The following is a 55815-nucleotide window of genomic DNA, read 5'->3' on the forward strand; positions in this document are numbered from 1 at the left end:
CGGCCAGGGCGGTCGCCAGCTCGTCCTCGTGCACCCCGCGCACGGCGGCCATCGCGCGGACCGTGACCGGAATGAGATACGGCGCGTTGGGCCGTCCGCGGTACGGGGCCGGGGTCAGGAACGGGGCGTCGGTCTCCACCAGGATCAGCTCCGGCGGGGCGACGGCGAGCGCGTCCCGCAGGTTCTGCGCGTTCTTGAAGGTGACGTTCCCGGCGAAGGACATGTAGTACCCGGCGCGGGCGCAGATCTCGGCCATCTCGGCGTCGCCGGAGTAGCAGTGGAAGACGGTCCGTTCGGGGGCGCCCTCCTCCTTCAGTACGCGCAGGACGTCGGCGTGGGCGTCGCGGTCGTGGATGACCAGGGCCTTGCCGTGCCGTTTGGCGATCTCGATGTGGGCGCGGAAGGAGCGCTCCTGGGCGTCCTTGCCCTCCGGTCCGGTGCGGAAGTGGTCGAGGCCGGTCTCGCCGACCGCCTTCACATGGTCCAGCGCGGCCAGCCGGTCGATCTCGGCGAGCGCGTCGTCCAGGGCCGGGTCACCGCCCGGGGTCCTCGCCCCCTGCCGGGACCACCCGTCGGGATCGCCGTGCACGATCCGGGGCGCCTCGTTGGGGTGCAGGGCGACGGCCGCGTGGACGCTGTCGTACGCCGCCGCCGTCTCGGCCGCCCAGCGGGAGCCCCGGACGTCGCAGCCGACCTGGACGACCGTGGTGACCCCGGCGGACGCGGCCTTGGCGAGGGCCTCCGCGACCGTGCCCGACTGCATGTCGAGATGGGTGTGCGAGTCGGCGACGGGGACCCGCAGCGGCTGCGGCAGCGGCGGCGCGGAGTCCTTGCCGGAGGCGTCGGAGGCGTTCGAAGGCATGTGCCGATCCTACGGAAGGCACGGCACCGGAAGCCGCGGCACAGGTGCCGGACAGCCGTCGGGCCCGGCGGGGGAGGCCGTCCGCCGGGCCCGGGACCGTGGGCCGGGGCTCAGCTCGCCCGGCGGTGGAAGGGGTGCAGCAGATCGGAGAGGTGCCAGTGGTGCTCGCGCGGCGCGTCGGCCGGGGCGTCGCCGGACGCGTCCGCCGCCGGGCTCGGGGCGGGCCGGGCGGTGCTGCGTCGCGCCGCCTCCCGGACCCCGGAGACCTGGCCCGCGGCCATGATCCGCAGCACATGACCGTCGCAGTTCGCGCAGGTCGGCCGGTTCAGCGGGGACGGCACGACCTGCCCGTCCGCCACGTACAGCACGAAGGCGCGGCCGTCGGTGTCCGTGTGGTGCTCTATCTCGTACGACTGCTCCCAGCCGTGCCCGCACCTCATGCAGGCGAAGGAGTAGGACTCGTGGACGATGGCGCCCGCCGCGCTGCGGAGGCCGGTCTGCCCTGCGATCTCGCTCATGCCAGCTCCTGTGGTGTCCGCTGGTCCGTCGGGGACGGGTGCGTCCCCTCAGAACAGGGAACGCCTCCGCGGCCCCGGACGCACCCGCCCTGTAGAGAGTTGGCCACGGCTTGGCCGTTCCTTGCCGAAACCCCCGGAGGACAGCCCTCCACTTTGCCGAAGCGTGGATCAGGGGTCCGTCAAGACAGGTGTGGAAGGCGCGCGGACGGGGTGCCGGCGGGGCGTCACGGCGCGGACGGGATGCCCGGCGGGGCGTCACCGCACAGACGCGATCCCCGCCGGGACGTCACCGCACGCACGCGATCCCCGCCGGGGGCATCACGCGCCCTGCTTGGCCGCCACCACCGCGTCGAAGACGACCCGCTTGGGCACCCCCGCCTCCACGGCGACCGCCGCGATGGCCTCCTTGCGCCGCTCCCCCGCCTCCTCGCGCACCCGCACCCGGCGCACGAGCTCCGCCGGGCCGATCTCCCCCTCCGGCCGCTCCGGCGCCCCCTCCACCACCACCGTGATCTCGCCGCGCACGCCGTCCGCCGCCCAGGCCGCCAGCTCGGCCAGCGGTCCCCGGCGCACCTCCTCGTACGTCTTGGTCAGCTCGCGGCAGACGGCGGCCCGGCGGTCCGCGCCGAACACCTCGGCCATCGCCGCGAGAGTGTCGTCGAGGCGGTGCGGGGCCTCGAAGTAGACGAGGGTGCGACGCTCGGCGGCGACCTCGCGCAGCCGGGACAGCCGCTCCCCGCCCTTGCGCGGCAGGAACCCCTCGAAGCAGAACCGGTCCACCGGCAGCCCGGACAGCGCCAGCGCGGTGAGCACGGCGGACGGCCCCGGTACGGCGGTGACCCGGATGTCCCGCTCGACGGCCGCCGCGACCAGCCGGTACCCGGGGTCGGACACCGACGGCATCCCGGCGTCCGTGACCAGCAGCACCCGCGCCCCGCCGGACAGCTCCTCGGCCAGCTCCGGGGTGCGGGCGGCCTCGTTGCCCTCGAAGTACGACACCACCCGGCCCCTCGGCGTGACCCCGAGGGCCTGGGTCAGCCGGCGCAGCCGCCGGGTGTCCTCGGCGGCGATCACGTCCGCGCCCGCCAGCTCCTCGGCGAGCCGGGGCGGCGCGTCCGCGATGTCGCCGATGGGGGTGCCCGCCAGTACAAGGGTTCCAGTCACCCCTCCATCCTCCCAGGCACGCGCCGCCGCCCCGGTCCCGCGCCGGATCACCACGAACCGGGCGCATCGCCCCCCATCCCGCCCATGCGCGGGACTCGCACAGCACCGTTCCCTACGATGGCGCGGTGACCAGTACCGCGTCCTCCACGGACACCCGGCATGACCAGGCCCCGCCCGACCAGCGGCCGGCGTGGCAGCAGCGGCTGCGCCGTTTCGGCTACGCGGGACGGGCCGGCGGCGACGATGTCCGGGAACGGCTGGTGCCGCCGTACGCGGAGCCGAGCCCCCGGCTGTGGGCGGCGCTCGGGTTCTCGCACGGGACGGCCACCCGGCTGGTGCGCTGGGCGGGCTGGGGCGGTCCGCTGCTGGTCACCCTGTTCGCGGGGGTGCTGCGGTTCTGGAACCTGGGCAGTCCGAAGGCGGTGATATTCGACGAGACGTACTACGCGAAGGACGCGTGGGCGCTCGTCCACCGGGGCTTCGAGGTCAACTGGGACAAGAACGTCAACGAGCTGATCCTGTCGAACGGCGGGAACGTCCCGATCCCCACCGACGCGGCCTATGTGGTGCATCCGCCGGTCGGGAAGTACGTCATCGGGCTCGGCGAGCTGATGTTCGGCTTCGATCCGTTCGGCTGGCGGTTCATGACCGCGGTGCTCGGCACCCTTTCGGTGCTGCTGATCTGCCGGATCGGCCGCCGTCTGCTGCGCTCCACGTTCCTCGGCTGTGTCGCGGGCGCGCTGCTCGCGATCGACGGTCTGCACTTCGTGATGAGCCGTACGGCGCTGCTGGACGGCGTGCTGATGTTCTTCGTGGTGGCCGCCTTCGGCTGTCTGGTGGTGGACCGGGACAAGGCGCGGGCCCGGCTGGCCGCCGCGCTGCCGGTGGACGCGGACGGCCGGGTCCGCCCGGACGCGCGGACCGCCGACACCGCCTTCCTGGGGCTGCGCCCCTGGCGCTGGGCGGCCGGGGTGATGCTGGGCCTGGCGGTGGCGACCAAGTGGAACGGCCTGTACGTGCTGGCCGCGTTCGCCGTGATGACGGTCCTGTGGGACGTCGGCGCCCGCAAGGTGGCGGGCGCCCGCCACCCCTACCTCGCGGTCCTCAAGTACGACCTCGGCCTCGCGTTCGTCGCGCTCGTCCCGGTCATGGTCGTCACGTACCTCACGACCTGGCTCGGCTGGCTCCTCTCCCCCACCGACGGCACCGGCGGCTACTACCGCAACTGGGCCGCCACCGACGGCCGCGAGAGCGCCTGGGGATGGCTGTTCCCGGACTGGCTGCGCAGTCTGTGGCACTACGAGTCGCAGGTCTACCAGTTCCATGTGGACCTGGACTCGCCGCACACCTACCAGTCCAACCCGTGGAGCTGGCTGGTCCTCGGCCGCCCCGTCTCCTACTACTACGAGTCCCCCGCCCCCGGCACCGGCGGCTGTCCGGTGGACGCCGGGGAGAAGTGCGCCAGCGAGGTCCTCGCCCTGGGCACACCGATGCTGTGGTGGGTGGGGATCTTCGCCCTCGCGTACGTCCTGTGGCGCTGGTTCTTCCGCCGCGACTGGCGGGCGGGCGCCATCGCCTGCGCCATCGCCGCCGGGTACGTCCCCTGGTTCCTTTACCAGGAGCGCACGATCTTCCTCTTCTACGCCGTCGTCTTCGTCCCGTTCCTGTGTCTGGCGGTGGCGATGCTGCTGGGCGCGCTGATCGGACCACCCCGCTCCTCGGAGGGCCGCCGGGTGGCGGGCGCGACGGGAGCGGGCGTGCTGGTGCTGCTCATCGCCTGGAACTTCATCTACTTCTGGCCGATCTACACGGGCCAGTCCATCCCCATCGACGACTGGCGGTCGCGGATGTGGCTGGACACCTGGGTGTAGACGGCGTTCAACTCGGGCGGGTACCAAGGGAGTCGGCCGGGCGCGGTGTCCGGTGTCGTCGGCTCGTGGGGGTTGTCGTGCGGGGTGTGGGAGGACGGGCGGCCATGGCCGGGGCGGGGCTCGCGGGGGTGTTGCTGCTCGCCGGGTGTTCCGACCGGAGCGAGGCGGTGACCTGGACCGATGAGCACGGCCGGGTGTGCACCGGGGTCGCGGTGATCGACACGGACGGGGACCGGGAGATCAGCAGCATCGACTGCGACTACCCTCCGGCGGGGCGGACGCCGGGCGCCTCGACTTGGGTGCCGCTGCCGGAGTCGGACTGACCGCGCGGGACAGCCCACGGACGTACCGCGAGGCATCCCACCGGACATCCCATAGGTGCCATATGCACCGACTCGGCGCGCACTCCATGTCTCTGTTCTGCCACTGTCCGGCAACAGCCGTCACAGTGTGCCCTCCTGGCACTTACAGTTCGACACGCCCGGTTTCCTGAGCGCGTTCAGCATGTCCGCGTGTCGCCGGGGCGGAGCAGCACGGGACCGAACGGGGAATCGGGGAGGACGTCTTCATGCGCAAGGGGGTCAAGAGGACCGTCGTGGGAACGGTGTTCGCCGGGATGGTGGGCGCCGCCGGATACGGGGCGTTCACCTTCGTGTCCGCGATGGGCGACGGCTCCGGGTCGGAGGTGCGGACCGGACCGCCGAGCGCCGACGAGGTCGAGGAGACCAGCGGCGACTTCTTCGCGGCCTGGGAGAAGGCCGACGGCACCGCCGCCGCCGCGCTGACCAACAACGCCGCAGCCGCGCAACCGGTCCTCAACGCCTTCGGGCAGGAGGCCCGGATCACGGAGGTGAAGATCACCCCGGGCACGGTCACCGGCACCACGGTCCCCTACGCGGTGAAGGCCACCGTGTCCTACGACGGCAAGAGCAAGCCGCTCGCCTACGACAGCACGCTCACCGTCGTCCGCGGCAAGACCACCGGCAAGGCGCTGGTCGACTGGGAGCCGTCGGTGGTGCATCCGGACCTCAAGGACGGCGACACCCTGATGACCGGGCCGTCGGCGCAGCCGCCGATCGAGGCCGTCGACCGTGACGGCAAGGTCCTCACCGCGAAGAAGTACCCCTCGCTGGGCCCGATCCTGGACGAGCTGCGCGCCAAGTACGGCAGCAAGGCGGGCGGCACCCCGGGCGTCGAGCTGGCGATCCGGCACACCAAGAGCGGCGCCGCCGACACCCCGCTGCTCACCCTCGCCGAGGGCGAGCCGGGCAAGCTGACCACCACGCTGAGCGCGACGGCGCAGACGGCGGCGGAGAAGGCGGTCGGCGCGTACGACGAGTCGTCGGTCGTGGCGGTGAAGCCCAGCACCGGTGAGGTGCTCGCCGTCGCCAACAACCGCAAGGACGGCTGGAACGCGGCCTTCCTCGGCGAGGGCGCGCCCGGCTCCACCATGAAGATCCTCACCGCGGCCACCCTCATCGACGCCGGGCTGACCTCCGAGCAGGGTCCCGCGCCCTGTCCGGACTCGACGCTGTGGGAGGGCCAGACCTTCAAGAACCTGGACACGATCGAGCCCAACGAGGGCGCGACGCTGGCGGAGACGTTCGCGCGGTCCTGCAACACCGGGTTCATCGAGTACACCGACGAGCTGAAGGCCGACTCCGTCACCAAGGAGGCGCAGGAACGGTTCGGGCTCGGCAAGAACAACTGGAAGACCGGCGTCCCGTCGTTCGACGGTTCGGTCCCGGCCGTCGAGGGGCCGGACAAGGCGGCCAATCTGATCGGCCAGGGCAAGGTGCAGATGAACCCGCTGAACATGGCGTCGGTGACGGCCACGGCGATCACCGGCACCTTCCGCCAGCCGGTGATCGTGCCGCAGTCCCTGGACGACCGTGAGCTGGCGACCGCCGACGGGCTGTCGGACGGGACGGTCTCCCAGCTCCGCTCGATGATGAACCGCACGGCGGTCAGCGGGACGGCCGCGGCGGCGATGTCGGGGCTGAGCGGCAGCATCGGCGCGAAGACGGGGTCGGCGGAGGTGGACGGCCAGTCGGTGGCCAACAGCTGGTTCACCGGCTACCGGGACGATGTCGCCGCGGCGGCCATGTCGGAGCAGGGCGGGCACGGCGGGGAGACCGCGGGCCCGATCGTGGCGGCGGTGCTGCGGGCGGGCGAGTAGCCCCCTTCCCGGGCCGTGCGGCGGGCGGGCGGGCAGCGCCCCTTCCCGGGCGGCGGAGCGCGGCGGAGTCGCCCACGTCACCCGCGCGGCACGGGACTCCCGGGTGACGCGCTCGTTGGCACGGTGACGGCGCGGCGACCCGGAGGCGGTGTCTGTCGGTGTCGGTCGGTGTCCCCCGGCGCCGCGAGGAATCCATGGACGAGCGAGATTGAGGTCGGAACCAGCGTGGGCAACAGAAGGCGCGTCGTGGAGCGACGCAGGACCCGGCCCGCCGTCATCGGCGGTGTGGTCGCCGTGGTCGTCGGCGGCGCCGGTCTGGGCGGCTACGCGCTCTACGGGGGCGGTGCCGCCGCCGAGGACCACACATCCGCCGGGAACCGCACCAAGTCCGTGAAGTCCGGCCCCCTGTCGGCCACCGAGGTCACCACCGCGGCCCGGACCTTCCTCACCGCCTGGCAGCGCGGCGATGTCACCGCAGCCGCCGCTGCCACCGACGACCCGGCCGCGGCGAAGCCGCTGCTCACCGGGTACACCAAGGACGCCAGGATCGGCGGCGTGACCCTGACCCCCGGCGCCCGCCAGGGCGACAAGGTGCCGTTCACCGTCAAGGGCACGGTCACCGGGGGCACCCCCGAGGTCAGCAAGCCGCTGTCGTACACCAGCGCCCTCACCGTCACCCGCCGCGCGGCGGACGGCGTCCCGCTGGTCGCGTGGCACTCCGCCGTGGTCCATCCCGGACTCCAGGACGGCGACACCCTGGTCACCGGCGCGGCCGGTACTCCGCCGGTCAAGGCGCTGGACCGGGACGGCGGTGAGCTGACGGCGAAGGAGTACCCGTCGCTGCGGCCGGTCCTGGACGGGCTGCGCGAGAAGTACGGCAAGACGGCCGGCGGTAGGGCGGGCGTCGAACTCCGGGTGGTGCGGGGCAAGCAGTCCAAGGCGAAGGACGCCTCCGACACCACGCTGCTGGAGCTGAGCGAGGGCACGCCGGGCACGGTCGAGACGACGCTCAGCCCGTCGCTCCAGGCGGCGGCCGAGGCGCAGGTGAAGAAGCGGGCACGGTCGTCCGTGGTGGTGACCCGGCCGTCGACCGGTGAGATCCTCGCGTTCGCCAACGCCGACCCGGGCTTCAACACCGCGTTCCTGGGGTCGCTGGCGCCCGGCTCCACGATGAAGGTGATCACCGCCTCGCTGCTGATCGAGAAGGATCTCGCGGCGGTGGACAAGCCCCACCCCTGCCCGAAGTTCTTCACCTACGGGCACTGGAAGTTCCAGAACGACGACAAGTTCGAGATCAAGGACGGCACGTTCAAGGCGAGTTTCGCCCGCTCGTGCAACACCGCCTTCATCAGCCGGGCACCGAAGCTCAAGGACGACGATCTGACCAAGCAGGCCCAGCAGGTCTTCGGGCTTGGCCGGGACGACTGGGCGATCGGGGTGCCGACCTTCGACGGTGCGGTGCCGGTGCAGTCACAGGCGCAGATGGCGGCGTCGCTGATCGGTCAGGGCGGCGTCCGGATGAACCCGCTGAACATGGCGTCGGTCTCCGCGACCGTCCAGGCGGGCGCCTTCCACCAGCCGTATCTGGTCGACCCGTCGGTGGACGGCCGGACGCTGGCGACCGCCCCGCGCACGATGTCCGCGGACACGGTGGGGCAGTTGCGGGAGCTGATGGCCTATACGGCGGCGTCCGGCACCGCGGCGCAGGCGATGGCCGGGGTGGGCGGGGACACCGGGGCGAAGACCGGGTCGGCGGAGGTCGACGGGCAGGAGAAGCCCAACGGCTGGTTCACCGCGTACCGGGGCGATCTGGCGGCGGCCGGGGTGGTGCAGCAGGGCGGCCACGGCGGGGAGACGGCGGGTCCGATGGTGGCGGCGCTGCTCAAGCTGGGCGACGGCTGACCCGGCCGGTCGGGACGCCTTTCCTGTTCCCTGCCGGGGCCGGATGTCACCCGGCGATCGGCTCGCCCGCCAGATACGTCCGCCGCAGGAACCGCATCAGCGTCTTCGCGTCGAACTGCACGACCGACACGCCCTGCGCCGAGTGGAACTCCACCACGGCCTGGACCCGGCCGCACGGCCAGATCTTGACCTCGCCCGAACCGGCCGGTTCGCGCAGGCCCTGTTCCAGCAGGGTGCGGTCGAAGGTCCACTCATGGGGTCCGGGCGGGCCGGGCAGTCCGATGCGCACCGAGCGGGGGTCCGCCTCCGGGTCGTAGCGCAGCACGACGGGCACGGTGTCGGGTTCGTCGGGAATGTCGGCGTCGGTGACGATATGGGCTCGTGCGTACTGTTCGACTGCGGACATCGGACGGCCCCTTTACCCAGTGTGACCTGTGTGAAAGTTGTGCGATCCCGCCCCGCATCCAATGTCGCACATTTTCCTGATACCGCCCCTGGAGAGGCACCGAGAGGCACCGGGAGGCCCGGCGAGGATCGCTCCGGCGCCGGTCCCCGTATACGCACACGAGATGTTCTCGACACCCGCACGCTCTTGCACAGGCTTCGCAACAGGTCAATCATCGCCCTGTGCATGTACCTGACGGATTCATCGACGCCCCCACCTCCGCGGTGGCGGGCGTCGTCGCGGCGGGCGCCGTCGCGGTGTCCCTGCGTGGGGCGCGCAAGGAGCTGGATGAACGCACCGCGCCGCTGGCCGGGCTGGTCGCCGCGTTCATCTTCGCGGTGCAGATGCTGAACTTCCCGGTCGCCGCCGGGACCAGCGGGCATCTGCTGGGCGGGGCGCTGGCCGCGATCCTGGTCGGCCCGTACACCGGGGTGCTCTGTATCTCCGTGGTGCTGCTGATGCAGGGCGTGCTGTTCGCGGACGGCGGGCTGACCGCGCTCGGCGTGAACATCACGAACATGTCGGTGATCGGGGTCGTCGTCGCGTACGCGGTCTTCCGCGCGCTGGTCAAGGTGGCGCCCCGGCGGCCCGGCTCGGTGACGGCCGCGTCCTTCGTGGCCGCGCTGGTGTCGGTCCCGGCCGCCGCCCTCGCCTTCGTCGGGTTCTACGCGATCGGCGGCACGACCGATGTCCCGCTGGGCACGGTCGCCGCGGCCATGGGCGGCGTCCATGTACTGATCGGGATCGGGGAGGCGGTCATCACCGCGCTCACCGTCGGCGCGGTGATCGCCGTACGACCGGACCTGGTGTACGGGGCGCGGGACCTGCGGCAGCCGCTGAAGCTGCGGGTGGGCGGCGAACTGGTGGACGCGCCCGCCGCCGCGCCCGAGCCGGTGGCCGCGCCCCGCGCCTCCCGCCGTACCCTGCTGCTCTCCGGGCTGGCCGTCTCCCTGGTGCTGGCCGGGTTCGTCAGCTTCTACGCGTCCGCGAGCCCGGACGGGCTGGAGCGGGTCGCCGAGGACAAGGGCTTCGCGGACTCCGCCGAGGAGCACGCCAACGCCGACTCACCGCTCGCCGACTACGGCGTCCGGGACGTGGACGACGCCCGGCTCTCCGGGGGCCTCGCGGGCGTGATCGGCGTCGGTGCGACCGTCGTCGCGGGCGGCGCGGTCTTCTGGGCGGTCCGCCGCCGCCGGGCCGACGACACCGCCCCCGCGTCCACCGGCGGGGACGCCTGAGCCCATGGGGGCGGGACACGCGCACCGGCTGTACCGGCACGGGGACTCGCCCGTGCACGGGCTGCCGCCGCACACCAAGATCGCCGCGGTGTTCGCCTTCGTGGTGGTCGTGGTGTCCACCCCGCGCACCGCGATGTGGGCGTTCGGGCTGTACGCCGTGCTGCTGGCGGCCGTCGCCGCGCTCGCCCGGGTCCCCGCCGGGTTCCTGCTGCGCCGACTGCTGATCGAGGTGCCGTTCGTGGCGTTCGCGGTCCTGCTGCCGTTCGTGGCGCAGGGCGAGCGCACGGAGGTGCTCGGTCTTTCGCTGAGCGTCAATGGACTCTGGGGCGCCTGGAACGTGCTGGCCAAGGGCACGCTCGGGGTCGCCGCGTCGGTACTCCTCGCCGCCACCACCGAACTGCGGGCGCTGCTGCTCGGCCTCCAGCGGCTGCGGCTGCCCCCGCTCCTGGTGCAGATCGCGTCCTTCATGATCCGCTACGGCGATGTGATCACCGACGAGATGCGGCGGATGCGGATCGCCCGGGAGTCGAGGGGCTTCACGGCCCGCGGGCTCCGGCACTGGGGCGTGCTCGCGAAGTCGGCGGGCGCGCTGTTCATCCGCTCCTACGAACGCGGGGAGCGGGTCCATCTGGCCATGATCAGCCGGGGGTACGCGGGTGCGATGCCGGTGATCGACGAGGTGCGGGCGGACCGGGCGCAGTGGTCGTACGCGCTGGCGCTGCCGGTGTCGGCGCTGGTGGTGTGTCTGCTGGGATGGATGCTGTGAGTGAAGCGGGAGACAGACCCTGTGGATGACATGACCGCCTCGCTGGAGGTCGCCGGGCTGGCGTTCGCCTACCCCGACGGGCATCAGGCGCTGTTCGGTGTGGACTTCCGGATCGGACGGGGCGAGCGGGTCGCGCTGCTCGGCCCCAACGGCGCGGGCAAGACCACCCTCGTACTCCATCTCAACGGCATCCTGACCGGCGGGACCGGCTCGGTCCGGGTGGCCGGGCTGCCGGTCGGACGGGACCACATGGCGGAGATCCGGCGCCGGGTCGGGATCGTCTTCCAGGACCCCGACGACCAGCTCTTCATGCCGTCCGTGCGGGAGGACGTGGCGTTCGGACCGGCGGCGGCCGGGCTGAAGGGCGCCGCGCTTCAGGCGCGGGTGGACCGGGCGCTCGGGCAGGTCGGCATGGCGGAGTTCAAGGACCGTCCGCCGCACCATCTGTCGTTCGGGCAGCGGCGCCGGGTGGCGGTGGCGACGGTGCTGGCGATGGAGCCGGAGATCCTCGTCCTGGACGAGCCGTCCTCCAACCTCGACCCGGCGTCCCGCCGCGAGCTGGCCGACATCCTGCGCTCCCTCGACGTGACCGTCCTGATGGTCACCCACGACCTGCCGTACGCCCTGGAGCTGTGCCCCCGTGCCCTGATCCTCAGCGAGGGCGTGATCGCGGCGGACGGCACCACCCGCGAACTCCTCGCGGACGAGGCGCTGATGCGGGCGCACCGGCTGGAGCTGCCGTACGGCTTCGATCCCCGGTCGGTACCGGCGGCGCGCCGGGACTGAGCGCCCCGCACAGGAATCGCGGCCGGTGGAGGGGCGTTGCACCCTCTGTCGGGGCCGGTGGACGGAACGGAGTACGGACGGTGGGTGCGGGCGTGGAGATTCAGGGCACGGTGGCCGAGGGCTTCGAGCCGGTGCGGGACGCGTTCGTGCGCAACTTCGCCACGCTCGGCGAGCGGGGCGCGGCCGTCGCCGTCTACCGGGACGGGCGGCGGCTGGTGGACCTGTGGGCCGGGACCCGGGACATCGACGGGACCGCCCCATGGGAGCGGGGCACCGCCCAGATCGTGCGCTCGGCGACCAAGGGCGTGGCCGCCGCCGTACTCCTGCTGCTGCACCAGCGCGGGGAACTGGATCTGGACGCGCCGGTCGGCGAGTGGTGGCCGGAGTACAAGACGGCGGGCAAGGAGCGTACGGCGGTCTGGCAGGTGCTGGCGCACCGGGCCGGGGTGCCGGTGCTGGATCGTCCGCTGACGCCCGAGCAGGCGGCGGACCCGGTGCTGGGGGCGCGGGCGGTGGCGGCCCAGGCCCCTGCGTGGGAGCCGGGCACGGCCCACGGGTATCACGCGCAGACCTACAGCTGGCTGACGGCGGAGCTGGTGCGGCGGGTGACCGGGCGGCCGGTCGGGGAGTGGATCGCCGAGGAGATCGCCGGGCCGGTCGGCGCGGACTTCTGGCTCGGTCTGCCGGACGCGGTGGCGGGACGGGTGGGCCGGGTCGGCCGGGGCGAGACCCCGGAGACCGGTCCCGGCGGGCTGCGCACCCGCCCCAAGCGGGCGGTGTCCGACGCGTACGCCGACCCGGACTCCCTGACCCGGCGGGCGTTCGCCGCGATCACGCCGCTGCCGGACGAGAACGACCCCGGCTACCGGGCCGCCGCGCTCCCCGCGTCCAACGGCATCGCGACGGCGGACGGACTGGCCCGGATCTACGCCTCGCTAATCGGCCCGGTGGACGGCGGGACACGGCTGTTCACCCCGGAGACGGTGGAACTGGCCCGGGGCGAGCGCTCGGCGGGCCCGGACCGGGTCCTGGTCGTCGGCACCCGCTTCGGCCTGGGCTACATGCTGCACGGCAGCGCGTCCCCGCTGCTGGGGGAGGGCTCCTTCGGCCATCCGGGGCGCGGGGGCGCGCTGGGCTTCGCCGATCCGGAGTCGGGGATCGCGTTCGGCTATGTCACCAACGGGTTCCGCAAGAGCGTGACGGCGGACCCGAGGGCGCAGGCGCTGGTACGGGCGGTGGGGGTCTGCTCGGCGGGACGCTGAGCGGGCGGGACCGGTCGCCTCACCCGGGGGGGGGCCGTCAGCCGTCGAAGCGCTGGCGGGCGTCCTCGATCCGGCCCAGGTGCTGCTGGGTCCACTCGCAGATGGTGTCGACGGTGGCGCGCAGGGCGTGGCCGGGGGCGGTGAGGGTGTAGTCGACGCGGGGCGGGACGGTGGCGTACACCTTGCGGTCGACCAGGCCGTTGCGCTCCAACATACGGAGGTTCTGGGTGAGCATCTTGTGGCTGATGCCGTCGACCTCCTGGCGCAGCTCGCTGAAGCGGAGGGTGCCGTCGCCGAGGGCCTCGATGATCAGCAGGGCCCATTTGTTGGCGACGTCCGAGAAGATCTCGCGGGCCAGGGAGTCGGCGCGGCGCAGATCGGCGTTCTCGGGCAGGTCGTGCAGCAGTCGCTTGGTCACCATGAGGTTCCCCTGTCACCAAAAAGTGCGTTCTTCCAGGTCAAGGGTCACTCTCTTACAGTTTCCGAGTAACCACAAGAGAGTCTCGTGCCGGTCGGCGCGGGCGACGAGAAGGGCGTACCCCATGACCGGGACCGACTCCATGACGACTACGACCGCCGCCTCCCCTGATGTCCACCGGCACGGCATACCGGCCGAGAGCGCCTTCGGCTACGCGCAGGCGATCCGCTCCGGGGACCTGGTCCATGTCTCCGGGCAGCTCGCGCTGGACGCGTCCGGCACGTTCGCGCACACCGACGACCTCCCGGCCCAGCTGGCGCTGACGTACACGAATCTGGACCGGGTCCTCGGCCACTACGGGGCGACCCGGGCGCAGGTGGTCTCGCAGGTGGTGTACGTGGTCGACCTGCACCGGTACGCCGACGCGGTCGCGGACGGCAACCGGGCGTACTTCGGTGGGCACTGGCCCGTCAGCACGGTCGTGGGGGTGGCCGGGCTGACGTTCCCCGGTCAGCTGGTGGAGATCAGCTGCGTACTGGACGTGCGGCTGCCGAGCGGCCGGTAGCAGACGTCTCGCCGGCGTCCGTCAGGCGTGGATCGGGCTGGAGACCCGGCCCGAGTCCGCGTCGATCTCGCCGTGCGCCTTGCTGAGGAGCTGCATGGCGATCTCGTTGAGGGCGCGGGCGCCCGCGATCTCCTCGCCGACCCGTGGCTGATTGGAGTCGGCGTGATGGCGGCTGGCCCGGCCGTGGGCGCGCAGCTCCGTGCCGTCGGGGAGCCGGACCAGGGCGGCGGCCCGGGTGTGCTGGTCGTCCTCCATGAACTCCAGCTCGACATGCCATCCCACGGCGGTGTGCAGGTTCGTCATGGCGGTCACCTCCGGAAGACCTGCTTCCAGGGTGCTCCAGGGCGGGCGGGCGCGCATGTGGTCCGGCCCGCCCGCGATCGGCTCAGACGGCTCCCGCCGCGTCCTCGATCAGATCGGTGACCGGGCCCGGCTGGGAGGCGAGGGAGGCGTGGCTGGAGTCCAGCTCGATGGTCTTGCGGGGGTTCATCCGGGCGGCCATCCGGCGTTCGTTGTCCGGGTGGATCATGCGGTCGCCGGTGGAGACCTGGTACCAGGTGGGTTTGGCGCGCCAGGCGGGGACGGTGATGGCGTCGCCGAAGGTGGAGGCGAGCGGCGCCTTCTGGGTGACGCCCATGACGAGCCCCTCCTCCTCGGTGAGGTCCTGGCAGAAGCTGTCGTGGAACTTGTCCTGCCGCACCCACAGATAGCCGTCGGAGTCGGGCGCGATGTTGTCGAACGCGGCCGGGGGTTTCTCCTGGCTGATCCCCCCGGGGCTCTCCCCGGCGTCCGGCGCGAACGCGGCGATGTAGACGAGCCCGGTGACGTTGGGCAGGTCGCCGGCCTCGGTGATGACGGCGCCGCCGTAGGAGTGGCCGACGAGGACGACGGGGCCGTCGATCTGCCGGACCATCTTGCGGGTGCGTTCGGCGTCCTCGGCGAGGGAGGTGAGCGGGTTCTCGACGGCGTGCAGGTCGGTGAAGCCCCGGCGGTGCAGTTCGGGGATGACCTTGGCCCAGTGGGCGGCGCCGCCCCAGAAGCCGTGGACGAGGACGATGGCGGGCTTGGCGGCCATGGGGATGTTCCTTCCGGTTCTTTCCGGGACCCCCCTGGTCGGCAGGTTCAGCAGACCGCGCCGGGCGCCGCCGTGCAACCGGAGACGGACGCTGCTCCCCCTTACATTCGCTGCGTGGCTCTGGGAATGCTCTGCGCGCTGGGCGCGGCGGTCTGCTTCGGTACGGCGACGGTGTGGCAGGCGATGGGCGCCCGCCGGGCGGCGGACACCGGCGGGCGGGGCGGGGAGGCGGCGCTGCTGCTGCGGGCGCTGCGGCAGTGGCGCTATCTGGCGGGGCTGGCGCTGGACGGGCTGGGTTTCGTCCTCCAGATCGTGGCGCTGCGCTCGATCCCGGTGTACGCGGTCGGCGCGGCGCTGGCGTCGAGTCTGGCGGTGACGGCGGTGGTCGCGGCCCGGCTGCTGGGGGCGCGGCTGAGCGGGCTGGAGTGGGGCGCGGTGGCGGCGGTGTGCGCCGGGCTGGCGATGCTGGGGCTGGCGTCCGGCGCTCAGGGCGGTCTGACCGGCCCGGCGGTGCTGCCGTACGCGATGGTGGGGACGGCGGTGGGGGTGCTGGTGCTCGGGGTGGTGGGCGGGCGGGTGCTGCGCGGCCGGACGCGGGCGCTGGTGCTGGGGCTGGGGGCGGGGTTCGGTTTCGGGGTGGTGGAGGTGTCGGTGCGGCTGATCGACGACCCGGCGCCGGGGGCGCTGGTGGCCGACCCGGCGGTGTACGCGCTGCTGCTGGGCGGGGGCGCGGCGTTCCTGCTGCTGACGTCGGCGCTCCAGCGCGGGTCGGTGACGACGGCGACGGCCGGGATGGTGATCGGCGAGACGATCGGGCCGGGGCTGGTGGGGGTGGTGTGGCTGGGGGACGGTACGCGGGAGGGTCTGGCGTGGCTGGCGGTGCTGGGGTTTGTGCTGGCGGTGACGGCGGCGCTGCTCCTGGCGCGGTTCGGGGAGGCACCGGGGGCGGCGGATCGGGCGTGAACCCGCCGGGTGACGTGACCTGGCGTGACGCGGCCAGGGTTTTCCGGCGTGACTTGGCCGGGGGTTCCCCGGCGTGACCCGGGACGGGGTTTTCCGGCGCGACTTGGCCAGAGGTTCCCCGGCGTGACCCGGACCGGGGCGATCCGGCGTGATGTGGCCGGGGGTCCCCGGCGTGATGTGGCCGCGGGCGGCCCGGCGTGACGCGGCCGAGTGACCCGGTGTCCGTCACCCGGACCGCAGCATCAGCCCGATCCCCAGCACCAGCAGCCCCGCCGCCGCGATCCTGGGCAGCCCGAACCGCTCCTTGAAGAGCACGGCGCCGATGGCGGCGCCGACGATGATGGAGGACTCCCGGAGCGCGGCGATGGGCGCCAGTTCGGCCTGGGTCTGGGCCCACAGCACCAGCCCGTACGCGGCGACCGACATCGCGGCGCCGACGAGCCCGAGCACGGCGAACGGCCGCAGCCGGGCGACCGTGTCCCCGCGCCACCGCCACCAGGCGTACACCGGCAGGACGGCGCCCTCCAGGATCATCAGCCAGCCGATGTACCCGAGCGGGGAGTCGGCGGCGCGTACGCCGAGCCCGTCGACCACCGTGTACGCGGCGATGGTGACGCCGGTGGCGAGGGCGGCGCCGATGGCGGCCCAGTTCGGGGCCCGGCCGCGCAGTCCCCACAGGGCGACGCCGGTGAGTCCGGCGCAGGACAGGGCGATCCCGGCGGCGGCCCAGCGGTCCGGGACCTCATGGGCGAAGAGCGCGGCGAGGACGGTGACGAGGAGCGGGGCGGTGCCGCGCGCGATGGGGTACGCCTGGCCGAAGTCGCCGAGCCGGAAGGAGCGCATGAGCAGGGCGTAGTAGGCGATGTGGATGAGCGCGGAGAGCACGAGGTACGGCCAGGCCTCGGCGGCGGGGAGGGGGACGAACGGCACGATGGCGGCGCCGATGAGCAGCCCGCCCCCGGATATCAGGGTGAACCCGACGAGTTTGTCGGTGATGCGGTGGGCGATGGCGTTCCACCCGGCGTGGGTGACCGCCGCCGCGAGCACGGCGGTGGCGACGAGCGGGGTCACGCCTGGGGCTCGCGCACGTCCACCAGGGTGGCCCCGGCGTGCGCGATCAGCTCTTTCGGCTCCATCGGGAACACGGTGTGCGGGTCTCCGGCGGCGGCCCACACGAGGTCGTGCGCGAGCAGCGACCGGTCGGCCAGCACGCGGGTGCGGCTGCGGTGCCCGAAGGGCGGGACGCCGCCGATGGCGTACCCGGTGGTCTCCCGGACGACATCGGCCTTGGCGCGGGTGACCCGCTGGGCGCCCAGTTCCTCCCGGACCCGCTCGACGTCGACGCGGGACGCCCCGTCCATCAGCACGAGCACGGGGACGCCGTCGGCGGCGAAGATCAGCGACTTGCAGATCTGGCTCAGCTCGCAGCCGATCGCCGCGGCGGCCTCGGCGGCGGTACGGGTGGCGTCGGGGAAGCGCCGGACGCGCCCACCGACGTCCGCGAGCCCGAGGGCGAGCAGCGCCTCGGCGAACCGGGGGTGGGCGGCGGACTCGGGACCGGCGGCATCGGGAGTGCTCATGGGCGGCACGCTAGCGCCGCGTGCACGGTACACGCGACCAGGTTTCAGATCCGGCGTACGGGGGCCGGGACGGGGGACACCGTCTCCCCCGCCCCGGCCCCGCCGCCAGGCTCAGTGCTCCCGGGTCGCCGACTCCGAGGCGCCATCGCCCACCGCGCCGGAATCCTTCTGGAACCCGGGCGCGGTATCGGTCCAGCGCTGCTCGACGGTCGTCGTGTACGAGACGGTCTCGCCCTCGTTCCAGCCGTCGTGGGCGCGGACCGCGACCGTCAGGGTGCCGAGCGGGGCGCCGGTCGAGCGGTCCAGGATGAGCCGCAGTTCGGTGTTCCCCTCTGGGGAGGGCAGGGCGACACCGTTCCCCTTGCGCCCGGAGTGGTCCTTGACGACCCCGAGGTCGCGGACCCCCGGCTCCTGCGAGAGCAGCCGGTAGGCGGCGGCGCGGAGTTCGGCGTCGGCGGGCTGATGGACGGCGATCTCGATGGCCTGCCAGACCACGATCTGGTCCCGCAGCTCGTCCTTGCCGCCGCCCTCGGCGGGCCTGAACGTGTCGTCGGACCGCTTCTCCAGTTCCTCGCGCAGGGCGCCCGGTTCGGTCGGCAGCCCGTCCAGCCGGCCGGTGGCCAGCCCGCCGATCGACACGACGTCGATGCCGTCGTTCGGCGCGTCCCGCTGCACGACCCCGCCGGGCTCCTGCCGGACGACGCCACCGCCGTCCGCCGCCGGAAGCGTCCACTTGCCAGGCGCCCCGGCGGCCCGCCAAGCCTTCTCGTCCTCCTCGGAAGCGGGTCCGGTCCCCCGGTCCTCCCGCTCCGACCACCGGTCCTGGGACTCCTCGGCGAGCCACTGGCGGTTGGTGGTGCGCTGGTCGATGACGTAGTCGTCGCCGGGCACCTGGTGGAGGGTGCCGAGTTGCTCCTCCTGGAACCAGTACGCGCCCCCGGCCCCCTCCCCCCCGGCCTCGACCTTGCTGGCGGCGGCGAGCAGATAGTCACTGGCGTTGCCCCCACCACCACCGGGCGCGACTCCGGACCCGCCCCCGCCGCCCTGCACCACCGCCACGGCCACGGCCGCGGCGACCGGCAGCGCGGCCAGCGCCCACCGGGGCCGCACGGGCCGCCACGACTTCCTGGGCACCGGAGCGTCGTGCCGTACGGCGACGGCGAGTTCCCGCGCCCGGGTCACGGGGTCGGGCCGCGCGCCCTCGTCCAGCAGGGCGGGCCGCGCGCCCGCCAGCCGCGCCATCACATCCATGTCTCGATCCTGCCTACGACCCATGTCTCACACTTCCTCTCGAACGAGCCGAACCCGGGGCGGGACGGGGGCGGGCGGCGGGGGCATGTTCCCGAGCGCCTTGGTCAGCCGCTTGCGCGCCCGGTGCAGCCGGACCCGCATGGCAGCCGCCGAACACCCCACGACCTTCGCGGCGTCGGCGGGACCGAGCCCCTGCCAGGCGGCGAGGATCAGGACGTCACGGTCGTCGTCGGGCAGCGTCGCCAACGCCCTGAGCAGGTCGTTGCGGTCGGCCACGTCGTCCGCGATGTCCGGGTCGGGTTCGGTCCACGCCGTCAGCTCCGCCGCGAACGACTCCCGTCTGATCTCCGCCCGTACGGTGTCGCGCAACACGTTCCGCGCGACGCCGAGCAGCCAGGGCAGCGGGGGGTCGGGCACATCGGCCCGCCGCCGCCAGGCGATGGCGAAGGTCTCGCTCACGACCTCGTCGGCGACCTGCCGTCCGGCCCGGCTGACGACATACGCCCACACCCGCGCCCGGCAGTCGTCGTAGATCGCGGTGAAGAGGGCTTCCTCGTCGCCCACCGCCGCACCTCCGTCTTCTCCGGTGTTCTGTGTCATGGGGAAGTGGTGCGACGGGGCGGATCGTTACAGGGAGGGCTCAGGAATTCTCGCGAGCGGTTCGTCAGCGGTCGCCGGTGTGCGCGACGAAGGCGTTCCAGGTGGTCGCCGTGACGGTGAAGTGAGGGGCCGTGGGGGTCTTGGAGTCGCGGACGTGGATGGCGGCGGCTATGGCCACCTCCACGCAGGACTGGATGTCGCCGTCATCACTGAAGCTGCTCTTGAACCAGTGCAGTTCTGTGGCGCTCATAGTTCTCCTAGTCTGCGCTCGACGAAGGCTTGCGACTCCCTCGGGGAGAGAGCCTGCGCCCGGATCATGCCATAGCGCAATTCCAGGATACGGAGTTCCTTTGGGTCATCGATCGGGCGGCCGTAGAACTCGCCATCGGACCTCCCCACGGCTGTCCCGTCGGCGAACTTCATCACCTGGATGCGGCCGTTCACCCCGGCGTGTTCCTCCCGATCGGTCGGCATGATCTGGAGTGAGACGTGTCGGAGTTGGGATACCTCCAGCAGGTGCTCAAGCTGTCGGCGCTGTGTCGCCCTACCGCCAACGGGGCGTTCCAAAGACACCTGCTCCTGTACGAAGCTGAGTGCTACGGCGGGCTCGCGCTCGAAGATGACCTTCCGGGCCATCCTCCACGCCACGCCCTTCTCCACGTCCTCCGCCGAGTACGGAGGTTGCACCATCTCGAACAACGCCCTTGCGTGCTCCGCCGTCTGAAGCAGCCCATGGATGTTGTGGTTGCTGTAGATCAGGGCCTCGACGGTCCGGTCCTCCACCGCCTTCAACTCCCTTACCCGCTTGGGATAGCGGGCCTGCTCGACGTCCTCCATGAACCAGCGCACGCGCCCGTCCGCCCGTACCACGTCGTCCGCCCGGTCCAGGAACTCCGGGCGGGGAATCCGGTCCCCGCGCTCCAGTTTGCGGATCATGTCCTCGCCGTAGCCCATCACATCGGCGAACTCCACCACGGATAAGCCGGACTCCTTCCGGCAGGTCTTCAGCATGCGTGCCACCGCCTGGATGAGCGGCATGAACTCTGCCTCCGGTGGTACGTCCCACCCGGGGTCGTCCGCATTCTCGTTGGTCATCTGCATCCCTCCTCCAGCACGCACACGTACCCTTCGCGCGCCCAAGAACAGCCGAGACAAGCAAGACAAGGGCGAGACAAGCTGGATACGCACGGGCATCAACGCCCGCCAAGGCAAGCAGGCCCCGCCACTCTGGGTGACGTGAACTCCCAACTCACCCAGGCAATCCACAGCTTCACCGGCCTCTACTCCCCCACCCCCCTCGGCGCGCGCCAAGCCCGGATCCACGCGCGGGGGCAACTGCTCGGGTGGGGGTTTCCGCTCGACCCTGCGGAGCACATCGTCGGGGAGCTGGCCGCCAACGCCGCCACCCATGGCCGCGTGCCCGACCGGCGGTTCCGGCTCACGCTCTACACCGTCGGGCACACGCTGCGGATCGAGGTCACCGACACGCTCGGGGAGCGGGTGCCCCGGCTCACCCATCCTCGGCTCGACCATGTCTCCGGGCGCGGGCTGCTCCTCGTGGACGCGCTCGCCGATGTCTGGGGTGTCGATCACGGGCCGCGGCCCAAGAAGACCGTCTGGGCCGAGGTCCGGGCAGCAGAAAGCCGGTGAGGGCGGCCCCGTCCCCACGGGTCCCTCACCGGCTGGTCCTGCGAGCCGAGCGCTACACGCGCGCCAACTCCTTCTCCTCGTCCGGGTCGCGGCGGTCCGCGTCGGACGACAGGGACTTCAGGCCCTCGCCCTCCACGTCGACGTTCGGCACCACCCGGTCCAGCCACCCCGGCAGCCACCACGCGCGCTTGCCGAGCAGGGCGAGGACCGCCGGGACGATCGCCATACGGACCACGAACGCGTCGAACAGGACCGCGATGGCGAGACCGAAGCCGATCATCTTGACCATGGCTTCCGAGGAGCCGATGAAGCCCGCGAAGACCGCCATCATGATCACGGCCGCCGCCGTCACCACCCGTGCTCCGTGCTTGAAGCCGGTCACCACGGCTTGTGTCGGCTGCTCGCCGTGGACGAACGCCTCCCGCATCCGGGTCACGAGGAACACCTCGTAGTCCATGGCGAGTCCGAAGACCACGCCCACCATGAAGATCGGCATCATCGACATGATCGGGCCGGTCTCCTCGACCCCGATGACATTCGCGAACCAGCCCCACTGGAAGACCGCGACGACCGCGCCGAGCGCCGCCAGCACGCTCAGCAGGAAGCCGAGCGCCGCCTTCAGCGGGACCAGGATCGAGCGGAAGACCAGGATGAGGAGGAGGAAGGCCAGGCCGACCACCAGTGCCAGGTACGGGATCAGCGCGTCGTTCATCTTCTGCGAGAAGTCGATGTTCATCGCGGTCGTGCCGGTCACCAGGACGTTCGCTCCGGTGTCCGATGTGATCTCGCCGCCCGCGTCGCGGATCGCGTGGACCAGGTCCTCGGTCTGTACGGACGACGGCTTGGAGTCCGGGATCACCGTGATCGTGTACGTGTCGCCCGCCTTGTTCGGCGCGGGCGGAGTCACCGTCACCACGCCGTCCAGGCCCTCGATCCGGTCCGCGACCTGGTCCGCCGCGGCCTGCGGGTCCGCGGCGGCGCGGGCGTCGGTGACCACCATCAGCGGACCGTTGAAGCCGGGGCCGAAGCCGTCGGACAGCAGGTCGTACGCCTGGCGCTGGGTGGTGTCGGTGGGCTGGGAGCCGTCGTCGGGCAGGCCCATCTCCATGGAGCCCACCGGGATCGCGGCGGCGCCCAGACCGACCACGCCGATCAGCAGCACGGCCAGCGGACGGCGGACGACGAAGCTCGCCCAGCGGGTGCCCATGTTCGGCTTGGCCGGCGCCGTACCGGCGCGCTTCTTCGCCTTGGCGTCCGCCGGGCGGATCTTGCGGCCCGCGTAGCCGAGCAGCGCGGGGATCATGGTGAGCGCGATGACCACGGCGATGACGACCGTGCCCGCCGCCGCCAGACCCATCTTGGTCAGCATCGGGATGTTGACGACCGCGAGTCCGGCCAGCGCGATGACCACGGTCAGGCCCGCGAACACCACCGCCGAGCCCGCCGTGCCGACCGCGCGGCCCACCGCTTCCTCCCGCTCACGGCCCTCGGCGAGTTCCGCGCGGTAGCGGGAGACGATGAACAGGGCGTAGTCGATGCCGACCGCGAGGCCGATCATCATGGCGAGGGTGGAGGTGGTGGAGCCCAGGTCGAGGGCGCTGGCCAGGGCCGTGATGGCGCCGATGCCGATGCCCACGCCGATCATCGCGGTCAGCAGCGGCAGCCCGGCCGCGATCAGCGAGCCCAGGGTGATGACCAGGACGACGGCGGCGATGGCGATACCGATGATCTCGGTCGCCCCGGTGTGCGGCACCGCCTGGAGCGCGTCACCGCCGATCTCGACGGTCAGCCCGGCGTCCCGCGCGTCCTGCGCGGCGGCCTCCAGGGCGTCCTTGGTGCTGTCCTCCAGCTCCATCCCGGAGACGTCGTAGGTCACCGAGGTGTAGGCGACCGCCCCGTTCTCGCTGACCGCGTTGGTCGTGAAGGGGTCGGTGGCGGAGGTGACCTCGGCGCCGTCGGACAGCGTCCGCACGGTGTCCTCGACGATCGACTTGTTGCCGGGGTCGGTCATCCGCTCGCCGTCGGGCGCCTGGAAGACGACCCGGGCGGTGGCGCCGTCGGCACTGGTGCCGGGGAAGCGCTCTTCCAGCAGGTCGAAGGCGCGCTGCGCCTCCGTGCCGGGTATGGAGAAGGAGCCGGAGCCCGCTGCGGGGGCGCTCGCCGCGCCCACTCCGACGAGGGTCAGCATCGCCACCCAGAGCAGGACGACGAAGTGGCGTCGCCGGAAGGCGAGACGGCCGAGTCTGTAGAGGAACGTGGCCACGAGGGCGTACTCCCGGTCATGGTCGTGGATACATCGGGGCAGGGGTGATCAGCCCGGCGTCGGCGCAGGGGTGACCGTCCCGACGACATGAGCGGTGACGTCAGGTGGAAGGTGGGGTGGGAACCGGTTCCGGCCGGGGCTGCGGCCGGGAGCGGCTCAGTCGGTACGCACGCCGAGGGCGGGGAGGACCACGGCGTCGATGTACGAAAGGAGGAAGTCCTGCGTGGGCGGTCTGTCGTCCAGCAGGGCAGTGGTGGCGAACCCGCCGACCATCATGTGGATCATGAAGTCCAGCGCCGGACAGTCCGCGCTGACCTCTCCCCGGGCGACGGCCCGTTCGACCATCCTGCGGAACTCGCCCATCTCGGGTTCCACGAACTGCTCGCGGAACGCGTCCCGCAGATCCGGGTTGGAGTGGATCGCCATGGCGACGCCCCGCATCAGCGCCGAACTCTGCTCCATGGAGCAGTCGTCCTCATGGGTCGCCATCGCGTGCAGGTCGCCGCGGAGCGACCCGGTGTCGATCTCGTCCAGCCGGTGCTGCTTGTTGTGCCGGAGCGCCCGGACGACCAGCTGTGCCTTCCCGCCCCACTGGCGGTAGAGGGTGGCCTTGCTGGACCGGGTGCGGGCGGCCACGGCGTCCATGGTGAGGGCGTCGTAGCCGACTTCCCGGAGCAGATCGAGCACGGCCTCGTACAGCTCTGCCTCGCGCTCGGGCGTGAGCCGACTGCGACGCGCCGTTGCGACTTCAGTCATGTCCCTCGCCTTCCCTCTCCGGTTGAAGACGACACCGTAGACGACACCGTTCCGTACCCGGCTCTCGTACACGACGAATATAGCGGCCGACTCAGCGAAACGAAACCGTTTCGTACGTGTGCTGGGTCACGTTCGTAAAGAGTGGCTAAAGAGGTGCCGGGCAGGGTGCCGCACATGCGCCGGGTGTTGTGGTTCACATGTACGAGTTGCCCGGCCCCGTCCCCCGGAAAAGCATGAGGACGTGAGCTATCTGCGCATGCCCCATCTCCATGGCGATCTGCTGTGCTTCGTGACCGAGGACGACCTCTGGCTGGCCCCCCTCGACGGCGCCGGGCGCGCCTGGCGGCTGACCGCGGACCGGGCCAAGACCGGGCGCCCCCGGTTCTCCCCCGACGGCCGCCACATCGCCTACACGAACTGGCGCAGCCTCGCCCCCGAGATCCATCTCGTCCCGGTCGACGGCGGGACGGCGGAACGGCAGCTGACGTACTGGGGCAGCGCCGACACCCGGGTCTGCGGCTGGACCCCGCCGGACGACGGCGACGGCGGCGCGGAGATCCTCGCCGTCGGCTCGCACGGCACGCCCTTCTCCTACTTCACCTGGGCCTACAAGCTGCGGCCCGACGGCGAACCCGGCCGCAGACTCCCCTGGGGCCCGGTCTCCCACATCCAGGTCGCCGACCTCGGCGGCGAGCGCCGCACCCTGCTGCTCACCGGCACCCCGCCGCACGAACCCGCCTCCTGGAAGCGCTACCGGGGCGGCGCCACCGGCCGTCTCTGGCTGCACGGCCGACGGCTCCTGGAACACCTCGGCGGGCATCTCGCCGACCCCCTGTTCGTCGGCGACCGGATCGCCTTCCTCTCCGACCACGAGGGCGTCGGCAACCTCTACTCCTGCGCCCACGACGGCACCGACCTGCGCCGCCACACCGACCACGACGCCTTCTACGCCCGCCACGCCGCGAGCGACGGCAGCCGCGTGGTCTACCAGTGCGCCGGTGACCTGTGGATCGTCGACGACCTGGCCGCCGACTCCGTACCGCGCCGGATCGACGTCCGGCTCAGCGGGCCGCGCACCGGGCGCCGCCCCTACCAGGTGCCCGCTGCGCAGCACGTGGACGGACTGTCGGTGGACGAGACCGGACGCGCCAGCGCCGTCGTGGTGCGCGGCAGCCTGTACTGGCTCACCCACCGCGACGGCCCCGCCCGCACCATCGACGACACCCCGGGCGTCCGGGTCCGGCTGCCCGAGATGCTCGGCGCGGGCGGCCAGGTCGCCTATGTGACGGACGCGGCGGGCGAGGACGCCGTCGAGATCGCCTCACTGCCCCGGGCCAGCGGCGACCGGCCCGCCCGGCGGCTCGCGGCGGGCGCCCTCGGCCGGGTCCTCGAACTGGTCGCCGACCCCCGGGGCGAACGCCTCGCCCTCGCCTCGCACGACGGCCGCCTGCTCCTCCTCGACACGGCCGAGGACTCCGGCGGCGCGCTCACCGAGCTGATCCACTCGGTCAACGGGCCCGTCCGCGACCTCGCGTTCTCCCCGGACGGGGCCTGGCTGACCTGGTCCCATCCGGGCGTCGGCCGCTCGCTGCGCCAGATCAAGCTGGCCCGGATCGCGGACCGGCTGATCACCGACGTCACCAATGGGCGCTTCGAGGACGAGAACCCGGTCTTCACCCGCGACGGCCGCTACCTCGCCTTCCTCTCCTGGCGCGGCTTCGACCCGGTCTACGACGTCCACACCGGCGACCTCTCCTTCCCGCTCGGCTGCCGCCCGTACCTCGTCCCCCTGTCCTCCGCGACCCCGTCCCCCTTCGCGCTCTCCGCCGACGGGCGTCCGGCGGCGGGCGGCTGGGACCCGGTGGAGTCCGACGGACTCACGGCGGACGGCGACGGCACGGACACGCCGGGCGCCGGTACGGCGGGCTCGGTGACCGTGGAGACCGAGGGGCTGGAGAGCCGGGTCACCCCGTTCCCGGTGACCGCCTCCAAGTACTCGGCGCTGTGCCCGGTCGCGGGCGGCGGGCTGCTCTGGCTGCGCTGGCCGATCTCCGGGGCGCTCGGCGAGACCTTCGCCAACCCCGCCGACACCACCGGGCGCCCCACCCTGGAGCACTTCCACATCGCCAAGGGGAAGAAGTCCGAACTGGTCGACCACCTCGACTGGTTCGCGCCCAGCGGCGACGGCTCCCGGGTGGTGGTGATGGACGAGGACGAGCTGCGCGCGGTCCCGGCCACCGAACCCGGCGACGGCGAGAGCACCAACTGGATCGATCTGCGCCGCGTCCTGCACGAGGTCGCCCCGGGCGCGGAGTGGCGCCAGGCGTACGCGGAGGCGGGGCGGCTGACCCGGGACTACTTCTGGGACCCCGGCATGAGCGGTATCGACTGGCCCGCGATCCTCGCCCAGTACCGCCCGCTGGTCGACCGGGTGGCGACCCCGGACGAGTTCGCCGACCTCCTGCGCGAGGTCCTCGGCGAACTCGGCACGTCCCACGCCTATGTGACCGCCGCCCGCCGCGACGAGGGCCCCCCGCACTACCAGCGCCGCCAGGGCCTGCTGGGCGCCAACCTGGTCTGCCGGGAGGGGCTGTGGCACATCGGCCGTATCCTCCCCGGCGACTCCTCGGACTCCAAGGCCCGCTCCCCGCTGGCCGGGACCGGCATCCGCGAGGGCGCGGTCCTCACCCATGTCGACGGCCGCCCGGTCCACCCGGTGACCGGCCCCTACCCCCTGCTCGCGGGCGCGGGCGGTACGACGGTGGAGCTGACGTTCCGGCCCGCCGACAGCGAGCCCGGCCCGCCCCGCCGGGTCGCGGTGATCCCGCTCCTTGACGAACGGCCGCTGCGCTACCAGGACTGGGTGGCGGGGCGCCGGGAGGTGGTCCGCGCGCTGAGCGACGGCCGCTGCGGCTATCTCCACATCCCCGACACCGGCGGCTCGGGCTGGGCCCAGTTCAACCGCGATCTGCGCATGGAGATGTCCCGGCCCGCGCTGATCGTGGACGTCCGGGGCAACGCGGGCGGCCACATCAGCGAACTGGTGGTGGAGAAACTGACCCGCACGATCCTCGGCTGGGACCTCACGCGGGGCGCCCAGCCGGTGTCGTACGCCTCCACCGCGCCGAGGGGGCCGCTGGTCGCGCTCGCCGACGAGGCGACGGCCTCCGACGGTGACATGATCACGGCCGCGTTCAAACTGCTGGGGCTCGGGCCGGTGGTGGGGCAGCGCACGTGGGGCGGGGTGGTCGGGATGACCGGCCGTCACCGGCTGGGGGACGGGACGGTGATCACGGTGCCGATGAACGCGGCGTGGTTCGACGCGTACGGGTGGGGCGTGGAGAACCATGGCGTGGAACCGGATGTGCCCGCGCTGCGTACGCCGCTGGACTGGGCGGAGGGGCGGTACGCGCAGCTGGACGACGCGGTGGCGCTCGCGCTGGCTGCCCTGACCGAGTCTCCGCCGGCGGCTCCGCCGACGTACGAGCACGCTCCGGACCGGACCCGCCCACGGCTGCCGCCGCGGGGGTCGGGGCCGAGCGCGGACTGACGGCCCCGGCGGTCTGCGGGTGCGGGTGACTGGTGCGGCCGGGTGGGAGCTGATCGCGCAGTTCCCCGCGCCCCTTTCGATCTCCACACGCACGCGGAAAAGTGCGGCCGAGTGGGGGCTCGTCGCGCAGTTCCCCGCGCCCCTATCAGTCTCCACAGGCACGGGGAAAAGTGCGGGTGTGTGGGGGCTCGTCGCGCAGTTCCCCGCGCCCCTATCAGTCTCCACAGGCACGGGGAAAAGTGCGGGTATGTGGGGGCTGAGCGCGCAGTTCCCCGCGCCCCTAAGAGCCTTGGGTCTGCCCGGCGTCGGATGGGCCGCGACCCCTGAAAGCCTCGGCACTGCTCGGCGCCGGATGAGGGCACGTCCTTCAGGGGCGCGGGGAACTGCGCGATCAGCCACCCACAGGCCGCACTCGACAACCCACCGGACCCCCCACCCCTCAGGGGCGCGGGGAACTGCGCGATCGGCCATCCACGGGCCGCACCCGGCGACGCACCGAAGCCCCACCCCCGACCCCGCCCGTCAGTCACCGCCCGTCGGCACACCCCGGGCGCGCGCAACCTCGTCCGCCGTGCCGCCCGCGCCCACCAACCCGGTCCGTACCTCCCGCAGCCGGGGTGCGAAGCGGAGCATCTCGCGACGCCCCACCGCTCCGATCACCCCCGGCAGATACCCCCGCACCCCCTGCATCCCCCGCAGCCACCACTGCGCGTACACATGCGGAGCGCGCCGCTCGATCCCGGTGACGATCCGGTCCACCGCCGGGCCCAGCGGATACGTCTTGTTCGACGGCCACGGCAGCCGCTGCCGCAGCTCCCGCATCACCGCGTCCTGATCCGCCCCCCGCACCATGTCCGTGTCCGTCCAGGAGAGATACGCGACGCCGACCTTCACCCCCTGGTAGCCGACCTCCGCGCGCAGGCTGTGCGCGTACGCCTCCACGCCCGACTTGGACGCGCAGTACGCCGTCATCATCGGCGCCGGGACGATCGCGGCGAGGGAGGCGATCTGGAGCAGATAGCCCCGGCTCTCGATCAGCACCGGCAGGAACGCGCGGGCGGTGACCGCCGAGCCGATCAGATTGACCTCTATCACCCGCCGCCAGGCGTCCGGATCGGAGTCGGCGAACGGACCGCCGGACGCCACCCCGGCGTTGGCGACCACGATGTCGACCTTCCCGAACCGTTCCTTCACCTCCGCCGCGACCTGGGCCATGGCGGCATGGTCGGTGACGTCGGCGTGCCAGTGGGCGCTCTCGCCGCGCAGCCGGGCGGACACCTGCTTGAGTTCGTCCGGCTCCAGGCCGACGAGGGCCACGACGGCGCCGCGCGCGGAGAGCTTGCGGGCGAGGAGTTCGCCCACGCCCCGCGCCGCCCCGGTGACGACGGCGACCTGTCCCTCCAGGCTGACCCTGGTCATGCGCTCTCCTCGGTGCGGGCGGGGCGGAGGTGGGTGTCCACCAGCGCGCGGATCTGTTCCGTGACCAGGTCCGGTACCTCCACCGGGGTCATGTGCCCCACGCCGGGCAGTTCGACGAGACCGGTGCAGTGCGGCAGCGCCGCCGCCAGGGCGTGGGCGTGCACGGGCGGGGTGAGGCGGTCCCGTCCGCCCGCCACGACCACCGTCGGCACCCGCAACTCCCGGACGGCGGCGTCGAGGTCGAGGGTGGCGAGGGTGTGGGACCAGGCGGCCCGCGCCCCGCGCGGACAGGCGAACACGATCCGGGCGCCCGCCTCCACCATGTGCGGGGCGGCACCGGGCCCCATGGTGGCGTACTTGAGTACCGCGCGACCCACCGGGTTGACCGGTCCCATCGGGGCGCGCGAGCCCAGCACCCGCCCGGTCAGCGCGGTCCGCAGCCGGCCCGGCCGCAGCGGCAGCACCGTCGACTCGGCGACCAGCCGTCCGCTGCCGGTGCTGCACAGCAGGGCCGCCGCCGTACGCTCCCGGAAGCCGTCCCGTCCGGCCGCCGCCATCACGGTCATGCCGCCCATGGAGTGTCCGGCGACCACGGCCCGCCGCCCCGGTGCCAGCGCGGTGGCGAGCACCGCCTCCAGGTCGTCGGCGAGCGCCTCGGCGGAGCAGCGCGGGTCGGCCGGGGAACGGCCGTGGCCGCGCTGGTCGTAGGCGACGACCCGGTGGTCGGCGGCCAGCGCCCGGATCTGGGCCGCCCAGAACGCGGTCGAGCAGGTCCAGCCGTGGGCGAGGACGACGGCGGGCGCGTCCTCGGGGCCGTGCAGTTCCACATGCAGCCGGGCGCCGTCCGCCGACCGGGCGGTCAGCTCGCGGACGGGCACGGGCGGGGCGTACGGCCCGGAGGTCACATGGGGGGTCGGCCTGCTCATGCCGCGCTCACCTCCGTGGCGGCGTCCTCGGCGGAGGCGTCCTGGGCGGAGCCGTCACGTACCGGGTCGGGCGCGCGCAGCACGGCGTACTCGGTCAGGTCCACCCGGCGGGTGACGCGCCGGAACTCGGCGGTGGTGCCGGGCCAGACGGTCGTGTTGCGTCCGGCCGCGTCCAGGTACCAGCTCGTGCAGCCGCCGGTGTTCCACACGGTCCGTTTCATCCGTTCCTGGACCCGGCGGTTCCAGACGCCGACCGCGCTGGGCCGGGCGTCGAGGGCGACCCGGCCGCCCAGCGTGTCGAGCTGGCGCAGGAAGTCGGCCAGGTAGTTCAGCTGGGACTCGATCATCAGGATCATGGAGGAGTTCCCGAGGCCGGTGTTGGGGCCGATGATGCTCAGCCAGTTGGGGAACCCGGCCGCCGAGGCGCCGCGCAGCGCCTCCATCCCGCCCTGCCACGCCTCGGCGAGGGTCCGTCCGTCGGCGCCGACGACCCGGTCGGCGATCGGCATGTCGGTGACATGGAAGCCGGTGCCGAAGACGATCGCGTCGACCTCCGTCTCCGTACCGTCCGCCGCGACCACCGTCGAGCCGCGGATCTCGCTCAGGCCGCTGGCGACCACGTCCACATTGGGGCGGGTGAGGGCCGGGTAGTACGCGCTGGAGAGCAGGATGCGCTTGCAGCCGATGCGGTAGTCCGGGGTGAGCTTGGCGCGCAGGGCCGGGTCCTTGATGGCGCGGGTCAGGTTGCGCCGGGCGATGCGCTCCACGAAGCCGAGTTCGTCGGGGTGCTTGGTGAACGCCTGGACCTGCATCTCCCGGATGCCCCACAGCAGTCCGCGGCGGGCCTGCGCGGTCAGCGGCAGCCGCCGGTGCAGCCAGCGCTCGGCGCCGCTGATGGCACGGTCCATCCGGGGCATGACCCACGGGGGCGTCCGCTGGAACAGCACCAGCTTGGCCACCTCCGGCTGGATCTCGGGGACGATCTGGATGGCGGAGGCGCCGGTGCCGACCATGGCGACCCGCTTGCCCCGCAGGTCGTAGTCGTGGTCCCAGCGGGCCGTGTGGAAGACCTTGCCGGGGAAGGTGTCGAGTCCGGGGACGTCGGGGACCTTGGGGTCGGACAGCGGTCCGGTGGCGGAGGCGATCACATCGGCGGTCAGGGTGCCCGCGCTGGTCTCGATCACCCAGCGCAGCTCCGCCGGGTCCCACACCATCCGCTTGACCTCGGTGCCGAGCCGCAGGTGCGGGCGGAGTCCGAAGGTGTCGGCGACATGCTCCAGATAGGCGCGGATGTGCCGCTGGCCGGAGAAGGTGCGGGGCCAGTCGGGGTTGGGCGCGAAGGAGAAGGAGTAGAGGTGGGAGGGGACGTCGCAGGCGCATCCCGGGTAGTCGTTGTCGCGCCAGGTGCCGCCGACGCTCCCGGCCCGTTCCAGGACCACGAAGTCGGTGACGCCCTCGCGCCGCAGCCGTACGGCCGCGCCGAGTCCGCCGAAGCCGGACCCGATCACCGCGACCCGTACGTGTTCCTGCCGCCGTGCCGCATCCCCGGTGTGCTGAGCCATGTGGCCGCCTCCACGCATCGCCCTGGACTCTGCCAGTGAATACTGGCGCAATGGGGAGCGTAGAGCAGGACCGTACCGACCGGTAGGGGTCGGCACGGGGAAAGTTACCGGCGGTACGAACTAGGGTGCGGGACGTGGCACGGAAGCGGACATCACAGGCGCAGGCTTCACCGGACCAGCGGGAACCGCGGGAGTACCGCATGGAGGAGCTGGCCCGGCTGGCCGGGATCACCGTGCGCACCCTGCGCTTCTACCGCGAGCGCAGACTGATCCCGCCACCCCGCCGCGAGGGCCGGATCGCCTGGTACGACGACCATCACCTGGCCCGGCTGCGCACCATCGCGGCGCTGCTGGAGCGCGGCCACACCCTCAGCGGTATCGCGGAACTCGCCGAAGCCTTCGACCACGGCCGCGATGTCGCCGATCTGCTCGGCGTCGGCCCGCCCTCCGAGGAGACCCCGGTCCGGCTCACCCCCGAGGAACTCGCCGACGCCTTCGCCGGACAGGCCACCCCGGAGAACCTGGCCGCCGCCCTCGACCTCGGCTACCTCGGCACGGACGGCGAGGAGATCGTCCACATCAGCCGCCGGCTGCTGGACGTCTCCCGGGCCCTGGTGGACGAGGGCATACCGCTCTCCGAGGTGCTGGCGGCGGGCCGCCAGGTCCGCGAGCACGCCGACGCGCTCGCCGGGCTCTTCGCCGGGCTCCTCCTGCGCCATACCTCCGAGGCGGACCTCCAGCGTCTGCGTCCGCTGGCGAAGAGCGTGGTGGAGGCGGAGCTGTCGCTGGCGATGGACCGACGGCGGTTGCGGGCCGGACCACAGGGGTAACTCCCCTGCGTTGCAAGGGTGTCGGGAGGGAAGGGGGCCTGACCGTGTCCGACGGGGAACCGGTCACGCGGGGCGACGCGACACGCAACGCCTGGCAGTTGCACACCGTACTGGCCGAATGGACCCGCGCGGCCGACGCCAAGGCGTCCTTCGCCCTCGCCCTGGAGTCCGCCGCCGTCGCCGCGGTCTCCGCGCTGTCCGGCACGGACCGGGCGCTGGGCGGGATCTCCTCCGGACCCGCCGGAGCGGTGCTGTGGACGGGCACCGGACTGCTCGCACTGGCCGCCGTCCTCGCCGTGTCCGCCGTGTTCCCCCGCCACGCCGGGGACGGCCGGACCCGGTCCGCCCACCGCGACGCCTACATCTTCTACGGGGACATACGCCACTGGAACCCCGACGAACTGACCGAGGGGCTCGTCCGGCACGACCCGCTCCCCGCGCTCACCCGGCAACTGGTCACCATGAGCCGCATCCTCTGGCTCAAGCAGCGGCTGGTGCAGCTGTCCCTGCTCGTCGCGGTCGGCGGCTGTCTGCTGATCGCGGGCGCGGCGCTCGGCGGCTGAGGCATGGGGACGGAACTGCCGACCGTAGAACCGGTGGGGTGCGGACCGGGCCGGAGCCCCTTCTGGAACCTGCTCGACCCACCGTCACGGACCGTGCTGCGGGCCGCCGGGCGGATGGAGTCGTACGCGCCCCGCGAGGATCTGATGCGCCAGGACGATCTGACCGACCATCTGCTGGTGCTGGCCACCGGATGCGTCAAGGTGACCGCCGTCTCCGCCGCCGGATACCAGGCCGTGCTGGCGCTGCGCGGCCCCGGCGACCTGGTCGGCGAGCAGGCCGGTCTGGACGGCGGACCGCGCTCGGCCACCCTCACCGCGCTCACCCCGGTCCGGGCGCTGCTGATCCCCGCCGCCGGGTTCAAGGCGGCGGCCGACGACCGTACGGCGATCTCCGGCGCCCTGCACCAGGTGCTGTCCATCCGGCTGCGGGACGCCGACCGCACCCGGACCTCGGCCGGTTCGGACCCGCTCGCCGCCCGGCTGGCCGCCCTGCTGCTCGACCTGGCGGCGGCACACGGCCGCCGGACGCCGTCCGGGGCGGTGCGGATCGGACTGCCGCTCTCCCAGGACGACTTCGCCGGACTGGTCCTCGGCTCGCGCCGGACCGTCAGCCGGATACTCGAGCAGTGGCGGGCCGACGGCTGGGTCAGCACCGGCCGCACCCAGGTCGTCATCGAGAACCCCGACGCCCTCAAACGGGCGGGCCACGGCGGCGGGACGGGCGCGGGAGGCTGAGGCGGGCGTCGCGGGCTGAGGCGGGCGCGGCTCACAGGTCCGTCCAGTCCAGCTCGGTCAGCGCGTACTCGACGGCCAGCGGGTTCCACCCGGCGACGAAGTCCTTCTTGGCCGCCGTCGCCTGCTCGTTGGCCTGCGCCGCCTCCTGCCAGGCGGAGGAGCCGGTCACCCCCTCCGTGGTGCAGTCGCCGCCCACCTGGTCCACCACGTCCACATAGGCCCAGTCGGCGGTCGCGGAGCTCTGCCAGGCCGTGCGCAGGTGGTCGGCCAGGCCCTCGGGGAGCTGCCCCAGGTCCATCGTGTCGAGCCGCTCGACCTGGTCGTCGCGGGCGACCGCCGCGCTCTCGAAGACCTCCCGGGCGTCGTCCGTGCCCTCGCAGCTCAGCAGCATCTGCACGGCCTCCGCGACCCCGCTGCGCCGCCCCATGTTCTCGGCCAGCAGCGCGTCCAGCGCCGCCGCCTCGTCCTGCGGGCCGCTCTCCTCCGTACCGGTGTCCGTGCCGGAGTCCGTGCCGGAGTCGGGGCTCGGGTCGGAGCCGGAGTCGGTGCCCGGGTCCGTGCCCGAGTCCGTGCCAGTGCCGCTGTCGCCGTAGGCGCTGTCGCCGGAGCTGCCGCCCGGCGCGGTGATCGCGCCGCTGCCGTCGAAGGGCGGCCAGTCCTGGACGTAGGCCAGACCGACCAGGACCAGGACGGACCAGAACAGCGCCTTGGCCCCGCCCTTGCGTACGGGACGGGCCGGCGGGCGGACCTGACGCGGCCCCGCTCCGCCCCCGGCCGTCGTACGACCCGCCGGAGTCGCCCCGGTGGTCGGGGTCGTACCGGTGGTCGGAGCCGTACCGGTGGTCGGAGTCGCCCCGGTGGTCGGGGGCGTCCTGGTCGTCGGGGGTCGCTGCCCGGTGGTGCGGGGTCCCTGGGTGGTGGTCCGGGGCCGGGACCCGTGCCGGATGCCCGGGGAGGGCGACGGACCCGGCCATGCCGTCGCGGGGGCGGCGCAGGCGCGGCGCAGCGGTTCCAGCCAGGCGGACAGGGCGGGCCGGTCCGCCGGGGTACCGCTCAGTCCGGCGGCGGCGAGGGCTCCCAGCCGTGGGTCGGCCCGGCGCAGCGGCGCCGGGTCGGCCCCGTGCTGTTCGTGCAGGAACAGCCGCACGGCCAGCAGGGCGAACTTGTAGCGGTCCCCCTCCAGGGTGCCGGGCTGCTCCCCCTGGGGCAGGACCCAGCCCGGGGTCTGCACCGGCCGCAGCGCCCAGCTCCCCCCGATCCCCATCGCGTCGCAGTCGATGAGGAAGCAGGCCGGGCGCTGCCCCGCCACCCGGGAGAACAGCACGTTCTTCGGCGAGAGGTCACTCACCACCACACCCAGTCCGTGCAGCCGGTCCAGCACCTCCGCCAGCGCCAGCAGCAGCCCGTACACCTCGTGGGGTGAGATCGCGCCGACCGTCCGTTCCACGAACGGCAGCGGATTGAGCAGGAACTCGAAACCCGCCGTCTTGCGGACACCGCCCGGCAGCGTCACGAAGAACTGGTCGGGAATCCGGCACATCAGGAAGCCGGTGACCCGCCCCCCGTCCGTCACCAGGGCGGCCGGCCAGGCCGTGTTGACCGCCAGCCACCGGCCCTCGGCGGCCGGTCTGCCGGGCAGGAAGGCGGCCAGCCGCTCCAGCGCGTCGACCCGCAGCTCGGCGAGCGCGTGCGGCTTGTACTCCTTGTAGACGACCGGCCAGGTCCGGTTGATGAGGCGGTTGGGCACCTCGTAGACCTTGCCCTGGCCGCCGTCGCCCAGCGCGGGGCCGAGACCCAGCGCGTCACGGGGGACCCGGGGGACCGCGGGCCCGGTCATCGTGGCCCGCCGCCCGGCCGGCGCGGGCGGCGCCAGACGGCGAGCAGGGTGCGGTCGTCGTCGAAGGTCTCCCGTGAGAAGTCCAGCAGATGGGCCAGTCCCCGGGGCTCCGGCGGTTCGGCCAGGTGCTGGGCGAAGTGCGCGCCGACCATGCCGGTGCCGTCGCCGAGCGGTACGCCGAAGCCGTCGGTGCCCACCAGCAGCACACTGTCGCCGGGCAGCGTGTAGCTGATCGGCCGCGGGCGGCCCGACAGCCGGGGCAGGGCGACCACCGCGGTGCTGGAGATGCCGCCGGACTCCGTGTCGCCGTCGGTGTCGCGGAACAGGGGGGCGTAGTCGCCCGCGCGCAGACACCACGCCGAGGAGTCCCCGGCACGGACCAGGGTGACTTGCAGGTCCCCGTCCCGCCGCGGCGCGACCGTGCCCGCCACCAGCGTGGTCGCGAGGGTGCGCGCCGCCTCCGCGCGCTCCCGCTCACCGGGTTCGCGGCCCGCGGCCACCCGCATCAGCAGCTGGTACGCGGCGGCCTGGAGCACCCGTGGCCAGTCCGGCTCGGAGCGGTCCTCGTCCAGTTGGGCCAGCAGATCGCCGACCGCCGTACGGCAGGCGAGCGTGGCGCCGATATGGGAGAGCGGGGCGGCGGAGACGCCGTCCGCGACCGCGAACACCACGGTGCCGGTGGGTTCGTGCCAGGCGACGACCGCGTCGTCCTGCCGGGGCACCCCGCCGAAGCGGTGCTGGTCGCCCCGGACGGAGGCCAGCCGGACCGTGAGGCGCGAGGTGGACCAGCCGTCGAAGAAGGTGTCCGGCCGGTAGGGGTCGGCGGGCGGTGGCTTGGGCTCCACCCGGGGCGCGGCGGTGCCCAGCACGAACCGCCGCCATCGCGTGGTCCTCGTGGGCGGCGCGTCCGGTGTCCGCCCGTCGCCCGGCGGTCGCGGCGGCTCGGGCTCCCCGGTGCGGGGGGCCGCGTGGCGCGGGGCACGGGTGGGCGCCCCCGCCGCGGCGGACGGCGTGAGCGAGGACACCGGGGGCGGGGGGTCCCAGGCGGGGTCGGGGGCGAACGGGCGGCGGGTGGGGTACGGAGGGGCGGAGTCACGGGGACGGTCGGGGTCGTACGACGGTGACGGGTCGGGCGGGGTGACGGGGCGGGGGCGCCGGGTGGGCAGGGCGTCCCGCTCGTAGCGGTCCCGTGCGTCGGGGGGGTCGGCGCGGTGCCGGGGTCCGTCGGCCCCCGCCCGGCGCCCGCGCTCCCGCTCCGGGTCGGCGCGCTGCCCGCCACCGCGGTCCGCCCGGTACTCCTCCTCCAACGGGGGGCCGTCGTACGGCGGGACCTGGAACGGCTTGACCTCGTATTCGGAGACGGTGAAACCGGCCGCCCGGGACGCCGGTGACACCTCGGGCTCTCCCCGGCCGCCGGACTCCGGTGCCCCGGCGGAGTCCGCCGGCTCCGACGGGCCCGACGGGTCGTCGGGGCCGGGCCGCTGCTCCTTCTTCCGCCTACGCAACATCGATTCCTTCTCCACGTCAGACCTCGTCGATCGCGAGCCGGAAGCCCTCGGGCCGTTCCACCACCAGTTCCGGCTGTCCGGCCGCCATGGCGTTGCCGGACTCCACGACGCTCTTGGTGAGCGCCGTGAAGAACCGGGCTATGGAGTCGCCGAGCTGGGCGCCGGGCACCGACATGAACGCGAAGTCCTGCCGGGTCGCGACGGCCAGGATGGTGTCGGCCCTGGCCTCGCCGATGCCGAAGGCGATGACATTGGGCGCGGCGCCGGTGACGGACCGGTCGGTCAGCCGCCGGTGGGTCTCCCGCCACTCCTCCCCGCAGGTCGGCTGACCGTCGCTCAGGAAGAACACGGCCGGGCGGTGCACCCGGTAGCCCTGCTGCTTGAGGGTCCGCACATCCTTCGGCACCCGGTCCAGCAGCGCGGCGAACGCCGCGTCGTAGTTGGTGCCGCCGCCCGCCGACAGCCGTGGCAGCTCGGCCTCACTGCGCAGATCGGCCAGCACCAGCCGCTCGGTGACCCGGCTGGCGAAGCCCAGCACCGAGAAACGCACCTTGGCCGCGGCCATCGGCTCGCCCAGCAGGGCGACATGCAGCGACTTCATCCCCTCGTTGAGGTCGCCGACGTAGTCCGCCATCGAGCCGGACTCGTCCGCGAGGACATACACCGGCAGCAGCTGTCCCAGCGTCTCAGCCATCCCCGTCGTCTTCCCTTCGCGTCACTTCACTGCGCTCAGCTCCGCCCGGTTCTCCCCGCTCGGCTCCGCCGAACGCCCCGGGCCGTCCCTACCGGCGAGGCCGGTCGTGCCGGTCGTGTCACTCGTCCACGACCCTTGTCAGCCCTTGCGGGCACTCCAGGCTCAGTTCCATCCGCCCGGCCAGCGCGCTGCGGCCGAGGTGCAGCAGCGTGCGCTGCACCAGGACGGAGAACTGCACCGCCGACCGCGCCACCTCCGCCCCGTCGACGGCGGCGACCGCCAGTTCGGGCAGCGACGCCAGCCGGGCTGCGGTCCGCGCGCCGTCGGCGCCGATCCCGCACGCCACGATGTGCGGGTGGTAGCGGTGCTGCCGCAGCTCGGCCAGGACGTCCGGCCACTGACCGTCGTCCTCGGCCTGTCCCACCGCCAGGAACAGCACCACCGGCCTGAGCACCCGGGGGACCTGCTCCTTGAGCCGCTCCGTCTCCAGCGGCAGCAGATCCTTCAGCCGCCGCAGCACCGGCCCGTACCGGCAGCCCGGCAGTGCGGTGAGCCCGGGGACACCGGTCCGCCAGGTCACCTCGGTCAGTGGCAGCACCACGTCCGCCCCGTCGGCGTAGGTGATCACCGAGAGCCGGATCGCCCCGGCCACGTCGGGGCTGTTGGCGAGGAGGGTCTGGAGCGAGCGCAGGGCGTTGCCGAGTTCGGTGAGACAGCCCGCGGCGGCCGACGAGGTGTCCAGCACCAGATACACCGGGATCAGCCCGCTGGGCGGCGCCGAGGACGGCGGGACGGCCGGGCCGCCGCCCCACTGCACGGCGCCGGTGCCGGTGTCCGGTCCCGCCTCCCCGGCGTACGCGGAGGCGGGCGCGGACGCGGGCACGGAGCCCGCCCCGGCGCCGCCGTCGGTCAGGGCGCCGCGGGCCGGGGGGTTCCCCGGGCGTTCCAGCACCCCGGCGACCCCGCTGCCCGGCGCGCTGGGCCCGAGCACCCCCCGCCGCAGTCCGGGCAGGTCGACCTCGCGCACCACGCCCCGCTCGACCAGGTAGCGGACCATCTCCGCGTGCCGTTCGTCGCGCAGGTCGCCGCGCGCCTGCTCGGCCTCCTTGGCCCGCGCCAGCAGCTCCATCGCCTGGGCGGTGTCCTCGGGGTGGCGGGCCAGATGCTCCCGGATCAGGCTCTCGACGTCGAGCCGGGTACCGGCCAGCACCTCGCGTTCGGCGGACTGCCGACGGCGGCGGCCGTCCGCCCGGATGTCCTCGACATGCTCGTCGGAGCGGGCCTGGCCGACCACGATCTCATGGGTGTGCACCCCGAGCCGGGCCTGGCGGCGGGCCCTCTCCAGCTCCTGGATGTGCTCGGCCGCCGCGGCGTCGGGCTCCATCTGGACCTTGCAGTAGTAGATGGTGATGCCCTCGGGCAGCCGGATCTCCGCGCCCAGCTCCTGGTTGAGGCGCCGTTGCGCGGCCATCGCCTCGGTGATGGCGAACTGGGCGGCGCACAGTCGGATCCGGTCGGTGAGATGGCCGTAGACGACCGTCAGCGCGTCCCGCACATTCCCGGTCACCACCCGCGCCGGATCGTGCACCCGGAAGCCGACGTCGAGCGTCGCCTGAAAGCGGTGGCCGCCGTCCTTGCAGGTCAGCGGGGTCTTGCTGAGGACGGCCTGACGGCGGTGGTCGCTGAGGTCGACGACGAAGCAGAGGCGGCCCCGGCCGAGCCAGCGCTGCCCCAGCGTGCGGACCGTCTCGACCTCGAACGGGCCGCCCTCGACGGGATAGACGATCGCGACGGCGGGCGGCAGTCCGGGCAGGTCGCCGACCCGGCTGCGGGAGATGGCACGGTCGTTGAGGATGAGGGAGACGAGGGAGACGGACATGGTCACGCCCCTTCCGCGGTGAGCTGGGCGCGGGTGATGGCGGCGGTCTGGGGCAGCGGGACCAGCCGGTCCTGCTCGGTCCAGGTGTCGGCGCAGCGCCGCAGGATCAGCCCCGACCTGGGGTCGCCCTGGGCGATCGCGCCGACCATCAGCCGGAACATCTCCCGCAGTTCCGAGTCCCGTTCGGCGAGCGCCGCCCAGGTGTCGAGGACCTGCTCGGCCTCGTGGTGGAAGAACGACTCGTTGAGCGCGTCGCGCCACAGCCGGACGAACGGGTCGCGCAGTTCGTGCCGGCGGTGGGCGAGGTACAGCAGGGCGGGCCACTCGGGCACCACGGCACCGGCCCGCACGTCCTTGGCCTCCACCACGACCTGCACGGCGACGATGAGGAACGCCAGCAGCGCGGCCCCGCGGGCGCGGTGGGCGGTGGTGGCGGTGCGCAGCGCGGCCAGCACGGAGCCGGTCCGGTCGGGGTCGTCGGCCACCAGGTCGGCGAGGGCGAGGCCGCAGGACACGGCGACGGTGGGATGCTCCACCGCGAGCAGCCGGGAGATCTCCGCCACCGGCTGTCCGGCGACGGCGCCCAGGCCGTGCACCCGGGCGGCGGTCGAGCGGACCGCGGGGCCGCCGTGCGCGTACCAGCCGCGCACCAGCTCGGTCGCCTCCTCGCGCACCCAGGGGTGCTGGCAGGCGACGGACAGCGCGTAGGCGACGGCCACCCGGCGCTCCGGGACGTCGCCGCGCGCCCAGGGGATCAGCACCCGCGCCTCGACATGACGGTAGGACTCGGCGGCCAGCACCCCCAGCCCGGACGCCGCCGCGTACACCCGTACCCGCTCGGCCCGGTGGACGACCAGCTCCTTGAGCCAGTCGAGGAGTTCGCCCTGGATGTCGTACTGGGTCCAGGCGTGCAGGATGACCCGGCGGGCGTAGCCGGGGTCCTTGTACTCCAGCACCGTGCCCGGTTCGCCGTCGGGTTTGTCGCGCTCCTGGGCGCGCAGCCGCGCCAGTCTGCGGCGGCGCGGCACCTCGAAGGGGTTCCTGGCCCGCACCGGCCGCCCGTCGGGACCGGGGCCGCGCACATAGGGGCCGTCGTCCTCCAGCCGGTCGCACAGCGACCGCGCGGCGTACGCGATGTCCTCCAGCGGCAGCCCGTTGAGCACGGCGAGGGCGAGGGCGAAGCTGCGGGTGGCGGGGTCGGGCAGGCTCTCCGCCCAGATCTCGAAGTCCTCGGCGGCCAGCCGGGCGCGCCGCTCCCGGAGCCGGTCGAGATCGACGCCGCCGCGGGTGTCGTACTCCTCGGCGAGGGCCGCCGCCAGCTCGCCCGCCTGGCGGCAGACCGGGTCGGTGCCCAGCAGGTCGTCGACGGTCTCGCGGACCCCGGGGCGGGCCAGCAGCCGGTCGGCGTGGCGCTCCCCGAGGTGCCAGCGGACATGCGCGCGGACCACGTCGAACGGGGCGGGCGCGTGGGCGAGGTCGGTCACGCCGAAGAGCAGTTCGCCGTCGGCGGGTTCGCCGCCGCGCACGGTGACGACCATCCAGGCGTCCGCCTGGACCAGCGCGCCCTGCACCTTCTCGTAGGTCTCGCGGCCCAGTTCGGCGACATGCTCGGGCCGGTCGAGGAGGAAGCCCGCGCCGCGCTCGATGACCCCGCTCTCGTTCTCCAGTTGCTCGGCGAGCGAGGCGAAGTCGACTCCGCTGTCGAGGTGGTAGAGGGTGCCCTGACAGGCGCCGAGCAGCAGCCGTACGGCCATCGCGGACTTGCCGTAGCCGTCGGCGCCGCGCAGGATCAGCAGGCGCTGGCGGCCGAGGGCCTCCCGGGCGCCGTCCAGACCGGTGGGCGCGCAGTAGGCGAACCGGACGCGTTCGGCGATGAGCGGGGACAGCGCGCGCAGTTTCCGCCGGGTGCCGCCGGTCAGCACCACGTACTTGTCGCCGCCGACCATGTCGCCCTCGACATTGGCCACGGCGTCGTGCAGATGGCCGCGGCGCTGGGTGCCCTCGCCGAGCCGGCCGGTCGCCTCGTACGACTCGGCGCCGGGGCCCGACGAGGGCGGCTCCTGCGGGGCGGCGTCCGCCGGGGCGGCGGAGGCGCCGTCGCCCGGGGTGCCGCCGTGCGGCGGCTGGGGCGCGCCCTGACCGGCGACGGGCGGTTGGGGCGCACGGCCCGCACCTCCCGCCGCCGGTCCCCCCGTACCGGCCGCCGGACGGCTCCCCCGTGGATCACCGGCGGCCGGGGCTCCCGGGGCGGCGCCGTCCGTCACGGCCGCACGCTCCCGGTGGTGTGCACGGTGACGTGTTTGTCACCGGCGATCTGATCGCCCTGGACGGTCCGGGCCCGCTGGTGGACGGTGGGGCGGGGGGACGTGGCGGGGGGCGTCGTACCGGTGGCCGGGGATGGGGATGCCGTATTGGTGGCCGGGGACGCGGGCGTGCTCGTGGGGAGTCCGGGCGGCGCCGGACAGCCCGGTACCGTCACCCAGCTGCTGATCGTCTCGCCGTGCTTGGTGGTGAAGTCCAGCGGCAGGTAGGCGGCCGGGTCGACGCCCCGGTGGCCGTGCCGGACCACCGCGTGGTGCAGTTCCCCGGAGACCGCGAACACCAGCCGCGCGGACGGCGCGGCGGCCAGTACGTCCCGCAGCGGCTGGGCGTCGACCAGCCGGCACGCGGTGTTGACCGCGTCGCCCGACCAGCCGTGCTCGTCCCGGGCGGCCAGCCCCTGGTGCAGCGCCACCCGCAGCCGGACGGCGTGCTCGTCGTTGCTCTGCTCCTGGTACTCGCGCAGTTGCTCGTCCAGTTCTCGGACGAAGGGCCCGGCGATCAGCACCGGCGGCACCGCCGCGTCCACCAGCATCAGCACACCGTCGCCGCGGTCCTCCATCACCACGGCGCCGCGCTGGAGCCCGGCCCGTGCCAGCGCCGTGGTGAGCACCCGGTACATCGCCGCCCGCACCCGCCGCTGCACAGGGTCCCGGCGCGAGCTGAAGTTCTCGACGTCCAGCACCAGAATCCACTGGTGCACGGCCTCACCCGCCATGCCTGTGCCTCCCCCGAAACAGCCGCCGGTGCTCCAGCGGCTCCACCAGTACAGGGCACGGGCCGGGACGGGGTCCACGCCATATGGCGCATTCGCGGGATTGACCGGAAACCGCCCCATGAGCGGTTTCCGGCCGGGCGTCAACGGGTCGGGCGGGGACCGCTCAGCGGTCGTAGACCACCGTCACCGGAGCGTGGTCCGACCACCGCTCCCCATGGGTCGCCGCCCGCTCGACCCACCCCTTGACGGCCTGACCGGCGAGCCCGGGGGTGGCCACCTGGTAGTCGATCCGCCAGCCGGTGTCGTTGTCGAAGGCCCGCCCCCGGTACGACCACCAGGAGTACGGCCCCTCCGTGTCCGGGTGCAGCGCCCGCACCACATCCACGTACCCGACCGCGCCGGGGTCGAAGACGGACGTCAGCCACTCCCGCTCCTCCGGCAGGAACCCGGAGCTCTTGGCGTTGCCACGCCAGTTGCGCAGGTCGGCCGGCTGATGGGCGATGTTCCAGTCACCGCAGACCAGCACCTCGCGCCCGTCGGCGGCGGCCCGCTCGCGCAGCTCCTCGAGATGGGCGGCGAACTCCGCCATGAACCGGTACTTCTCGTCCTGCCGCTCGGTGCCCACCTCCCCGGACGGCAGATAGAGGGAGGCGACGGTGAGCCCCGGGAGGTCCGCCTCCACATACCGTCCGGCGGTGTCGAACTCGGCCGACCCGAACCCGATCCGCACCCGGTCGGGCTCACGCCGGGTGTACAGCGAGACCCCGGCGCGGCCCTTGGCGGCGGCCGGGGCGTGCACCACGGACCAGCCCTCGGGCGTGCGGATCCGCTCGGGCAGCTGGCCGGGCTCCGCGCGCACCTCCTGGAGGCACAGCACATCGGCCTCGGTGGCGGAGAGCCACTCCACGAAGCCCTTCTTGGCGGCGGCACGCAGCCCGTTCACATTCACGGAGGTCACAGTGAGCACCCCGGCACCCTACCCGCACAATGGACCGAGTCCATTTACGCCGTACGCGGCGGCGGACGCCCATGCCCCCGTATGAGGCACCCTTTCCTGGTGAGCAGCATCGACACCCTCTTCGAGATACGGGCCCTGCCCTTCGACCACCCCGACGCGGTGGTGCTGAACGACGTGGTCCAGACCGAGTACCAGGAGCGCTACGGCGGCGACGGCGACGCGACCGCGCTGGCCCCGGACGATTTCCAGCCACCGTCCGGCGTCTATCTGATCGCCTACGACCCCGACGGCCGCCCTGTCGCCACCGGCGGCTGGCGCAGCCAGGACACCAACGGCGAGGGCAACGAGGACGGCGACGCCGAGCTGAAGCGGATGTTCGTGGTCCGGGACATGCGCGGCCGGGGGCTCGCCCGGCGGGTCCTGGCCGCCCTGGAGGACGACGCCCGCGCGGCGGGCCGGGTCCGTATGGTCCTGGAGACCGGCACCGCACAGCCGGAGGCGGTCGCGCTGTACACGTCCAGCGGCTACGAGCCGTGCGTCAAGTTCGGCTACTACCGGCACTACGAGTCCAGCCTCTGTTACGCGAAGCCGCTGTAGCTCCTCGCGGGTCCGGCCCGTCGCCACGTGAAGTCGCTGTAGAGGCCCCCCGAGGTCTGGCCCCTCGTCACGCGAAGCCGCTGTAGGGCCCCTCGCGGGTCCCGGCCCGTTCCTCGGAGTGGGCGGCCCGGCGCAGATGCCCGGCCAGCGCCTCGACGGCCTCGGGCGCCGGACGCGGCTCGACCCCCCAGGCCAGCAGATGGTGGCGGCGCGCCCAGGGCTCCTGGAGCGCCCGCACATCGAGCGGCTGAAGCGGATCGACGGCCCGCCGCGGTACGACGGCCAGCCCGGCACCGGCGGCGGCCAGCGCCACCAGCACATTGAGGTCGGCGACGGTGGTGCGGTAGCGGACGGCGGGCGCGTGCGGCCCGAGGTGCCGTTCCATCCAGCGCCGCAGCGAGGACCCGGCGGCCAGCCCGACGAGCGGATGCTCGGCGACCTCGCTGTAGGTGAGCGCGGTGCGCCCGGCGAGCACGCCCCCGGCCTGGCCGATCACGACCAGGGAGTCGTCGCCCAACGGCTCCCTGCGCAGGGCGCTGTCCTGGGCCTCGTCGTCCAGTACGAGCCCCAGGTCGGCCCGTCCGTCGGCGAGCCTGCGCAGGGTGTCCGGGGTACGGCTCTCGGACACGGCGACATCGACGTCCGGGTGCGCCCGCAGGAACGAGATCAGCGCCCTCGGTACCAACCGGTGCAGTGACGAACCCCCGGCCAGCAGGGTGAGCCGGGCGGTGGGCGAGGCGGTGTAGCTGGCGACGGCGCTCTCCAGCCGGGCGGTCCGGTCGAGCACGTCCCGGGCGTGCCGGGCGAGCGTGGTCCCGGCGGGCGTGGGCCGTACGCCGCGCCGACCGCGGATCAGCAGGGTGACCCCGGCGTGGTGCTCCAGGGCCCGCACCCGGGCACTGGCCGACGGCAGGCTCAGATGCATCAGCCGGGCCCCGGCCGTGATGGACCCCTCGTTCACGATGTGCAGAAAGAGCCGCAGGTCGTCGAGGTCGTAACGCACCCGCCCACCCTAGGGCCTGTCGCTCGGCCCCTGCCTTAGCCCCCGCCTAAGTCAGACTGCGCCGATCACACACGGTGCACCCATTGTGACCGCGCCCCGGCCCCGCGATGCTCGGCTGATGTGGGAACTGCTGCTGCCCTCGGTGACGGGTGTCGCCGCGGGCGTGCTGAACGCCATGGGCGGGGGCGGCACCTTCGTCGCCCTGCCCGCGCTGGTCGCCTGCGGACTCTCCCCGGTGACGGCGAACGCGGTGTCCCGGATCGCCCTGGTCCCCGGCGCGGTGGCGAGTACCTGGGTGTACCGGCGCGAACTGACGCAGGTCGGACCGGTACCGACGGTCCGGCTGACGGCGGTGAGCGGGGCGGGCGGCGCGGTGGGCGCGGCCCTGCTGCTGACCCTCCCGGCGTCGTCCTTCGACACGGCGGCGCCCTGGCTGCTGGCCTTCGCCACCCTCGTCCTCGCCGTCGGCCCCCGTCTCTCCTCAGGGCTGGTGGGCGCGCTGGGCCGCCCGGTCGGCATGGGCCCGCGCACCCTCCTGGCCGGACAGTTCGCGCTGGCGGTGTACGGCGGATACTTCGGCGGGGCCGTAGGCATCATGATGCTGGCCCTGTGGAGCATCGGCCTGGGGCTGGACGCCGCCGTCACCAATCCGATGCGGATCGCCCAGCTCGCCGCGGTCTATCTCACCGCGACGGTCCTGTTCCTGGCCGCGTCGGACGCCCTGCGCACCCCGCTGCTGCTGACCGCGATGCTGGCGGGCGCGGTCCTGGGCGGCTGGTCGGGCGCCCACCTGGCCCGCGCGCTGCCGCCCCGGGCCCTGAGAGCGGTGATCCTGACGACGGCCACGGCGACGACGGTCCTCTATTTCCTACGCGACTGAAGCACGTCCCGTACGTCCCGCGTGCCTGGAGCCCTTCCCGCGCGGGCGAAGCACCTCCCGCGCGGGAAGCCCCTCACCCGCACCGCCCCCCCATGACCCCTCAGGAACCCGGCATGACACCGACCAGCGGCCCCCCGCCCTACCCCGACGCCGCCCGCGCCCGCCTGCTGCTGTCCTACGAGGCGTGCGCCCTGTCCGACCTGGCCCGCGCGGCGGTCCCGTTCCCGCCGGACGACCTCGCCGCCGACGGCACCGCGACCGCCCCCGGCGCCGCCCTCACCGACGCCCTGCGCATCCTCACGGCCGCCCATCGCCTGGTCGCGGCGGCGGTGGTCTACGAACGCGCGGCGGGCACCGGCTGGCCCGCCGTCGCCGACGCCCTGGCCGTCTCCCCGGACGCGGCCCGCGCCCACTTCGTCCCGGCGGAGACCGCCTTCCTCACCGACCTGCGCTCCCCCGCCCCCGAACCCCCGTCGCTGCGCGCCCATATGACCCGCGAGCCCCTGGAGACGGCCCAGGACCTGGACGACTGGCTCCGGAACCCCGCCCCCGACGCCCCGGAGACACTGGGGACGACACCGGTGTCCGGCGGCCTGCTGGCCCACCACCGGACCCCGGGCACCTCTGACCGTCACACCCCGTGAGGACACCCGGGAACGACGAAGGTCCCAACCGATCTGATCGGTTGGGACCTTCGTCAATGTGCGGTGGACCTGTGGGGATTTGAACCCCAGACCCCCTCGATGCGAACGAGGTGCGCTACCGGACTGCGCCACAGGCCCTTGCAACGAGTGAAACCTTAGCACCCCGATCGCCGTGCTCGGAAATCCGTTCCGGGGCGGCCGACGGGGCCGCTATTCGTTGGCCGCGCGGGGCCGGTCGCCGTCCTCGTACTGGTCGAACAGGGGGGTCCGGCCCCGCTCGCGGGCCCGGCGGGCGGACGCGGCGCGGCGGGCGTCGCTGCGGCCGTCGTCCTCAGCCCGGTCCTCCGCCGGGGCGGCCGGCGCCTCCTCGTGCGGCTCCTCGTACGGCTCCTCGGCGGGCTCCTGGTCGCGGGCTACGGAGCTGGAGCGGGCCGAGCTCCACGCGTCGGGCGCGCCGAGATCGACATCGCTGGTGGCGCGCGGGGCGACCGGAGCCGTCACATACGTCGGCAGCGGCACCGGCACCGGGTCCCAGCTCTCCCCGTGCCCCGGCCCGCGCTGCCGCTCCCGCTGCTGGTCGACCCACTCGGCGTGGTCGGTCTGCTCCACCAGCGCCCGGCGGTCCGCCGCGAGCGCCGAGAGCCCGGGGTCGGTCTCCGGCTCTGGGTCGGCCTCCGGCTCGTCGCTGTCGGCGGCCGTGGCCGTGGCGGCGGCCCGGCGCGGCAGCCGCTCCCGCTCCCGCAGCCGCTGCGCGGCGGCCTCGGCCATGCGCCGGTCCATCTGGTACGCGAACCGGCGGCGCTCCTGGGAGCGCAGATAGGCGATGTACGCGCTGAGCAGCACCGCGGGCACACCGGGCGCCCACAGGAAGGTGAGCCCCCCGACGGCCGCGACGATCGCGCCCAGCGTGAAGGCGAGGAAGAGGACGACGGTGGTACGGCGGCGGCGGGCGAGCACCTTCGAGCGCCGGGCGCGGGCCGCGGCGGCCTCGGAGCCGGGGGTGCGGCGGGCACGCGGGACGACCCGGCGGGCGGCTGCGGCCGGGGGCTGGGCGTGGTGCTGGGGCTGAGCGTGGCGCTGCGCGGCCTGGCGCTGCGGCTGGGCGGGCGCGGCCTGGCGCTGCGCCTGGGCGGGCGCGGGGGCCTGCTTGGGCGTGGCGGCCTGCTGGGGCGCGGGCGCCTGCTGCGGTGTGGCGGCGCGGCCGTGGGCGGCGCCGGTACCGGCTCCGTTGCCGCGCCCGGAGCCGTTCCGCCCGGCGCCCGGCACCGGTGCGTCCGCGTGGACGCGCGCCGGTCCGGCGCTCTCGGCGGCGGAGGCGCGCCCGGCGCCGCGCGCCTGCGGGGCGGTCGGGGGCATGGCGAAGGCCCGGACGTCCACCGAGTTGGTGACGCCCGGGTCGGTTCCCGGCTCCGCCTCGTCGGCCGAGCGGGTCCGCAGGTCCTTGGCGTAACGGCGCTCCATGCCCGCCCGGCCGGACAGAAGCCGGATGGCGGTGCTGAAGCGTTCCGTCGGACGGGCCTCGTTCAGCTCGTCCTGCCTACGGAGCCACATAGGCACCAAGTAGGCGGCCCAGGCCCCGACAATGACTGCGTAGATGAGGCCGCTGCTGCTCACGCCTCACACGGTAGAGGGGTTTGTGTGAGGCCATCCGCCAATTGGGCCGGTGTGTCGCACGATCTGGCTGATATTTCGAACTTTTTTTGTGACCAGTGCGATCAGCAGGTCGCGGGGACCGTGAATTCAGCGGTCGGCGGCAAACCCCGGGGCGATCCCCAGTACGGTCCGCGTCCGATGCCGCGGCCTGTTTATTTCGAACACTTATTCAATTTCCCGGGTCATGGCGGATTCCCCGGAGTGTTCTGCCGGTCCCAGGGCCGGCTCGGGCGCTCCGGGGGCGTGCTGTGCTGGTCGTGCGAGGCGGGCTCGGCGCGGGAGCGCTGCCAGCGGGCGAGGAGCCCTTCGGGGACTTCCTCGGCGGTGAGCGCGAAGACGAGGTGGTCGCGCCAGGCGCCGTCGATGTGGAGATAACGCGGGCGCAGGCCCTCCTCACGGAATCCGAGTTTCTCCACGACCCGGCGGCTCGGTCCGTTCTCGGGGCGAATGCAGACCTCGATGCGGTGCAGTCCGATGGTGCGGAAACAGTGGTCGACGACCAGCGCCACGGAGGTCGGCATCACCCCGCGTCCGGCCACCGACTGATCGACCCAGTAGCCGATGTGCCCGGAGCACATGGAGCCCCAGGTGATACCCGCGACGGTCAACTGCCCCACCAGGCGCCCCTGGTACTCGATGACGAACGGCAGCATCCGCCCGGCGGCGGCCTCGGCGCGCAGATGGCGGACCATCTGGCGGTAGGTGGGGCGGTGGGTGAGGGGGCCGCCGGGGGTGGGCGGCGGGATGGTCGCCTCCCAGGGGCGCAGCCAGTCGCGGTTGCGGCGGTTGACCTCACGCCAGGCCCGCTGGTCGCGCAGCTTTATCGGCCGGAGGACGACATCGCCGTCGACCAGCTCCACCGGCCATGACGGACTGTTCAGCGGGCACCCCCGGGGCGTCTCGATCCGTCGTCGGCCACCGCGCGGTCCACGGCGGGCTCCGGGCCGGGCTCCATGGCGCGGTCCTCGGCGGGGTGTGCGACGGGGTCCACCGCGGTCCCTGGGGCGGGCTCCATGGCGCGGTCCGCTGTCGGCCGTACATGGTCGCCGCCGCGGAGCTGGTCCACGGCGTGTCGCAGCAGGGGCTCCAGGACGGCGAGGCCGTCCCGTACGCCGCCGGTCGAGCCGGGCAGGTTGACGATCAGGGTGGTGCCCGCGACGCCGGCCAGTCCGCGGGAGAGGGCGGCGGTGGGGACCTTGTCGCGGCCGTACGCGCGGATCGCCTCCGGGATGCCGGGCACCTCGTGGTCGAGGACCGCGCGGGTGGCCTCCGGGGTGTGGTCGGTGGGCGAGACGCCGGTGCCGCCGGTGGTGACGATCACGTCGTACCCGGCGCCGACGCCCGCGCGCAGGGCGGCCTCCACCGGGTCGCCGTCCGGCACCACCCGGGGGCCGTCGACGCGGAACCCGAAGGCGGTGAGGCCCTCGGCGACCAGGGGGCCGCCCTTGTCCTCGTAGACCCCGGCGGCGGCCCGGTTGGACGCGGTGACGACCAGGGCCCGGTACGCGGGGCCGGGCGTGTCCCCGGCGCTCATGACCGGCTCCAGTCGCCGGACTTGCCGCCCGTCTTCTCCTCGACCCGTACGTCGGTGATGACCGCTCCCTTGTCGACCGCCTTGACCATGTCGATCACGGTGAGCGCGGCGACGGAGACCGCGGTGAGGGCCTCCATCTCGACGCCCGTGCGGTCCGTGGTCCGCACCGTGGCGGTGATCTCCACGGCGTCGTCGGCCACCGACAGGTCCAGTCTCACACCTGAGACCGCCAGCGGGTGGCACAGCGGGATCAGGTCGGGGGTGCGTTTGGCGCCCATGATGCCCGCGATCCGCGCGGTGGCGAGCGCGTCGCCCTTGGGCACGCCCTCACCGCGCAGCAGCTCGACCACCCGGGGCGAGACCAGGACGCGCCCGCTCGCGCGTGCCGTGCGGGCCGTCACGGCCTTGTCCGAGACGTCGACCATGCGGGCCGCGCCCGAGTCGTCGAGGTGGGTGAGTCGGTGCTGCGTGCTCATGGTGTGTCGCGCTCCCGGTCCGGGCCCGCCGCGCCGTACGGGCCTGTCGTGCGCGACACGGTACCCCCACCGGGGGCGATTCAGCCGAGCAGGACCACCTCGACCTGTGTGCCCGGCGGGACGGTCTCGACGTCCTCGGGGACGACGATCAGGGCGTCCGCGTGGGCGAGGGCGGCGATCAGGTGGGACCCGGCTCCGCCGACCGGGGTCACGGTCCCGTCGGTGTGGGTGGCGCGCAGGAACTGCCGGCGTCCCTGGGGCGAGGTCAGTGCCTTGGGGGCGGTGAGTTCCGCGCGGACGCGGGGCCGGTGGACGTCGGGGAGGCCCATGAGGGTGCGGATCGCGGGCCGGACGAACAGTTCGAAGGAGACGTAGGAGGAGACGGGGTTGCCGGGGAGGGCGAGCAGCGGGGTGTGGTCGGGGCCGATGGAGCCGAAGCCCTGGGGCTTGCCGGGCTGCATGGCGAGCTTGCGGAAGTCGATGCCGCTGCCCGCCTCGTCCTCGTCGGCCACATGGGACAGGGCTTCCTTGACGACGTCGTAGGCGCCGACGCTGACTCCGCCGGTGGTGACCATGAGGTCGGCGCGGACGAGCTGGTCCTCGATGGTGGTGCGCAGGGTCTCGGCGTCGTCGGCGACCGCGCCGACGCGGTAGGCGATGGCTCCGGCGTCCCGCGCGGCGGCGGTGAGGGCGAAGCTGTTGGAGTCGTAGATCTGCCCCTCGGCGAGCTGTTCGCCGGGCTGGACGAGTTCGCTGCCGGTGGACATCACGACCACGCGCGGGCGGGGGCGGACCCGGACGCTGCCGCGGCCGATGGCGGCGAGCAGGGCGATCTGCGGCGGTCCGAGGACCGTACCGGCCTCCAGGGCGCGCTCTCCGGCCTTCACGTCGCTGCCCTTGGCCCGGACATGTGCGCGGGGTTCGGCGGCGCGGTGGACGAAGACCTGGCCGGTGGCGCCCTCGGGGGCGAGGCTGCGGGCGCGCATCCCGGTGACGGGGCCGCCGCCGAGTCCGCCGTCGGTCCACTCGACGGGGACGACGGCCTCGGCGCCGGGCGGCAGCGGGGCGCCGGTCATGATGCGGGCGGCCTGGCCCGCGCCGACGGTGAGCAGGTCGGCCTGGCCCGCGGCGACATCGCCGACGACCTCCAGGACGGCGGGGAACTCCTCGCTCGCGCCCGCGACATCCGCGACCCTGACCGCGTACCCGTCCATCGAGCTGTTGTCGAACGGCGGCAGCGACACCGGGACGGTGATGTCGTCGACCAGGACGCAGCCCTGGGCGTCGAGGAGCTGCAACTCGATGGGGTCGAGCGGGCGGACCGTGGCGAGGATGTCCTCCAGGTGCTCGTCCACCGACCAGAGGTGGTCCTGGCCGGCGGGGCGGGGCGCGGCGGTGCTCAAGGGGCTACATCTCCTCGGTGACGTAACTGCGGAGCCAGGTCCGGAAGTCCGGTCCCAGATCTTCACGTTCGCACGCGAGTCTGACAATGGCACGCAGGTAGTCGCCGCGGTCGCCGGTGTCATAGCGGCGGCCCTTGAAGACGACGCCGTGCACCGGGCCGCCGACCTTCTCGTCCTGGGCGAGCTGCTGGAGGGCGTCGGTGAGCTGGATCTCGCCGCCGCGGCCGGGCTCGGTCTGGCGCAGTATCCCGAAGACATGGGGGTCGAGGACGTACCGGCCGATGATGGCGTAGTGGGACGGGGCGTCCGCCACGGCGGGCTTCTCGACCAGGTCGTGGACCTTGACGACATCGCCCTCGTCGGTGGCGTCGACGGCCGCGCAGCCGTAGAGGTGGATCTGTTCGGGGGCGACCTCCATGAGGGCGACGACGCTGCCGCCGTGCTGCGCGCGGACGTCGATCATGCGCTGGAGGAGGGGGTCGCGGGGGTCGATCAGGTCGTCGCCGAGGAGGACGGCGAAGGGTTCGTCGCCGACGTGCGGGGCGGCGCACAGCACGGCGTGGCCGAGGCCCTTGGGGTCGCCCTGGCGGACGTAGTGCATGGTGGCGAGGTCGCTGGACTCCTGGACCTTGGCGAGGCGGGCGGCGTCGCCCTTCTTGCCGAGCGCGGACTCAAGTTCGTAGTTGCGGTCGAAGTGGTCCTCCAGGGGGCGCTTGTTGCGCCCCGTGACCATGAGGACGTCGTCCAGACCGGCGGCGACGGCCTCCTCGACCACGTACTGGATCGCCGGCTTGTCCACCACCGGCAGCATCTCCTTGGGAGTGGCCTTGGTGGCCGGCAGGAACCGGGTGCCCAGACCTGCTGCGGGGATGACAGCCTTGCTGATCCTGGGGTGCGACTGAGTCATGTCGGCAACCCTATCCGGTGCCTTTGAGATGAATCTGTGGCTCCGGTTAATTGGCTCTCATATGAGCACAATTAATACGGTACGGGAGCAAGAGTGAATCACATCGAACGTACGCCTGACCCTGACAAACGGACGTTGCGACGGCAGATCCTCACGGTGAGGGAAGGGTTGCCGGGAGATGTCGTCCGGGAGACGGGGCGGACGCTGGCCGCGCGGGCGCTGGAACTGCCCGAGCTGGCGCGGGCGGGCACGGTGGCGGCGTACGTCTCCGTGGGCAGCGAGCCCGGCACCATCGCCCTGCTGGACGCGCTCCGGGCGCGGGGCGTGCGGGTCCTGCTGCCGGTGCTGCTGCCGGACAACGACCTGGACTGGGGCGCCTACGACGGCGAGGGCTCCCTCGCGCGGGTGCGGCGCGGCGGGCGGATGACCCTGTTCGAGCCGTCCGGCGCGCCGCTCGGCCCGGACGCGGTGACGGACGCGGACGTGGTGCTGCTGCCCGGTCTCGCGGTCGACACGCACGGGACGCGTCTGGGACGCGGAGGCGGCTCCTACGACCGGGTCCTGGCCCGGCTGGACCGCGCGGGGGCCCGTCCCGCCCTGGTGGTGCTGCTGTACGACACGGAGGTCCTGGAGCACGTCCCCACCGAGCCGCACGACCGGCCGGTGCACGCGGCCGTCACTCCGTCGGGCGTACGCCGCTTCGGCTGATCCGGCCGGACGCGCCGGACCCGCCGCCGGACGTCTGAGGGCCGGACCCGACAGCCCCGCCGGACGCCGGAGGGCCCCCGCACGCGGCACGTGCGGGGGCCCTCCGGAACACCGTCCTACAGGAGGCCGCTCAGGGCTTCAGGACCAGCGTGTCGCTGGTGGCGTCCTCGACCGCCTGCTCGGTGAACGCCCAGTCCAGCAGTTCCCCGTCGGCCCACTTCTGGGTCTGGTCGGTGTAGTGCGGGTTGTAGGCGTGTCCGGAGGCGCCGGTGAGGTTGATCCACTTCGACTTGTCGAGGTCGTCGAGGTTGACCACCATCCGCATCGACGGCACCCAGATCACGCCGTAGCCGCCCGCCGCGTTCCAGCCGGTGGCGTTGACGGTGCCCTCGCCGCCGCCGAGCTTCCAGGGGCCGCGGTTGAGGGCGTACTGGAGGAAGCCGGGGCCCTCGGTGCCCAGGGTCTGGTTCTTCAGGAACAGCCGGTGCAGCCGCCCCCAGCTCCAGGTGTCGATGTCCTTGCCGAGCTGGGCCGTCAGCTCCCAGCGGGCGTCGATCATGGCCCGCTTGAACAGGTCGTCACGGTCGCTCTCGGCGGCCGGGCGGCCGTTGCCCGACTCCGGCGTGGTCCACCAGTCGCTGTCCTGGTCGTCCATCAGATTGCGGACCACCTCGAACCAGCGGTCGCCGCCGTCGGGCTGTGCCTGGTCGGCGTCGCGCCGTCCGCACTCGCGGACCTTGGTCTCGTCGTCCACGGGACCGGTGTTGGCGACCGGGTCGACCCACAGGCACTGTCCGGTGACCCGCAGCTCCTTGGGCAGCTTGTTGCCGAAGGCGAGCTTGAGGATGTTGCGCCACACCGAGTTGAAGTAGGCCGCCGCCGCCGAGTCGGCGTCCTGGGTGTAGTCCCAGCCCTCCAGCAGCTTCTGCGCCTCGCGGACGTCCTTGTCGCCCACGTCGATCTTCAGCAGTACCGGCACCAGCAGCCGGGCGATCTCGCTGCTGTTGTCCAGTTGCATCTGGCGCATGTCGTCGGTGGAGACCTTGCCACCGCCCTTGATCTTGGACTCGATCAGGTCGGTGATGCGCTGGCTGCGGGTGCCGTAGCCCCAGTCCGTGGTGAGCGTGTGCGGGTAGTCGTCCTCGTCGACGACGGCCTGGTTGGCGGTGACGACATAGCCGCGCTCGGGGTCGTACTCGTAGGGGAGTTCGTCCTGGGGCACGAAGCCGGTCCACTCGTACTTCTTGTCCCAGCCCGGCTGCGGGACCGAGCCGTCGACGCCCTCCGCGCGGGTGGGGATCTTCCCGGGCAGGGTGTAGCCGATGTGGTTGTCGGTGTCCGCGTAGACGAGGTTCTGCGAGGGCACCTCGAACAGGGCCGCCGCCGCGCGGAAGTCCTCCCAGTCGGCCGCCTTGTTCATCGCGAAGACGGCGTCCATGGAGGTGCCCGGGTCGAGCGCGGTCCAGCGCAGGGCGACGCCGTAGCCGTCGCCGCGGTCGGGGGCGGCGGTGTCGACCCCGGCCTTCCTGCCGACCTGGACGAGTTCGTCCGCGCGGTCGGACAGCAGGGGGCCGTTGTTGGTCTCGCGGACCACGATCTTCTTGGCCGTGCCCCCGGCGACCTCGATGGTCTCCTCGCGGGTGGTGAACGGCTTGACCTTGCCGTCGTAGAGGTAGCCGTCGCCGGTCAGCTTCTGGAGGTAGAGGTCGGTGACGTCGACGCCGGAGTTGGTCATGCCCCAGGACACGTCCTGGTTGTGGCCGATGATCACGCCGGGCAGCCCGGCGAAGGTGTAGCCGCTGACGTCGTACTGGCAGCTCTCGGAGACCTCGCGGCAGTGCAGGCCCATCTGGTACCAGACGGAGGGCAGCGCCGCCGACAGGTGCGGGTCGTTGGCCAGCAGCGGCTTGCCGGTGATGGTGTGCTCGCCGCCGACGACCCATGAGTTGGAGCCGATGCCGTTGCCGTTGACCCCGACCGCCTCGGGCACGTTCTCCAGCAGGTCGTAGAGGCCGGAGAGCTGGGTCTGGAGGGCCGAGGAGCCGTCGGAGGTCCCGGTGCCGGTCCCGGCGGCCACGGGGTCCCCGGAGCCGCCCTGGACGCCCGTGCCGAGGCCGGTGGCGGGGTCGGTCAGACCGGTGCCGCCGCCGTCGGAGCCCGTCTCCGTGCCGCTGCCGTCGCCAGTGGTGGCGCCGTCGTCACCGCCGTCGAAGGTCTCGGTCTCCTCGTCGTACCGGCCCTCCTGGACGATCGCCTGATTGCGGTCGTAGGGGTACTGCGGATACAGGTCGGCGATCTGCTGCGGGCCCAGCCTGCTGGTCATCAGCGCCCGGTCGATCTCGTCCTGCATGTTGCCGCGCAGGTCCCAGGCCATCGCCTTCAGCCAGGCCAGCGAGTC

52 protein-coding genes and 1 tRNA gene (2 of these 53 only partly in view) are annotated in these 55815 nt (G+C 73.3%); 19 read left to right on the forward strand and 34 right to left on the reverse strand.

Annotated elements, in window-relative coordinates:
- The 3 genes from AB0D49_RS17855 to rsmI form a co-directional block, all read right to left on the reverse strand.
- On the reverse strand, positions 1-862 hold the 5' portion of the coding sequence (locus AB0D49_RS17855; RefSeq protein WP_362758073.1) for a TatD family hydrolase. 41 nt of this gene lie to the left of the window's left edge; only the first 862 of its 903 coding nucleotides appear in the window; it begins with the start codon at positions 860-862; its stop codon lies beyond the left edge, outside the window.
- Positions 863-972: 110 nt separating this feature from the next.
- Positions 973-1380 (reverse strand): hypothetical protein, encoded by a 408-nt coding sequence (locus AB0D49_RS17860; protein ID WP_362758075.1) that lies wholly within the window; start codon positions 1378-1380, stop codon positions 973-975.
- A gap of 318 nt (positions 1381-1698) precedes the next feature.
- Complete coding sequence (gene rsmI / locus AB0D49_RS17865) at positions 1699-2544, reverse strand: 16S rRNA (cytidine(1402)-2'-O)-methyltransferase (RefSeq protein ID WP_362758077.1); 846 nt, start codon at positions 2542-2544, stop codon at positions 1699-1701.
- Between the two features lie 125 nt (positions 2545-2669).
- Between rsmI and AB0D49_RS17870 the strand changes: the two genes are divergently transcribed.
- The 4 genes from AB0D49_RS17870 to AB0D49_RS17885 all read left to right on the forward strand — a co-directional run bounded on the left by AB0D49_RS17870 (position 2670) and on the right by AB0D49_RS17885 (position 8496).
- Positions 2670-4415, forward strand: coding sequence for a phospholipid carrier-dependent glycosyltransferase (locus AB0D49_RS17870; protein WP_362758079.1), 1746 nt, complete (start codon positions 2670-2672; stop codon positions 4413-4415).
- A gap of 104 nt (positions 4416-4519) precedes the next feature.
- Positions 4520-4738, forward strand: coding sequence for a hypothetical protein (locus tag AB0D49_RS17875; RefSeq protein ID WP_362758080.1), 219 nt, complete (start codon positions 4520-4522; stop codon positions 4736-4738).
- Between the two features lie 245 nt (positions 4739-4983).
- Positions 4984-6594 carry a penicillin-binding transpeptidase domain-containing protein gene (locus AB0D49_RS17880; RefSeq protein WP_362758082.1) on the forward strand — a complete coding sequence of 537 codons (1611 nt, stop codon included), beginning with the start codon at positions 4984-4986 and terminating at the stop codon, positions 6592-6594.
- Positions 6595-6819: 225 nt separating this feature from the next.
- Positions 6820-8496, forward strand: coding sequence for a penicillin-binding transpeptidase domain-containing protein (locus AB0D49_RS17885; RefSeq protein ID WP_362758084.1), 1677 nt, complete (start codon positions 6820-6822; stop codon positions 8494-8496).
- A gap of 46 nt (positions 8497-8542) precedes the next feature.
- Here the strand turns inward: AB0D49_RS17885 and AB0D49_RS17890 are convergent, their stop codons facing one another.
- Entirely contained in the window at positions 8543-8902 is a 360-nt protein-coding gene (locus AB0D49_RS17890; RefSeq protein ID WP_362758086.1) for an SsgA family sporulation/cell division regulator, read from the reverse strand.
- A 221-nt stretch (positions 8903-9123) separates the two neighbouring features.
- Here AB0D49_RS17890 and AB0D49_RS17895 point away from each other — a divergent pair, with 221 nt between their 5' ends.
- The 4 genes from AB0D49_RS17895 to AB0D49_RS17910 all read left to right on the forward strand — a co-directional run bounded on the left by AB0D49_RS17895 (position 9124) and on the right by AB0D49_RS17910 (position 12993).
- On the forward strand, positions 9124-10179 hold the full coding sequence (locus AB0D49_RS17895; protein WP_362758088.1) for an energy-coupling factor ABC transporter permease: 1056 nt from the start codon (positions 9124-9126) through the stop codon (positions 10177-10179).
- 4 nt (positions 10180-10183) lie between these two features.
- Positions 10184-10945 carry a cobalt ECF transporter T component CbiQ gene (gene cbiQ / locus AB0D49_RS17900; RefSeq protein ID WP_362758090.1) on the forward strand — a complete coding sequence of 254 codons (762 nt, stop codon included), beginning with the start codon at positions 10184-10186 and terminating at the stop codon, positions 10943-10945.
- A 30-nt stretch (positions 10946-10975) separates the two neighbouring features.
- Positions 10976-11731 (forward strand): ABC transporter ATP-binding protein, encoded by a 756-nt coding sequence (locus AB0D49_RS17905; protein WP_362758395.1) that lies wholly within the window; start codon positions 10976-10978, stop codon positions 11729-11731.
- A gap of 92 nt (positions 11732-11823) precedes the next feature.
- Positions 11824-12993 (forward strand): serine hydrolase domain-containing protein, encoded by a 1170-nt coding sequence (locus tag AB0D49_RS17910; protein ID WP_362758092.1) that lies wholly within the window; start codon positions 11824-11826, stop codon positions 12991-12993.
- Positions 12994-13030: 37 nt separating this feature from the next.
- Here AB0D49_RS17910 and AB0D49_RS17915 read toward each other — a convergent pair whose 3' ends face one another.
- Entirely contained in the window at positions 13031-13414 is a 384-nt protein-coding gene (locus tag AB0D49_RS17915) for a helix-turn-helix domain-containing protein (protein WP_362758094.1), read from the reverse strand.
- Between the two features lie 121 nt (positions 13415-13535).
- On the opposite strand from AB0D49_RS17915, the gene AB0D49_RS17920 reads away from it, so the two are divergent.
- Positions 13536-13976, forward strand: coding sequence for a Rid family hydrolase (locus AB0D49_RS17920; protein ID WP_362758096.1), 441 nt, complete (start codon positions 13536-13538; stop codon positions 13974-13976).
- A 21-nt stretch (positions 13977-13997) separates the two neighbouring features.
- Here AB0D49_RS17920 and AB0D49_RS17925 read toward each other — a convergent pair whose 3' ends face one another.
- The gene (locus AB0D49_RS17925; protein ID WP_362758098.1) at positions 13998-14279 is read right to left on the reverse strand and encodes a DUF1876 domain-containing protein; all 282 of its coding nucleotides are present in this window, start codon (positions 14277-14279) and stop codon (positions 13998-14000) included.
- A gap of 82 nt (positions 14280-14361) precedes the next feature.
- Positions 14362-15051, reverse strand: a complete 690-nt coding sequence (locus AB0D49_RS17930; protein WP_362758100.1) for an alpha/beta hydrolase — start codon at positions 15049-15051, stop codon at positions 14362-14364.
- A 126-nt stretch (positions 15052-15177) separates the two neighbouring features.
- Here AB0D49_RS17930 and AB0D49_RS17935 point away from each other — a divergent pair, with 126 nt between their 5' ends.
- Positions 15178-16014: a DMT family transporter gene (locus AB0D49_RS17935; RefSeq protein ID WP_362758396.1), complete on the forward strand. Its 837-nt coding sequence runs from the start codon at positions 15178-15180 to the stop codon at positions 16012-16014.
- A 225-nt stretch (positions 16015-16239) separates the two neighbouring features.
- Here the strand turns inward: AB0D49_RS17935 and AB0D49_RS17940 are convergent, their stop codons facing one another.
- The 6 genes from AB0D49_RS17940 to AB0D49_RS17965 all read right to left on the reverse strand — a co-directional run bounded on the left by AB0D49_RS17940 (position 16240) and on the right by AB0D49_RS17965 (position 20540).
- A complete protein-coding gene (locus AB0D49_RS17940; RefSeq protein ID WP_362758102.1) occupies positions 16240-17085 on the reverse strand; it encodes an EamA family transporter in 846 nt (281 codons plus the stop codon).
- A complete protein-coding gene (locus AB0D49_RS17945; protein ID WP_362758104.1) occupies positions 17082-17594 on the reverse strand; it encodes a YbaK/EbsC family protein in 513 nt (170 codons plus the stop codon). Before AB0D49_RS17945 ends, AB0D49_RS17940 begins: the two co-directional genes overlap by 4 nt.
- Positions 17595-17705: 111 nt before the next feature.
- Complete coding sequence (locus AB0D49_RS17950; protein ID WP_362758106.1) at positions 17706-18845, reverse strand: CU044_5270 family protein; 1140 nt, start codon at positions 18843-18845, stop codon at positions 17706-17708.
- A gap of 27 nt (positions 18846-18872) precedes the next feature.
- Positions 18873-19445: a sigma-70 family RNA polymerase sigma factor gene (locus AB0D49_RS17955; protein WP_362758108.1), complete on the reverse strand. Its 573-nt coding sequence runs from the start codon at positions 19443-19445 to the stop codon at positions 18873-18875.
- A 64-nt stretch (positions 19446-19509) separates the two neighbouring features.
- On the reverse strand, positions 19510-19695 hold the full coding sequence (locus AB0D49_RS17960; protein WP_362758110.1) for a DUF397 domain-containing protein: 186 nt from the start codon (positions 19693-19695) through the stop codon (positions 19510-19512).
- Positions 19692-20540, reverse strand: coding sequence for a helix-turn-helix transcriptional regulator (locus AB0D49_RS17965; RefSeq protein WP_362758112.1), 849 nt, complete (start codon positions 20538-20540; stop codon positions 19692-19694). Before AB0D49_RS17965 ends, AB0D49_RS17960 begins: the two co-directional genes overlap by 4 nt.
- Positions 20541-20681: 141 nt before the next feature.
- Here AB0D49_RS17965 and AB0D49_RS17970 point away from each other — a divergent pair, with 141 nt between their 5' ends.
- Positions 20682-21095, forward strand: a complete 414-nt coding sequence (locus AB0D49_RS17970) for an ATP-binding protein (RefSeq protein ID WP_362758114.1) — start codon at positions 20682-20684, stop codon at positions 21093-21095.
- 52 nt (positions 21096-21147) lie between these two features.
- On the opposite strand, the gene AB0D49_RS17975 is transcribed toward AB0D49_RS17970, so the two are convergent.
- Both AB0D49_RS17975 and AB0D49_RS17980 read right to left on the reverse strand, forming a co-directional pair.
- Complete coding sequence (locus tag AB0D49_RS17975; protein WP_362758116.1) at positions 21148-23358, reverse strand: MMPL family transporter; 2211 nt, start codon at positions 23356-23358, stop codon at positions 21148-21150.
- Between the two features lie 156 nt (positions 23359-23514).
- The gene (locus tag AB0D49_RS17980) at positions 23515-24114 is read right to left on the reverse strand and encodes a TetR/AcrR family transcriptional regulator (RefSeq protein WP_362758118.1); all 600 of its coding nucleotides are present in this window, start codon (positions 24112-24114) and stop codon (positions 23515-23517) included.
- A 241-nt stretch (positions 24115-24355) separates the two neighbouring features.
- Here AB0D49_RS17980 and AB0D49_RS17985 point away from each other — a divergent pair, with 241 nt between their 5' ends.
- Positions 24356-27664, forward strand: coding sequence for a S41 family peptidase (locus tag AB0D49_RS17985; protein ID WP_362758120.1), 3309 nt, complete (start codon positions 24356-24358; stop codon positions 27662-27664).
- 522 nt (positions 27665-28186) lie between these two features.
- Here AB0D49_RS17985 and AB0D49_RS17990 read toward each other — a convergent pair.
- From AB0D49_RS17990 to AB0D49_RS18000, 3 genes are read right to left on the reverse strand one after another with little or no spacing between them, the layout of a single operon-like run.
- On the reverse strand, positions 28187-29083 hold the full coding sequence (locus tag AB0D49_RS17990; protein ID WP_362758122.1) for an SDR family oxidoreductase: 897 nt from the start codon (positions 29081-29083) through the stop codon (positions 28187-28189).
- Positions 29080-30009 carry an alpha/beta hydrolase gene (locus AB0D49_RS17995; protein WP_362758124.1) on the reverse strand — a complete coding sequence of 310 codons (930 nt, stop codon included), beginning with the start codon at positions 30007-30009 and terminating at the stop codon, positions 29080-29082. The genes AB0D49_RS17990 and AB0D49_RS17995 overlap by 4 nt, the downstream gene beginning before the upstream one ends.
- The gene (locus AB0D49_RS18000; protein WP_362758126.1) at positions 30006-31571 is read right to left on the reverse strand and encodes an NAD(P)/FAD-dependent oxidoreductase; all 1566 of its coding nucleotides are present in this window, start codon (positions 31569-31571) and stop codon (positions 30006-30008) included. The genes AB0D49_RS17995 and AB0D49_RS18000 overlap by 4 nt, the downstream gene beginning before the upstream one ends.
- Before the next feature lie 200 nt (positions 31572-31771).
- Here AB0D49_RS18000 and AB0D49_RS18005 point away from each other — a divergent pair, with 200 nt between their 5' ends.
- Genes AB0D49_RS18005 through AB0D49_RS18015 form a run of 3 tightly spaced genes read left to right on the forward strand, consistent with a single transcriptional unit; the run spans position 31772 to position 33699 of the window.
- A complete protein-coding gene (locus AB0D49_RS18005; protein ID WP_362758398.1) occupies positions 31772-32401 on the forward strand; it encodes a MerR family transcriptional regulator in 630 nt (209 codons plus the stop codon).
- 44 nt (positions 32402-32445) lie between these two features.
- Positions 32446-32964 (forward strand): Pycsar system effector family protein, encoded by a 519-nt coding sequence (locus tag AB0D49_RS18010; RefSeq protein ID WP_362758128.1) that lies wholly within the window; start codon positions 32446-32448, stop codon positions 32962-32964.
- A gap of 33 nt (positions 32965-32997) precedes the next feature.
- Entirely contained in the window at positions 32998-33699 is a 702-nt protein-coding gene (locus AB0D49_RS18015) for a Crp/Fnr family transcriptional regulator (protein ID WP_362758130.1), read from the forward strand.
- 31 nt (positions 33700-33730) lie between these two features.
- On the opposite strand, the gene AB0D49_RS18020 is transcribed toward AB0D49_RS18015, so the two are convergent.
- The 7 genes from AB0D49_RS18020 to AB0D49_RS18050 form a co-directional block, all read right to left on the reverse strand.
- Positions 33731-35536 carry a hypothetical protein gene (locus AB0D49_RS18020; RefSeq protein WP_362758132.1) on the reverse strand — a complete coding sequence of 602 codons (1806 nt, stop codon included), beginning with the start codon at positions 35534-35536 and terminating at the stop codon, positions 33731-33733.
- Entirely contained in the window at positions 35533-37044 is a 1512-nt protein-coding gene (locus AB0D49_RS18025; RefSeq protein ID WP_362758134.1) for a protein phosphatase 2C domain-containing protein, read from the reverse strand. The genes AB0D49_RS18020 and AB0D49_RS18025 overlap by 4 nt, the downstream gene beginning before the upstream one ends.
- 16 nt (positions 37045-37060) lie before the next feature.
- Complete coding sequence (locus tag AB0D49_RS18030; protein ID WP_362758136.1) at positions 37061-37738, reverse strand: hypothetical protein; 678 nt, start codon at positions 37736-37738, stop codon at positions 37061-37063.
- Between the two features lie 118 nt (positions 37739-37856).
- Positions 37857-39617, reverse strand: a complete 1761-nt coding sequence (locus AB0D49_RS18035; protein WP_362758138.1) for a hypothetical protein — start codon at positions 39615-39617, stop codon at positions 37857-37859.
- Between the two features lie 2 nt (positions 39618-39619).
- On the reverse strand, positions 39620-41881 hold the full coding sequence (locus AB0D49_RS18040) for a hypothetical protein (protein WP_362758140.1): 2262 nt from the start codon (positions 41879-41881) through the stop codon (positions 39620-39622).
- Positions 41878-42654 carry a hypothetical protein gene (locus AB0D49_RS18045; protein WP_362758142.1) on the reverse strand — a complete coding sequence of 259 codons (777 nt, stop codon included), beginning with the start codon at positions 42652-42654 and terminating at the stop codon, positions 41878-41880. Before AB0D49_RS18045 ends, AB0D49_RS18040 begins: the two co-directional genes overlap by 4 nt.
- A 163-nt stretch (positions 42655-42817) precedes the next feature.
- Complete coding sequence (locus AB0D49_RS18050; RefSeq protein WP_362758144.1) at positions 42818-43621, reverse strand: exodeoxyribonuclease III; 804 nt, start codon at positions 43619-43621, stop codon at positions 42818-42820.
- Positions 43622-43720: 99 nt separating this feature from the next.
- On the opposite strand from AB0D49_RS18050, the gene AB0D49_RS18055 reads away from it, so the two are divergent.
- A complete protein-coding gene (locus AB0D49_RS18055) occupies positions 43721-44209 on the forward strand; it encodes a GNAT family N-acetyltransferase (RefSeq protein WP_362758400.1) in 489 nt (162 codons plus the stop codon).
- Between the two features lie 67 nt (positions 44210-44276).
- On the opposite strand, the gene AB0D49_RS18060 is transcribed toward AB0D49_RS18055, so the two are convergent.
- Positions 44277-45212 carry a LysR family transcriptional regulator gene (locus tag AB0D49_RS18060; RefSeq protein WP_362758146.1) on the reverse strand — a complete coding sequence of 312 codons (936 nt, stop codon included), beginning with the start codon at positions 45210-45212 and terminating at the stop codon, positions 44277-44279.
- Positions 45213-45330: 118 nt separating this feature from the next.
- On the opposite strand from AB0D49_RS18060, the gene AB0D49_RS18065 reads away from it, so the two are divergent.
- Both AB0D49_RS18065 and AB0D49_RS18070 read left to right on the forward strand, forming a co-directional pair.
- On the forward strand, positions 45331-46092 hold the full coding sequence (locus AB0D49_RS18065; protein WP_362758148.1) for a sulfite exporter TauE/SafE family protein: 762 nt from the start codon (positions 45331-45333) through the stop codon (positions 46090-46092).
- Between the two features lie 113 nt (positions 46093-46205).
- The gene (locus AB0D49_RS18070) at positions 46206-46736 is read left to right on the forward strand and encodes a hypothetical protein (RefSeq protein WP_362758150.1); all 531 of its coding nucleotides are present in this window, start codon (positions 46206-46208) and stop codon (positions 46734-46736) included.
- Positions 46737-46800: 64 nt separating this feature from the next.
- On the opposite strand, the gene AB0D49_RS18075 is transcribed toward AB0D49_RS18070, so the two are convergent.
- From AB0D49_RS18075 to galU, 7 genes are all read right to left on the reverse strand, one after another.
- A tRNA-Ala gene (locus AB0D49_RS18075) sits at positions 46801-46874 on the reverse strand.
- A 72-nt stretch (positions 46875-46946) separates the two neighbouring features.
- Positions 46947-48350, reverse strand: a complete 1404-nt coding sequence (glpR, locus tag AB0D49_RS18080; RefSeq protein ID WP_362758152.1) for a gephyrin-like molybdotransferase receptor GlpR — start codon at positions 48348-48350, stop codon at positions 46947-46949.
- 221 nt (positions 48351-48571) lie between these two features.
- Complete coding sequence (locus AB0D49_RS18085; RefSeq protein ID WP_362758154.1) at positions 48572-49249, reverse strand: GNAT family protein; 678 nt, start codon at positions 49247-49249, stop codon at positions 48572-48574.
- Positions 49250-49266: 17 nt separating this feature from the next.
- Complete coding sequence (locus AB0D49_RS18090; RefSeq protein ID WP_362758156.1) at positions 49267-49923, reverse strand: MogA/MoaB family molybdenum cofactor biosynthesis protein; 657 nt, start codon at positions 49921-49923, stop codon at positions 49267-49269.
- Entirely contained in the window at positions 49920-50399 is a 480-nt protein-coding gene (gene moaC, locus AB0D49_RS18095) for a cyclic pyranopterin monophosphate synthase MoaC (RefSeq protein WP_362758158.1), read from the reverse strand. Before moaC ends, AB0D49_RS18090 begins: the two co-directional genes overlap by 4 nt.
- 80 nt (positions 50400-50479) lie before the next feature.
- A complete protein-coding gene (gene glp, locus AB0D49_RS18100) occupies positions 50480-51802 on the reverse strand; it encodes a gephyrin-like molybdotransferase Glp (protein WP_362758160.1) in 1323 nt (440 codons plus the stop codon).
- Between the two features lie 4 nt (positions 51803-51806).
- Complete coding sequence (galU, locus tag AB0D49_RS18105; RefSeq protein ID WP_362758162.1) at positions 51807-52709, reverse strand: UTP--glucose-1-phosphate uridylyltransferase GalU; 903 nt, start codon at positions 52707-52709, stop codon at positions 51807-51809.
- 93 nt (positions 52710-52802) lie between these two features.
- On the opposite strand from galU, the gene AB0D49_RS18110 reads away from it, so the two are divergent.
- Positions 52803-53417, forward strand: coding sequence for a 5-formyltetrahydrofolate cyclo-ligase (locus AB0D49_RS18110; protein ID WP_362758164.1), 615 nt, complete (start codon positions 52803-52805; stop codon positions 53415-53417).
- Between the two features lie 130 nt (positions 53418-53547).
- Here the strand turns inward: AB0D49_RS18110 and AB0D49_RS18115 are convergent, their stop codons facing one another.
- A protein-coding gene (locus tag AB0D49_RS18115) for a penicillin acylase family protein (protein WP_362758166.1) crosses the window boundary here: on the reverse strand, positions 53548-55815 show its 3' portion. It continues 591 nt past the right edge of the window; only the last 2268 of its 2859 coding nucleotides appear in the window; its start codon lies off the right edge, out of view — the gene reads right to left on this strand; the stop codon is at positions 53548-53550.

The organism is Streptomyces sp. NPDC048290, from assembly GCF_040652095.1.
In the GTDB taxonomy this organism is placed as follows: domain Bacteria; phylum Actinomycetota; class Actinomycetes; order Streptomycetales; family Streptomycetaceae; genus Streptomyces.

Bases quoted from the DNA above. Each gene is read 5' to 3' on its own strand.
- AB0D49_RS17860 (WP_362758075.1), bottom strand. From the start codon at position 1,380: ATGAGCGAGATCGCAGGGCAGACCGGCCTCCGCAGCGCGGCGGGCGCC.
- AB0D49_RS17875 (WP_362758080.1), top strand. From the start codon at position 4,520: ATGGCCGGGGCGGGGCTCGCGGGGGTGTTGCTGCTCGCCGGGTGTTCC.
- AB0D49_RS17880 (WP_362758082.1), top strand. From the start codon at position 4,984: ATGCGCAAGGGGGTCAAGAGGACCGTCGTGGGAACGGTGTTCGCCGGG.
- AB0D49_RS17890 (WP_362758086.1), bottom strand. From the start codon at position 8,902: ATGTCCGCAGTCGAACAGTACGCACGAGCCCATATCGTCACCGACGCC.
- cbiQ (WP_362758090.1), top strand. From the start codon at position 10,184: ATGGGGGCGGGACACGCGCACCGGCTGTACCGGCACGGGGACTCGCCC.
- AB0D49_RS17905 (WP_362758395.1), top strand. From the start codon at position 10,976: ATGACCGCCTCGCTGGAGGTCGCCGGGCTGGCGTTCGCCTACCCCGAC.
- AB0D49_RS17915 (WP_362758094.1), bottom strand. From the start codon at position 13,414: ATGGTGACCAAGCGACTGCTGCACGACCTGCCCGAGAACGCCGATCTG.
- AB0D49_RS17920 (WP_362758096.1), top strand. From the start codon at position 13,536: ATGACCGGGACCGACTCCATGACGACTACGACCGCCGCCTCCCCTGAT.
- AB0D49_RS17925 (WP_362758098.1), bottom strand. From the start codon at position 14,279: ATGACGAACCTGCACACCGCCGTGGGATGGCATGTCGAGCTGGAGTTC.
- AB0D49_RS17930 (WP_362758100.1), bottom strand. From the start codon at position 15,051: ATGGCCGCCAAGCCCGCCATCGTCCTCGTCCACGGCTTCTGGGGCGGC.
- AB0D49_RS17935 (WP_362758396.1), top strand. From the start codon at position 15,178: ATGCTCTGCGCGCTGGGCGCGGCGGTCTGCTTCGGTACGGCGACGGTG.
- AB0D49_RS17945 (WP_362758104.1), bottom strand. From the start codon at position 17,594: ATGAGCACTCCCGATGCCGCCGGTCCCGAGTCCGCCGCCCACCCCCGG.
- AB0D49_RS17950 (WP_362758106.1), bottom strand. From the start codon at position 18,845: ATGGATGTGATGGCGCGGCTGGCGGGCGCGCGGCCCGCCCTGCTGGAC.
- AB0D49_RS17955 (WP_362758108.1), bottom strand. From the start codon at position 19,445: ATGACACAGAACACCGGAGAAGACGGAGGTGCGGCGGTGGGCGACGAG.
- AB0D49_RS17960 (WP_362758110.1), bottom strand. From the start codon at position 19,695: ATGAGCGCCACAGAACTGCACTGGTTCAAGAGCAGCTTCAGTGATGAC.
- AB0D49_RS17965 (WP_362758112.1), bottom strand. From the start codon at position 20,540: ATGACCAACGAGAATGCGGACGACCCCGGGTGGGACGTACCACCGGAG.
- AB0D49_RS17980 (WP_362758118.1), bottom strand. From the start codon at position 24,114: ATGACTGAAGTCGCAACGGCGCGTCGCAGTCGGCTCACGCCCGAGCGC.
- AB0D49_RS17990 (WP_362758122.1), bottom strand. From the start codon at position 29,083: ATGACCAGGGTCAGCCTGGAGGGACAGGTCGCCGTCGTCACCGGGGCG.
- AB0D49_RS17995 (WP_362758124.1), bottom strand. From the start codon at position 30,009: ATGAGCAGGCCGACCCCCCATGTGACCTCCGGGCCGTACGCCCCGCCC.
- AB0D49_RS18000 (WP_362758126.1), bottom strand. From the start codon at position 31,571: ATGGCTCAGCACACCGGGGATGCGGCACGGCGGCAGGAACACGTACGG.
- AB0D49_RS18005 (WP_362758398.1), top strand. From the start codon at position 31,772: ATGGAGGAGCTGGCCCGGCTGGCCGGGATCACCGTGCGCACCCTGCGC.
- AB0D49_RS18020 (WP_362758132.1), bottom strand. From the start codon at position 35,536: ATGACCGGGCCCGCGGTCCCCCGGGTCCCCCGTGACGCGCTGGGTCTC.
- AB0D49_RS18025 (WP_362758134.1), bottom strand. From the start codon at position 37,044: ATGTTGCGTAGGCGGAAGAAGGAGCAGCGGCCCGGCCCCGACGACCCG.
- AB0D49_RS18030 (WP_362758136.1), bottom strand. From the start codon at position 37,738: ATGGCTGAGACGCTGGGACAGCTGCTGCCGGTGTATGTCCTCGCGGAC.
- AB0D49_RS18035 (WP_362758138.1), bottom strand. From the start codon at position 39,617: ATGTCCGTCTCCCTCGTCTCCCTCATCCTCAACGACCGTGCCATCTCC.
- AB0D49_RS18045 (WP_362758142.1), bottom strand. From the start codon at position 42,654: ATGGCGGGTGAGGCCGTGCACCAGTGGATTCTGGTGCTGGACGTCGAG.
- AB0D49_RS18065 (WP_362758148.1), top strand. From the start codon at position 45,331: ATGTGGGAACTGCTGCTGCCCTCGGTGACGGGTGTCGCCGCGGGCGTG.
- AB0D49_RS18070 (WP_362758150.1), top strand. From the start codon at position 46,206: ATGACACCGACCAGCGGCCCCCCGCCCTACCCCGACGCCGCCCGCGCC.
- AB0D49_RS18090 (WP_362758156.1), bottom strand. From the start codon at position 49,923: ATGAGCGCCGGGGACACGCCCGGCCCCGCGTACCGGGCCCTGGTCGTC.
- moaC (WP_362758158.1), bottom strand. From the start codon at position 50,399: ATGAGCACGCAGCACCGACTCACCCACCTCGACGACTCGGGCGCGGCC.
- galU (WP_362758162.1), bottom strand. From the start codon at position 52,709: ATGACTCAGTCGCACCCCAGGATCAGCAAGGCTGTCATCCCCGCAGCA.